This window comes from Bradyrhizobium sp. ARR65, from assembly GCF_000472385.1.
GTDB lineage: Bacteria > Pseudomonadota > Alphaproteobacteria > Rhizobiales > Xanthobacteraceae > Bradyrhizobium.
The window spans coordinates 1-54,665 of sequence record NZ_AWZU01000035.1 but is presented as its reverse complement, the minus strand read 5'-3'; the positions used below and the strand labels follow the sequence as shown (position 1 = coordinate 54,665).

General features: G+C 62.4%; 58 protein-coding genes (1 of these 58 running past the window's edge). 22 read left to right on the top strand and 36 right to left on the bottom strand.

The genetic code is table 11. The features are described 5' to 3' along the window. A protein-coding gene (locus tag F758_RS0129985; RefSeq protein ID WP_084305735.1) for an OpgC domain-containing protein crosses the window boundary here: on the bottom strand, positions 1–981 show its 5' portion. Its footprint begins 189 nt before the window's first position; 981 of the gene's 1,170 nt are visible here — the first part of the coding sequence; its start codon is at positions 979–981; its stop codon lies off the left edge, out of view. A 566-nt stretch (positions 982–1,547) separates the two neighbouring features. Between F758_RS0129985 and F758_RS0129980 the strand changes: the two genes are divergently transcribed. From F758_RS0129980 to F758_RS0129970, 3 genes are all read left to right on the top strand, one after another. After that, a complete protein-coding gene (locus F758_RS0129980) occupies positions 1,548–2,378 on the top strand; it encodes an alpha/beta hydrolase (protein ID WP_024511361.1) in 831 nt (276 codons plus the stop codon). A gap of 157 nt (positions 2,379–2,535) precedes the next feature. Then, positions 2,536–2,685: a hypothetical protein gene (locus F758_RS49910; protein WP_157450203.1), complete on the top strand. Its 150-nt coding sequence runs from the start codon at positions 2,536–2,538 to the stop codon at positions 2,683–2,685. Between the two features lie 217 nt (positions 2,686–2,902). Continuing rightward, on the top strand, positions 2,903–3,163 hold the full coding sequence (locus F758_RS0129970; RefSeq protein WP_051387070.1) for a c-type cytochrome: 261 nt from the start codon (positions 2,903–2,905) through the stop codon (positions 3,161–3,163). Between the two features lie 54 nt (positions 3,164–3,217). Here F758_RS0129970 and F758_RS0129965 read toward each other — a convergent pair whose 3' ends face one another. From F758_RS0129965 to F758_RS0129950, 4 genes are all read right to left on the bottom strand, one after another. Further along, positions 3,218–3,559 carry a phasin gene (locus tag F758_RS0129965; protein ID WP_024511358.1) on the bottom strand — a complete coding sequence of 114 codons (342 nt, stop codon included), beginning with the start codon at positions 3,557–3,559 and terminating at the stop codon, positions 3,218–3,220. A 90-nt stretch (positions 3,560–3,649) separates the two neighbouring features. Then, positions 3,650–4,075 (bottom strand): hypothetical protein, encoded by a 426-nt coding sequence (locus F758_RS0129960; RefSeq protein WP_024511357.1) that lies wholly within the window; start codon positions 4,073–4,075, stop codon positions 3,650–3,652. A gap of 220 nt (positions 4,076–4,295) precedes the next feature. Further along, the gene (locus F758_RS0129955) at positions 4,296–4,973 is read right to left on the bottom strand and encodes a methyltransferase family protein (protein WP_024511356.1); all 678 of its coding nucleotides are present in this window, start codon (positions 4,971–4,973) and stop codon (positions 4,296–4,298) included. 56 nt (positions 4,974–5,029) lie between these two features. Beyond that, positions 5,030–6,082: a hypothetical protein gene (locus F758_RS0129950; RefSeq protein WP_024511355.1), complete on the bottom strand. Its 1,053-nt coding sequence runs from the start codon at positions 6,080–6,082 to the stop codon at positions 5,030–5,032. Positions 6,083–6,320: 238 nt separating this feature from the next. On the opposite strand from F758_RS0129950, the gene bamA reads away from it, so the two are divergent. Further along, entirely contained in the window at positions 6,321–8,681 is a 2,361-nt protein-coding gene (bamA, locus tag F758_RS0129945; protein ID WP_502689189.1) for an outer membrane protein assembly factor BamA, read from the top strand. Then, positions 8,635–9,180 carry an SPW repeat protein gene (locus F758_RS53400; RefSeq protein ID WP_502689188.1) on the top strand — a complete coding sequence of 182 codons (546 nt, stop codon included), beginning with the start codon at positions 8,635–8,637 and terminating at the stop codon, positions 9,178–9,180. The genes bamA and F758_RS53400 overlap by 47 nt, the downstream gene beginning before the upstream one ends. Positions 9,181–9,230: 50 nt before the next feature. Here F758_RS53400 and F758_RS0129935 read toward each other — a convergent pair whose 3' ends face one another. Both F758_RS0129935 and F758_RS0129930 read right to left on the bottom strand, forming a co-directional pair. Then, positions 9,231–9,845, bottom strand: coding sequence for a hypothetical protein (locus F758_RS0129935; RefSeq protein ID WP_024511352.1), 615 nt, complete (start codon positions 9,843–9,845; stop codon positions 9,231–9,233). Between the two features lie 50 nt (positions 9,846–9,895). Further along, the gene (locus tag F758_RS0129930) at positions 9,896–10,426 is read right to left on the bottom strand and encodes a GcrA family cell cycle regulator (protein WP_024511351.1); all 531 of its coding nucleotides are present in this window, start codon (positions 10,424–10,426) and stop codon (positions 9,896–9,898) included. Positions 10,427–10,571: 145 nt separating this feature from the next. Between F758_RS0129930 and F758_RS0129925 the strand changes: the two genes are divergently transcribed. The 3 genes from F758_RS0129925 to F758_RS0129915 all read left to right on the top strand — a co-directional run bounded on the left by F758_RS0129925 (position 10,572) and on the right by F758_RS0129915 (position 13,122). Beyond that, positions 10,572–11,210 (top strand): S24 family peptidase, encoded by a 639-nt coding sequence (locus F758_RS0129925; protein ID WP_024511350.1) that lies wholly within the window; start codon positions 10,572–10,574, stop codon positions 11,208–11,210. Between the two features lie 164 nt (positions 11,211–11,374). Further along, the gene (locus F758_RS0129920; RefSeq protein WP_024511349.1) at positions 11,375–11,650 is read left to right on the top strand and encodes a hypothetical protein; all 276 of its coding nucleotides are present in this window, start codon (positions 11,375–11,377) and stop codon (positions 11,648–11,650) included. Positions 11,651–11,784: 134 nt separating this feature from the next. Continuing rightward, positions 11,785–13,122: an MFS transporter gene (locus tag F758_RS0129915; protein WP_024511348.1), complete on the top strand. Its 1,338-nt coding sequence runs from the start codon at positions 11,785–11,787 to the stop codon at positions 13,120–13,122. 5 nt (positions 13,123–13,127) lie between these two features. Here the strand turns inward: F758_RS0129915 and F758_RS0129910 are convergent, their stop codons facing one another. The 4 genes from F758_RS0129910 to F758_RS0129895 all read right to left on the bottom strand — a co-directional run bounded on the left by F758_RS0129910 (position 13,128) and on the right by F758_RS0129895 (position 18,245). Next, positions 13,128–14,102 carry a quinone oxidoreductase family protein gene (locus tag F758_RS0129910; RefSeq protein ID WP_024511347.1) on the bottom strand — a complete coding sequence of 325 codons (975 nt, stop codon included), beginning with the start codon at positions 14,100–14,102 and terminating at the stop codon, positions 13,128–13,130. A 62-nt stretch (positions 14,103–14,164) separates the two neighbouring features. Further along, a complete protein-coding gene (locus F758_RS0129905; RefSeq protein ID WP_024511346.1) occupies positions 14,165–16,399 on the bottom strand; it encodes a xanthine dehydrogenase family protein molybdopterin-binding subunit in 2,235 nt (744 codons plus the stop codon). Beyond that, positions 16,396–16,893 carry a (2Fe-2S)-binding protein gene (locus tag F758_RS0129900; protein ID WP_024511345.1) on the bottom strand — a complete coding sequence of 166 codons (498 nt, stop codon included), beginning with the start codon at positions 16,891–16,893 and terminating at the stop codon, positions 16,396–16,398. The genes F758_RS0129905 and F758_RS0129900 overlap by 4 nt, the downstream gene beginning before the upstream one ends. Continuing rightward, a complete protein-coding gene (locus F758_RS0129895) occupies positions 16,890–18,245 on the bottom strand; it encodes a cytochrome c (protein ID WP_024511344.1) in 1,356 nt (451 codons plus the stop codon). The genes F758_RS0129900 and F758_RS0129895 overlap by 4 nt, the downstream gene beginning before the upstream one ends. A 174-nt stretch (positions 18,246–18,419) precedes the next feature. On the opposite strand from F758_RS0129895, the gene F758_RS49905 reads away from it, so the two are divergent. The 3 genes from F758_RS49905 (at position 18,420) to F758_RS0129880 (ending at position 19,338) form a co-directional block, all read left to right on the top strand. Continuing rightward, positions 18,420–18,593, top strand: a complete 174-nt coding sequence (locus F758_RS49905) for a peptide ABC transporter permease (protein WP_157450202.1) — start codon at positions 18,420–18,422, stop codon at positions 18,591–18,593. A 39-nt stretch (positions 18,594–18,632) separates the two neighbouring features. Beyond that, on the top strand, positions 18,633–18,884 hold the full coding sequence (locus F758_RS0129885) for a hypothetical protein (RefSeq protein ID WP_245286620.1): 252 nt from the start codon (positions 18,633–18,635) through the stop codon (positions 18,882–18,884). 259 nt (positions 18,885–19,143) lie between these two features. Next, complete coding sequence (locus F758_RS0129880; protein WP_024511342.1) at positions 19,144–19,338, top strand: hypothetical protein; 195 nt, start codon at positions 19,144–19,146, stop codon at positions 19,336–19,338. A gap of 115 nt (positions 19,339–19,453) precedes the next feature. Here the strand turns inward: F758_RS0129880 and F758_RS0129875 are convergent, their stop codons facing one another. Further along, on the bottom strand, positions 19,454–19,642 hold the full coding sequence (locus tag F758_RS0129875; protein ID WP_024511341.1) for a hypothetical protein: 189 nt from the start codon (positions 19,640–19,642) through the stop codon (positions 19,454–19,456). Between the two features lie 172 nt (positions 19,643–19,814). Continuing rightward, complete coding sequence (locus F758_RS0129870; RefSeq protein ID WP_024511340.1) at positions 19,815–21,020, bottom strand: BtaA family protein; 1,206 nt, start codon at positions 21,018–21,020, stop codon at positions 19,815–19,817. Positions 21,021–21,220: 200 nt separating this feature from the next. Here F758_RS0129870 and F758_RS48235 point away from each other — a divergent pair, with 200 nt between their 5' ends. Together F758_RS48235 and F758_RS0129860 are read left to right on the top strand one after the other, a co-directional pair. Next, on the top strand, positions 21,221–21,544 hold the full coding sequence (locus F758_RS48235) for a DMT family transporter (protein ID WP_084305731.1): 324 nt from the start codon (positions 21,221–21,223) through the stop codon (positions 21,542–21,544). A gap of 1,226 nt (positions 21,545–22,770) precedes the next feature. After that, positions 22,771–22,992: a hypothetical protein gene (locus F758_RS0129860; protein WP_024511338.1), complete on the top strand. Its 222-nt coding sequence runs from the start codon at positions 22,771–22,773 to the stop codon at positions 22,990–22,992. A 96-nt stretch (positions 22,993–23,088) separates the two neighbouring features. Here F758_RS0129860 and F758_RS0129855 read toward each other — a convergent pair whose 3' ends face one another. The 9 genes from F758_RS0129855 to phnG are packed head-to-tail and all read right to left on the bottom strand — an operon-like array spanning position 23,089 to position 30,014. After that, positions 23,089–23,700 (bottom strand): pyridoxamine 5'-phosphate oxidase family protein, encoded by a 612-nt coding sequence (locus tag F758_RS0129855; RefSeq protein ID WP_024511337.1) that lies wholly within the window; start codon positions 23,698–23,700, stop codon positions 23,089–23,091. Between the two features lie 23 nt (positions 23,701–23,723). After that, positions 23,724–24,317, bottom strand: coding sequence for a phosphonate metabolism protein/1,5-bisphosphokinase (PRPP-forming) PhnN (gene phnN, locus F758_RS0129850; RefSeq protein ID WP_024511336.1), 594 nt, complete (start codon positions 24,315–24,317; stop codon positions 23,724–23,726). Then, positions 24,314–25,468 (bottom strand): alpha-D-ribose 1-methylphosphonate 5-triphosphate diphosphatase, encoded by a 1,155-nt coding sequence (locus tag F758_RS0129845; RefSeq protein ID WP_024511335.1) that lies wholly within the window; start codon positions 25,466–25,468, stop codon positions 24,314–24,316. The genes phnN and F758_RS0129845 overlap by 4 nt, the downstream gene beginning before the upstream one ends. 8 nt (positions 25,469–25,476) lie before the next feature. Continuing rightward, positions 25,477–26,175, bottom strand: coding sequence for a phosphonate C-P lyase system protein PhnL (gene phnL / locus F758_RS0129840; RefSeq protein WP_024511334.1), 699 nt, complete (start codon positions 26,173–26,175; stop codon positions 25,477–25,479). A gap of 8 nt (positions 26,176–26,183) precedes the next feature. Continuing rightward, positions 26,184–26,984 carry a phosphonate C-P lyase system protein PhnK gene (gene phnK / locus F758_RS0129835; protein ID WP_024511333.1) on the bottom strand — a complete coding sequence of 267 codons (801 nt, stop codon included), beginning with the start codon at positions 26,982–26,984 and terminating at the stop codon, positions 26,184–26,186. Then, positions 26,977–27,861 (bottom strand): alpha-D-ribose 1-methylphosphonate 5-phosphate C-P-lyase PhnJ, encoded by an 885-nt coding sequence (locus F758_RS0129830; RefSeq protein ID WP_024511332.1) that lies wholly within the window; start codon positions 27,859–27,861, stop codon positions 26,977–26,979. The genes phnK and F758_RS0129830 overlap by 8 nt, the downstream gene beginning before the upstream one ends. After that, positions 27,858–28,961: a carbon-phosphorus lyase complex subunit gene (locus tag F758_RS0129825; protein ID WP_024511331.1), complete on the bottom strand. Its 1,104-nt coding sequence runs from the start codon at positions 28,959–28,961 to the stop codon at positions 27,858–27,860. The genes F758_RS0129830 and F758_RS0129825 overlap by 4 nt, the downstream gene beginning before the upstream one ends. Before the next feature lie 3 nt (positions 28,962–28,964). After that, complete coding sequence (gene phnH / locus F758_RS0129820) at positions 28,965–29,573, bottom strand: phosphonate C-P lyase system protein PhnH (protein ID WP_024511330.1); 609 nt, start codon at positions 29,571–29,573, stop codon at positions 28,965–28,967. A 3-nt stretch (positions 29,574–29,576) separates the two neighbouring features. Continuing rightward, a complete protein-coding gene (gene phnG / locus F758_RS0129815) occupies positions 29,577–30,014 on the bottom strand; it encodes a phosphonate C-P lyase system protein PhnG (RefSeq protein ID WP_035723510.1) in 438 nt (145 codons plus the stop codon). A gap of 172 nt (positions 30,015–30,186) precedes the next feature. Here phnG and phnF point away from each other — a divergent pair, with 172 nt between their 5' ends. After that, the gene (phnF, locus tag F758_RS0129810) at positions 30,187–30,915 is read left to right on the top strand and encodes a phosphonate metabolism transcriptional regulator PhnF (protein WP_024511328.1); all 729 of its coding nucleotides are present in this window, start codon (positions 30,187–30,189) and stop codon (positions 30,913–30,915) included. A 9-nt stretch (positions 30,916–30,924) separates the two neighbouring features. Here the strand turns inward: phnF and phnE (F758_RS0129805) are convergent, their stop codons facing one another. From phnE (F758_RS0129805) to phnC, 4 genes are all read right to left on the bottom strand, one after another. After that, positions 30,925–31,773: a phosphonate ABC transporter, permease protein PhnE gene (phnE, locus tag F758_RS0129805; protein WP_024511327.1), complete on the bottom strand. Its 849-nt coding sequence runs from the start codon at positions 31,771–31,773 to the stop codon at positions 30,925–30,927. Next, positions 31,770–32,654, bottom strand: a complete 885-nt coding sequence (gene phnE, locus F758_RS0129800; protein WP_024511326.1) for a phosphonate ABC transporter, permease protein PhnE — start codon at positions 32,652–32,654, stop codon at positions 31,770–31,772. The genes phnE (F758_RS0129805) and phnE (F758_RS0129800) overlap by 4 nt, the downstream gene beginning before the upstream one ends. 77 nt (positions 32,655–32,731) lie before the next feature. Beyond that, entirely contained in the window at positions 32,732–33,661 is a 930-nt protein-coding gene (gene phnD / locus F758_RS0129795; protein WP_024511325.1) for a phosphonate ABC transporter substrate-binding protein, read from the bottom strand. A gap of 66 nt (positions 33,662–33,727) precedes the next feature. Then, a complete protein-coding gene (phnC, locus tag F758_RS0129790; RefSeq protein WP_024511324.1) occupies positions 33,728–34,540 on the bottom strand; it encodes a phosphonate ABC transporter ATP-binding protein in 813 nt (270 codons plus the stop codon). Positions 34,541–34,746: 206 nt separating this feature from the next. Between phnC and F758_RS0129785 the strand changes: the two genes are divergently transcribed. From F758_RS0129785 to F758_RS0129775, 3 genes are read left to right on the top strand one after another with little or no spacing between them, the layout of a single operon-like run. After that, entirely contained in the window at positions 34,747–35,412 is a 666-nt protein-coding gene (locus F758_RS0129785; protein WP_024511323.1) for an LbetaH domain-containing protein, read from the top strand. Further along, positions 35,409–36,602 carry an alpha-D-ribose 1-methylphosphonate 5-triphosphate diphosphatase gene (locus tag F758_RS0129780; RefSeq protein ID WP_024511322.1) on the top strand — a complete coding sequence of 398 codons (1,194 nt, stop codon included), beginning with the start codon at positions 35,409–35,411 and terminating at the stop codon, positions 36,600–36,602. The genes F758_RS0129785 and F758_RS0129780 overlap by 4 nt, the downstream gene beginning before the upstream one ends. A 21-nt stretch (positions 36,603–36,623) precedes the next feature. Continuing rightward, positions 36,624–37,325, top strand: a complete 702-nt coding sequence (locus F758_RS0129775; RefSeq protein WP_024511321.1) for a DUF1045 domain-containing protein — start codon at positions 36,624–36,626, stop codon at positions 37,323–37,325. 8 nt (positions 37,326–37,333) lie between these two features. On the opposite strand, the gene F758_RS0129770 is transcribed toward F758_RS0129775, so the two are convergent. Then, on the bottom strand, positions 37,334–38,497 hold the full coding sequence (locus F758_RS0129770) for a mechanosensitive ion channel family protein (protein WP_024511320.1): 1,164 nt from the start codon (positions 38,495–38,497) through the stop codon (positions 37,334–37,336). A gap of 313 nt (positions 38,498–38,810) precedes the next feature. On the opposite strand from F758_RS0129770, the gene F758_RS0129765 reads away from it, so the two are divergent. Next, complete coding sequence (locus tag F758_RS0129765) at positions 38,811–40,130, top strand: dicarboxylate/amino acid:cation symporter (RefSeq protein ID WP_024511319.1); 1,320 nt, start codon at positions 38,811–38,813, stop codon at positions 40,128–40,130. Positions 40,131–40,345: 215 nt separating this feature from the next. Here F758_RS0129765 and F758_RS0129760 read toward each other — a convergent pair whose 3' ends face one another. After that, positions 40,346–41,623, bottom strand: a complete 1,278-nt coding sequence (locus F758_RS0129760) for an allantoate amidohydrolase (protein WP_051387069.1) — start codon at positions 41,621–41,623, stop codon at positions 40,346–40,348. A gap of 317 nt (positions 41,624–41,940) precedes the next feature. On the opposite strand from F758_RS0129760, the gene F758_RS0129755 reads away from it, so the two are divergent. Further along, complete coding sequence (locus F758_RS0129755; RefSeq protein WP_024511317.1) at positions 41,941–42,432, top strand: nucleoside deaminase; 492 nt, start codon at positions 41,941–41,943, stop codon at positions 42,430–42,432. A gap of 210 nt (positions 42,433–42,642) precedes the next feature. Here the strand turns inward: F758_RS0129755 and F758_RS0129750 are convergent, their stop codons facing one another. The 3 genes from F758_RS0129750 to F758_RS0129740 all read right to left on the bottom strand — a co-directional run bounded on the left by F758_RS0129750 (position 42,643) and on the right by F758_RS0129740 (position 46,720). After that, positions 42,643–43,473: an alpha/beta fold hydrolase gene (locus F758_RS0129750; RefSeq protein WP_024511316.1), complete on the bottom strand. Its 831-nt coding sequence runs from the start codon at positions 43,471–43,473 to the stop codon at positions 42,643–42,645. Between the two features lie 248 nt (positions 43,474–43,721). Continuing rightward, complete coding sequence (locus F758_RS0129745) at positions 43,722–44,837, bottom strand: hypothetical protein (protein WP_024511315.1); 1,116 nt, start codon at positions 44,835–44,837, stop codon at positions 43,722–43,724. A 533-nt stretch (positions 44,838–45,370) separates the two neighbouring features. Then, positions 45,371–46,720 carry an 8-oxoguanine deaminase gene (locus tag F758_RS0129740; RefSeq protein ID WP_024511314.1) on the bottom strand — a complete coding sequence of 450 codons (1,350 nt, stop codon included), beginning with the start codon at positions 46,718–46,720 and terminating at the stop codon, positions 45,371–45,373. Between the two features lie 136 nt (positions 46,721–46,856). Here F758_RS0129740 and F758_RS0129735 point away from each other — a divergent pair, with 136 nt between their 5' ends. Beyond that, positions 46,857–47,684, top strand: coding sequence for an FAD binding domain-containing protein (locus tag F758_RS0129735; RefSeq protein ID WP_024511313.1), 828 nt, complete (start codon positions 46,857–46,859; stop codon positions 47,682–47,684). Then, positions 47,681–50,419, top strand: a complete 2,739-nt coding sequence (locus tag F758_RS0129730; protein ID WP_024511312.1) for a molybdopterin-dependent oxidoreductase — start codon at positions 47,681–47,683, stop codon at positions 50,417–50,419. The genes F758_RS0129735 and F758_RS0129730 overlap by 4 nt, the downstream gene beginning before the upstream one ends. A 115-nt stretch (positions 50,420–50,534) precedes the next feature. Here the strand turns inward: F758_RS0129730 and uraD are convergent, their stop codons facing one another. From uraD to F758_RS49900, 5 genes are all read right to left on the bottom strand, one after another. Next, entirely contained in the window at positions 50,535–51,422 is an 888-nt protein-coding gene (uraD, locus tag F758_RS0129725; RefSeq protein ID WP_024511311.1) for a 2-oxo-4-hydroxy-4-carboxy-5-ureidoimidazoline decarboxylase, read from the bottom strand. A gap of 7 nt (positions 51,423–51,429) precedes the next feature. Continuing rightward, the gene (puuE, locus tag F758_RS0129720) at positions 51,430–52,365 is read right to left on the bottom strand and encodes an allantoinase PuuE (protein ID WP_024511310.1); all 936 of its coding nucleotides are present in this window, start codon (positions 52,363–52,365) and stop codon (positions 51,430–51,432) included. After that, on the bottom strand, positions 52,365–52,778 hold the full coding sequence (locus F758_RS0129715; RefSeq protein ID WP_024511309.1) for a DUF3830 family protein: 414 nt from the start codon (positions 52,776–52,778) through the stop codon (positions 52,365–52,367). The genes puuE and F758_RS0129715 overlap by 1 nt, the downstream gene beginning before the upstream one ends. A gap of 107 nt (positions 52,779–52,885) precedes the next feature. Further along, positions 52,886–53,176, bottom strand: coding sequence for a hypothetical protein (locus F758_RS0129710; protein WP_024511308.1), 291 nt, complete (start codon positions 53,174–53,176; stop codon positions 52,886–52,888). A 12-nt stretch (positions 53,177–53,188) separates the two neighbouring features. After that, entirely contained in the window at positions 53,189–53,344 is a 156-nt protein-coding gene (locus F758_RS49900) for a hypothetical protein (RefSeq protein ID WP_157450199.1), read from the bottom strand. 77 nt (positions 53,345–53,421) lie between these two features. On the opposite strand from F758_RS49900, the gene F758_RS49895 reads away from it, so the two are divergent. Then, positions 53,422–53,667 carry a hypothetical protein gene (locus F758_RS49895; protein ID WP_157450198.1) on the top strand — a complete coding sequence of 82 codons (246 nt, stop codon included), beginning with the start codon at positions 53,422–53,424 and terminating at the stop codon, positions 53,665–53,667. The last annotated feature ends 998 nt before the right edge of the window (positions 53,668–54,665 follow it).

Sequence of the window (54,665 nt, the reverse complement as noted above, 5' to 3'; positions counted from 1 at the left end):
TTCGCCGCAGCGGATCATGGCGATCATCAGCGGCCTGATCAGGCCATGCCACTCCGGCGGCGTCAGGCGCGAGACAACAAGAGCAAGCGACAAGAAATGCAAAAGCCGGAGCGGCGCCAAATGGCTCTTGTCGATCGGGTAGATCAGCTTCGCGACTTGCTCGGGGATGAACCATTCCAGCGACTTGAACTGCCAGCTCAAGGCCACGATCAGGCTGCAGGCAAGATAGGCGACGGCGAGCAGGAACACTGTCCGCGACCGGATGATCGGGCGCAGATGTGCCGCATTCTCGAAGGAGTACCAGGCGCCGATGACGAACAGGAACTGCCACGCGAGCGGATTGAAATAAATCTCTCCGCTCGGCCACGCCGGCACATGCCAATCGAACATCTGCACCATCAGGTAAAGCAGAAGCGAAAGCGCGAGCGTAAGGCGCGGACCATGTATCAGGATCCAAAATAGCCCCGGAAAAATCGCGTGCAGAATGACGAAAGTCAGCAGGATGTCGGTATCGACAGGCGCGAATTGCAGGCCGATGGTGTGCGCGATGGCCGGACCGGGCTGCCGAAAAAAGAACCCCGTGTTGGTATCGTCGACAAAGCGTTGGCCATTACCGATTATCCACACCAGGGCGACGTAGAACAGCACGAGAAGCAGGAAGGCGGCATAGATCTCCCAGGCGCGCCGCAGCGCCCGCACCGCAATGGTGCGCCAGCCCTGCTCGCAGAACGCGCCGCCATAAGCGAGCATGCAGGTATAGCCCGATACGAAGACGAACACTTCGCTGGCGTCGCTGAAGCCGTAGTTTCGCAGCGTCAGCCAACTCAGCGCATTGTCCGGAATGTGGTCGATGAAAATGAACCACAGCGCCAGCCCGCGACAGGCATCCAGCCGCAGGTCACGGTGATCATGATCGTAACGAACGACAGGGAATTTTCTTGGTGACTGCGGGCGATCGGTCACGACCTCGATGAGCCCCATCGGTCAGAGCGTTAGCGCAGGTATTCTTTTGCAGATTCGGCGGCGATTGTCTGCATCGGCGGCACCTCAAATCCTCCAATTCGGAAGTGCGATTTTGGGCTATTTGTGGGGTCTGGCCTTGACCGGCATCATGCAAAAGCCGTGGGGATGCCGGCTCGCTGGCGCGGATGATGACCGCAGCTTCTTATCTTCGCGTTCGGAAGGTTCGGTATGAAGAGGTGCGCGATGTCAGCATGTATGCTCGGGCCGGACCCGAGATGACCAGGACCTGCGGCGATCTCGTCGGCGACGCCACCAGAAGCGATGCAGCAGAACGGCAAGTAGCGAATCGAACCGGTGGACGCGATCAAGGACCCGGCCCGTCGCATCCATCTGCTGGCGGAGGCCCTTCAAAAGCGTTGCTGTTGATGTTGCGGGTTCCCTTCCCTGCCGGGCGCGGGTTCCATCCGCCCCTCCAAAGCTCCGAACGGTTGCGGAAATTTAATATTCGACGTCCCTGCCGATCGCGGCTTTATATGCGTTCCCTCACCATGTCTTGAATCAAATGTGATTGGGGTGGAAAAACGATGAAGAGGGCGATTGCCAGCCTGGCTTGCCTTTGCCTGCTCGCCGGCGGCGAGTATGTGGCTGTCAGCAAGTGGGCGATCAAGCACGAGACCTTGAACCTGTTCGATCCGACGCGGCAACGACCCGTTTCGGTCGACCTCGCGGTGCGCCGTGATTACGAGATGAAGGCGGACAACGGCTTGTGGAAGCTGCCGGTCGCGGTCGTGAGCAACGGCAACACCGTCAAGAACACCGAGTACTCCTTCCTGGCCAACGTCTTTGCAGCCCGAGGCTATCTGGTCGCCAGCATCCAGCAAGACCTCCCGAGCGATCCGCCGCTGATGACCAAGGTCGGCCTGCCCTATGTCGGCCGCCGCGGAGTCTACCTGCGCTGCGAGGCCAACATCCTGTTCGTGCTTGGCGAACTGCAGAAGTTGCAGCCGAACGCCGACTATGCCCACCTGACATTGGTGGGGCACTCAAATGGGGGTGACGTTTCGATGTACGTCGCCAAGCAGCATCCCGAGCTGGTCTCCAAGGTGATCACGCTCGATAATTTGCGAGTGCCGTTCGTGCTCAGCAACAAGCTAAAGATCCTTTCGTTCCGCTCCAAGGACCCGCACTTCAAGACCGACCCCGGCGTGCTGCCGACGCCGGCGCAAGCCGAGGCGGACAAGATCGACATCATCAACACCGGTGCGCTGCACACGGACCTGAGCGATCGCGGGCCAGATTCCGTGAAGGGGAAGATCCAGGCTTCGCTCGACAAGTTTCTCAGCGAAACTGCGTCCAGCGAGTTGACCGCCGTCAACGTCGCCGAGCCGATGATCGCCAATCCGGGCGACTATTGAACTGACGCGCCTTCATTCACTTGAGACAGATCAAGGCGCGTCGGGTGGCTATGCGCGATGGTGCGCAAAGTCCGGTCTTTCGACGCACGCAGACAGGGATCGGCGTCCAGGTGTCGCAGCCCGACACGCCAAGATGCCAGGCGACAAGGAGAAATAAATGGCGCTCGCCGTCGAGAACCTGCCGGCTGATGCAATATTGGCTCATCGATTGGCTATGCGTCGGATCTGGCGCCGCTCCCTGAAGCTGCTGAAATCGATCGCGGCCGTGGTCGACCTCACGCATTTTCCGGGTTCATGCTGCGGATGATCCATCAGCCGGCCGGGTCGTGGTCACCGTTCCACGGCCAGTCCTTCGTCGTGCCAGTCGAAGCTCTCGTGCGCCCCAGCCGCTTGTCGTGCTGATGCGGATCAATCGGTTCGGCCAACGAAGTCTTAAGGTCTGCGCAGGCGACAGGGAGCAAGGAGTGCGAGCAGGTTTGGCAAACATCCGGATCTTGATCATTGCAGCTGCAGGAATCGGCGCCATGCCGGCGATCGCGGCCGATGCCGACCACGGCGCCGATCTCGCAAGGCGCTGGTGCGCCACCTGTCACCTCGTGGAAGGCGCTCAGAAGCAAGCCAACGCTGACGTACTTTCCTTTACCGAAATCGCAGCCAAAACGGATTTCACGCCGGAGAAGGTCGCCTTCTTCCTGCTCGATCCCCATCCCAAGATGCCGAACTTCCCACTGAGCCGGACCGAGGCGGCGGATATTGCCGCCTATATCGGCTCGCTGCGCAAGTAGATCGGCAACGTCAAGTGCAGTCGCCGCCGGCGCGCGAGCGGCAGACGGAGCGGCCTATGATTTTCCTTTGCCTGCGGACATGACCTTGCCCGTGATCTCGCGCATGTGCTCGCCCGCATTGGTGAACTGGGTCCGCAAGAATTCCGACTGAATGCGCATAGCTTCCTGAAGGTCGGTCGCGTAGATGAGCTTTCTTGCATGGTCGAACGCGGACTTCATGTTCTGTTCGGTGAAGGACAGGGCCTGCTTGGAAACCTCGGTGCCCGCGCCGGGGATCGAGGATATCGATTTGCTCGCCGCGTCGAAAAACAGCTCGAAGGCTCTTTCCGCCTGGTCGATTGTCTTCTCGGCCAATTCACGCAATTCGGCAGGTACTTCCAATTTTGATTCAGCCATGGTCGCTCCTCCAATCTTCGAGTAATCCGTATCACGTTGGTCCAGGAATTCATCTCCACATCGAGCCCACACCTGGGCGGCCAACTCAAGCTAGCGGTCATCATCGGGATGAACCCAGGGATAAGGGGCGATCTTCTGTTCTTTCGTCAGCCTGATCATGTGGACCCGCGGGGCATAATGCGCCGTCCGGCAGGATCGGCACTTGAGCGCGGCTTCCAATTTCCAGATCGGCGTATCCGGCGGGCGGCGGATGGTGTCCAGCGGCAGACTGGCACGAGTTTCGCAGCGATGGCACATTACCTCCAACCAGCGGTAGCCGGCGTTAAGGCATTGCCCGATGGTCGGAGAAGGCTGCGCCGGTCCGCCAAACCCTTCCATCTGCGCCGACCAGAGCAGGCATTCGGCGGCATCCGCCTCGCGCGCCGCCTGTGCAGCCCGCTCACGCGCGCGTTGCAAGCCGATCCGCGCGCCCCGGATACGATTGCCAAAGATGCGAACTCGGCTACGGCCACCCATGCCCCATTTCATCGGCCCTCACAGCTTCGCGCAATACCCAAGTTATAGCGGTTCGGGCCGGCGCTTGCCCCAAAAGCTTCGCTGATCATCGGAATTGGGGCAAGGAACGATTTCCACGGCAGGCTGGAGGCTGCAAGGCCTTCACCACACGCGCGCTGGCATGCGCCCGGATATTGCGAATGATCCGCGCGATGCTTCGCCGCTGCACTTTTTTCGGGTCTTACCAGATCCCGGGCAGCAGGCGGTAACGGACCCTGTCCCGATACTCTGAGTAGCCCGGCAGATTTCGAGCCAGAAATCGCTCCTCGTCGATGAGCCGCCACACCAGCGCCGGCACAATCGCAACAACGATGAGAACGCCCCACCACGAACCGAGCGCGATCGGCATGCCGAGCAGCATGAGCAAGGCCATCGCATACATCGGATGCCGAACCCACGCGTATGGACCCGTCGATATCACCCGCTGGTCGGCGGCAAGTTCGATTCTTGCGGAGCTAAAGCTGTTTTCCCTGAACACGACGAAAATGCCGAGCCAGCCGAGCAGAACGAGCAAGTTGCCGGCGACAACCGCGGCAGGCGGCACGTGGGACCACCCCAAACGATGATCGAGCCCTGGCAAAACGATCAGAGCAATGAATCCGAGCGAGGCAAGAGACATGATGACCCTCTGTGCCGGCTCCTCTTCGGCAAAAGGCCCTCCACGCATCCGCCGCGCCAAGAGCGCCGGATCCTTCCATACCAGATAGAAGGTGATCGCGATTGACGCCGCGAAATAGCAGGCCAGGAAGGCCCATCCTTGCCAGTAACGCAGCGTGCCCGCAGCTCCGAAGAGCAGGAAGGCCATTACCAGGAAGAGGATCGCAAGCCCGGCCAACGCTCTCTTGTGCAGTGAAGCCATACCACCATAATAACACGTGAAGGGCGGTTGCTGCTCCTAGTAGACCTGCGCCGGCATCACTGCTGCTTTTCCCAGAATGACAACAGTCCCTGCGAAGCGGAACCGCCAATCACGCAGGGAATGCCGACCGCGACAGCACCCAACGCTGCTGCCGACACGCAGCCGAGCGCCACCGCGCCGACGCCGACCTGACCCCAGAAATTGACGTTGCGCCGCGCATCCGATCCCTTGGTCTTGAGCTCTTCCACGGCTGCGAGCGCGTCCTTGCGCACGGCCGCGAGTTGCACGGTATCGGCCGCTTCGATGACTTCGGCGAGCGGTTCCTTGATCGGCGCCGGCTGGTTGGGCAATTCGCTGCGCAGAAACTCGCGCAGCTCTGCGTCGCGAACCGCATAGCTTGCCAATGTATACCGCGCCATGCTGCCGACGGTCAGCTTGTCGACGGTGTCGCGGCTCTTGGACCAGGGCAGCATCTGCATGATGCGCAGGATCGGCAGATGCGAGCCGGTCGCAAAATAATAGCCCCATAGCGTGTCCAGCAAATCCTGATTGCCGGCATAGCTGAGCGTCATGTCGATCTTCTTTTCTTCCTTCTTGAAGGGATTTTTGGTGAAGACGGCGCGCAGCTTGTCGAGCGCGCCGGGCTTCTTCTCTTCGAGCGGGATCTCGGACAGCGTCGGCAACTTGGCCGACAGATAAGCGTCGATCATCACGCGCCGCCCCGGCATCTTCGGCTCGACCTTGCGCAGGAGATTGCGCCAGTCCGGTAATCCCGAATAAGCGATGGCGCGGACGATCACCCATTCGTCCTCGGGCGGCACAGGGAAGAAGCTGTTGACAAGCTGTTCGGCCTTGGCCGGATTCGATCCGATCGCGCCTGCAATGAAGCCAAGATAGATGCCGGCGTTCTCCGGCTCCCTGAAGGTCTGCGAATGAAACAGCACGCGTACCGCCGCCGGCACATGGGCGTAATCCGGCTTGGCGCGATAGTTGTAGATCCATTGCTGGACCACGCTGAGCGAAGCGCGCGGATCGATGTTCGGCGCGACCGCGGCAGATACCGACTGGGTCAGGGTTAACAGGATAGCTGCGAGGGCTGCGATACGCATGTGACGCTCCACGACGCATTCGCGGTCGTGAAAAGAGGGTCGAAAACCGCGAACCCGCCTGCCGTTTGGCTAAGGGGCATTTGGAGCAGCTATGCGAATGTTTTGGGGAGCGGACGGTCCGGCGTTGCGTCGAAATTGTGGCGGCGGCTACATTGCCCGCAACTCTCCCCGCCTCCGACATTCTTTCGCCCGGTGCACGCAATTCGATCCGGCCCGTCAGGTATGGGACAGGCGGGACGTGACGAGTAGAGGTAAAGCTGCCGGCCGGCGATATCGCTCTTCGCTGGCCGCGGCAGCGGCTATTGGCGCAGCGCTGGCCGCGAGCGTTTTGCCGGCCGCCTCGGCCGAGAGCAGCAGTGCTGCGCCTGACGTTATTACCGTCGAAGGCAATCGCCGGATCGACGCGGATACCGTCCGCTCCTATTTCCACCCCAACGCCGAAGGGCGGTACGATGAGATGGCGCGCGACGCGGCGCTGAAGGCGCTGATCGCAACCGGCCTCTTCGACGACGTGAGGATCGAACGCGCGGGCAACCGGCTGGTCGTCCATCTCACCGAAGCGAAGGTACTCGAACGTGTCGCGTTCGAGGGCAACAAGAAGATCAAGGACGAGGACCTCTCTGGGCTCGTCCAATCCAAAGCACGCGGCTCACTGCAGCGGGCGATGGTGCAGGCGGATGTCGGACGGATCCTGGATGCCTACCGGCACAAAGGACGCGATGATGTCACGGTCGTACCGGAGGTCATCGACCGCGGCAACGACCGGGTCGATCTCGTCTACACGATCAATGAAGGCAAGAAGACCCCGGTGAAGCGGATCATCTTCGTCGGCAATCACGCCTTCGGCGACCGACAGCTCAAGGCCGTCATCAACACGTCGGCATCATCTCTGATTACGCTTTTGACCGGCGCCGACGTGTATGATCCCGACCGCATCAATGACGATCGCGAGCGATTGCGAAACTACTACCGCAATCACGGCTACGCGGATGCGAGCGTGACGGATGCGCGCGCGGAATACGATCCAACGATCAAAGGCTTCATCGTCAACTTTACCATCGACGAGGGACAGCTCTACAATTTCGGCGACATCAGCATCGCCTCGAACGTGCCGGGGCTGAACAGCGACAAGCTCAATCGCCTCTTGGTAGCGCGCAGCGGCGTGGTCTTCGACGGCAGCGCGCTGGATAGGACCAGCGAGGCGCTTTCCATCGAAATGGCAAAGCTCGGCTATCCCTTCGCGCATGCGGCGCCTCGCATGATGCGGAATGCGGAAGCACGGAAAATCGATGTGGCGTTCGTCATCGATGAGGGAGAGCGAACCTATATCGAGCGCATCGAAATTCACGGCAATACGCGTACCCGTGACTATGTCATCCGGCGCGAGTTCGACATTGCCGAGGGCGACGCCTACAACAGGGCCCTGATCGATCGCGCCGAGCGGCGGCTGAAGAACCTGAACTACTTTAAGACGGTCAAGATCACGACGAGGCCGGGCTCGACGTCCGACCGTGTGGTGCTCGACGTCGAGGCCGACGATCAGGCGACAGGCGACTTTTCCATTTCAGGCGGCTACTCCACGACCGACGGCTGGCTGGGCGAGGTCAAAATCGGCGACCGCAATTTCTATGGCACGGGCGATATCGTTCAGGCCTCAGTGAGCTACGGTCAATATGCGCAAGGCGCCAACCTCTCGGCCACCGATCCCGACCTCTTCGGCAATCATGTCTCCGGAGGAGGCGAGCTATTCTACCGTCAGGCCTTTTCCAGCCCTTACCAGTCCTACGGCAGCAATACCTACGGCATGAACCTCTCACTGGGCACGCCGATCACCGAACAGACCAGCGCGCTGTGGCGCTATTCGCTCTACGACCAGAACGTCACGCTTGCGCCGGGCACCTCGGCCGCGACCGTGTCCCTGCCTGTCCGGCAGGCTGCGGCAGCCGGGCCGCAGCTCGTCTCGGCGGTCGGCGATACCGTGACCTACAACTCGCTCGACAATAACAAGATGCCGACCAGCGGCTTCAACTCGCAGCTACGCCAGGATCTTGCGGGACTGGGCGGGGACGTCAAATTCCTGCGAACCTCGGAGGACGTTCGCTACTACCAGTCGCTTGGCAGCGACCTCGTGGCGATGGTCCGCGGTCAAGGCGGCTACATCACGGGCTGGGGCGGGCAGCAGGTGCCGCTGATGAACAGCTTTTTTGGAGGCCCCAGCATGGTGCGCGGCTTTGCCCCGAATGGCTTTGGTCCCCGTGACCTGACGCCTGGCTCGACCATGGATAATGTCGGGGGCAGCATGTACTGGGCCACCACCGCCGAATTGCAGAGCGGCATTCCCGGCGTGCCCGATGAATACGGTTTGAGAGCTTCGGCCTTTGTCGATGCCGGCAGCGTCTTCGGCTACAAGGGACCAACCACCTTCTCCGGCCAGACCGCGCAGATCGCGAATGCCAATATCATCCGCTCGTCGGTTGGTGTCGGCCTGACCTGGGCCTCGCCCTTCGGCGCGCTCACGGCGAGCTACGCGGCGCCGCTCAGCAAGGCCGGTTATGACGTGGTGCAGCCGTTCAACTTTACCGCCGGCCCGTCCTTTTAGGTGCAACGCATCCCAATCCTATCTCAACGAAAGTCTATCTGAGCGCAGGTTCCTCACGGGAACTCGCCGGACGACGGTTCGTTTCCTTCAGTCCACACACACGGAGGAGATCGTGTCCATGAGGAAATGGCAGCGCGAATCCGTCTTGGATATGTACAATCTGCTGCTCGCGGCAGTGTTGATCGTTTCGCCCTGGCTTTTCAGATTGACCAATGCGCCGGGGAAGTTCGACTTGTTGGCGAGCGGCGCGGTTATCGCGGTGGTCTCGCTGGCGGCGATCATCGCCTATAAAGATTGGGAAGAATGGGCCAACTTCCTGCTCGGCCTTTGGTTGATCGCGTCGCCGTGGCTATTGGGATTTGCCCACACCCGCGCGATGCACTTCAGCATCGGCATCGGCGTCGTTGTGGCCTTTCTGGCAATGCTCGATCTTTGGCTGCACTATGATGCCACGCACTTCAGCCAATCGCATCAGGACCAGACTTCGAGCCAGCATTGACAGGGCAACGTCCGCCGTACCGTCGAGGCACGGCGAACGCTGTACGAAGCTCAGGGGTTCAGGATTCGCTTGGCGACGTCCCTTGGACTTTTTTTAAGGACGCGCCGACCGCGACTGTTCTTTTCGGTCGCAAAACCGTAGATCAGCGCCAGCCTGTCGAGGCATTCCTTGAAGCGCCGCGCGAAATAGTCGTTCCAGCGCTGGCTCTTCACACCGCGCCGCTGTCCGACCTGCTCCATGGTCATGCCCTGGACCAGGACATCATGGACCAGCGCCGAGCCGTCGGCGCCGAGCTCGCGTTCGCAACGGTTGAGCCGCAGCACCGCCTCGCGCTGGCTTTCCGTGATCGCCTCGCGCATCTGGGCGCCATCGACATATTCGCGACTCGGATCGACCGCCTGCGGCCCGCGCTCTGCTCGTTCCCAATCATTCTGGAATGCGCGGCCGCCCTGATACTGCGCCTCATCGATCTGGCGATGCGAATGCAGCCGGCCCAGCGGATCGTTGCGGATCGAGCGCAAGGCGACGATCTTCTCGCCCGGACGCAGCGCAAAGGGATCGTCCACTTCGACGGTTGCGACCTCCGCGTTGGGCGGCAGGTCGCGAGCCCGTCGATCGTACATTTTCGCGAGCCGATAGGACCTGTTACGCTTGGCTCTCGCCACCATTGCCTCCTGTTTGTTCCGAGAATGGATGATGGGACCGGCGAAAGCCGTTATGCCGCCCGCACGAGCCGCAGCACGACCGGTCCGATGATCCGCTCGGGCTGCGCCTCGGTCGCGCGCGTCAGGTGAAAATGCGGCGCGCAATAGCATGATCCGGCAAGCGTGGGATGGCCGCAGAAGCTGATCGGCTCATTGTCCTTGTCGCCACCATAGGGGTAACGGCAGTCGGACGCCTCGAGATCGACCAGCGATACGAGCCGCGGGCTGATGCCCACACAGCGAAGCTTCGCGGGCGCCGTCCGCTCCTGCACGATCGCCGTCGTCGCCACAGGCTGAAGCGGCTCTGTCATCTTGGGCTGGCGCGGCTTGCGCGCTTTGTGGACATCCGGCTTTGCCGCCCGTTTGGGCCGCCTGGGAGTGGCCAGTCCCATGCGCTTGCTACGGCCGATCGTCGCGTTGCGGGTATAGGCCGTTCCGAATTTCGCATTGATTTCGCGGGCGATCTCCGCAAAGGACATGCCGAGAGCCAGGTAGTCACGCAGCGCCTTGCAATGTTCCGGCGCCCAATTGTCTGCTTGCATTTTCTTGCCTTTCTTGGCGCTCCGACCCGCCCGGGTGGAATCGCGCTCAGGCAAGTTAATTTCTGATATTCCGAATTACAAGTCAAGCTTGATTTCTGATAATCGTAATTGCTATATTTTCGGAAATTCGGGAAGGAGTCATGCCATGCTGGACGTTGCAATGATTGAGCGGGGACTGCAGAAGCCGGGCAAGACCAAGGGCGGGCTTGCGCGCGCCATGGGCGTCCGCCCCGGCGCCGTATCGGAAATCCTGGGCGGTCAGCGCCTGATCAAGGCCTCCGAGATCGGTCCGATTATGGAATATCTGGAGCTGAATTCGGTGCCCATCATGGGCCGGATCGGCGCCGGGGCCATGATCGAGCCGGAAAACGAGCAGGTTCCGCCGGAGGGGCTGGGCGAGGTGGAACTGCCTTTCCCGATCTCGGAGGAAACCATCGCCTTCGAGGTCGCCGGTGACTCCATGCTGCCGAAATACGAAAGCGGCGACGTCATCGTGGTCTATCGCGAGCAGCGCCATCCGCTGACGAGCTTCTACGGCGAAGAGGCCGCAGTACGCCTGAAGACCGGCGAGCGATACCTGAAGACGATCGAGCGCGGCAAATCCCCCACTCTCGTCAATCTGACGAGCTTCAATGCCAAGCCGATCAACGGCGTCAAGCTCGAATGGATCGGCGAGATTTGCGTGACCCTGCCGCGGGCGCAGATCGAGCGGATGCGTTCGCGTGCCGCCGCCCGTACCCGCAAGGCGACAAAGGCGCAAAGCGTGCGCGCGGCGGAGAAGTAAGCTGCACCACGGGGAAAAGACGGGCTGATTCGCCCGGCGGGCTCGACCGAAAACGAGTCCGCAATGGCCAGATTCCGACTTTCCGAATTTTCCGCTTGATCGATTTCTTATTTTCAGAAATAATGACCGCAAAGCTTGATTCCGCAGAAGGCACTCATAGCCGCATGCAATATTTCGTCGTGATGATCGACTATGGCCGTCGTGGCCGTGAGGCCGTAGTCGACCCCGAGATCACAAGGCGCGAGGTCATCGCGCGCATCGCCTCCGGCGAATACAAGAATATCAGCTTCATTCACGAGATCGCAGATCGCGCGGTCGAAGACGTCACCGAGGAAATTCTCGCCGAGGCCGCGCTCCCGGAGGTGGCGAGCGCGGAAGCCGACCTGCAGGCCAGCAGCTTCGACCACGCGCGCGATCTGCGCAAGCACGAGGCGGTCTGACGGCCTCTGCTCTGTGCAGCCACAACAACGTTGTTGCGCCGCAAGATGACGTCGGTGGCGGCGGCATTGGTCACCTTAGCATTAAACACTCTTCGGATTGGAACTCCGGTTGTGCAGGCGTGTTTTGCAATCAAATGCACGCCCAAGAAACCACCACATTCGCAACCACTGCGCTCGCCAAGGTTACGAAACGGCTCGTTCCGTTCCTGATCGTCTGTTATTTCGTCGCCTATCTCGACCGCGTCAATGTGGGCTTTGCCGCCCTCACGATGAACCAGGACCTCGGCCTATCGCAGACCGCGTTCGGATTTGGCGCCGGAATCTTCTTTATCGCCTACTTCATTTTCGAGGTGCCGTCCAACCTGCTGCTCGAGCGCTTCGGCGCGCGCAAATGGATCGCGCGCATCATGCTGAGTTGGGGCATTCTCTCGGGCCTGATGGCGTTCATTCCGAACATTGCCCGCGCGACCGGGCTCGGCAACGAAACCACCTTCTATCTGCTGCGCGTCCTGCTGGGCGCGGCGGAAGCCGGCTTCTTCCCCGGCATCATCTTCTATCTGACGCTGTGGTTCCCGACCGAATATCGCGCGCGCATCGTCGGCTATTTCATGGCTGCCATCCCGCTCTCCACCGTGATCGGTGCGCCCATCTCGGGCTTGCTGCTCTACCTGCACGGCGGGCTGGGCTTGGCCGGCTGGCAATGGCTGTTCATCATCGAAGCCGTCCCCGCAATCATTCTTGCCGGCGTCGTCTTTTTCTACCTCACCGACCGGCCGACGGAAGCCACCTGGCTCACCAGCGATGAGCGGAGTTGGCTGGCCGAGAAACTGCTCGCGGAGCGGCGTCAGCGCGACGCGGTGCGCCAATACACGGTGATGGAGGCGCTGTTCAATCCGAAAGTCATCGGCTTGAGCCTGGTTTATTTCGGCGCGGTCGCGACCAATTACGGCTTGAGCTTTTTCCTGCCGCAGATCGTCAAGGCGTTCGGCCTCAACACATTCCTGACGACCCTGGTATCGGCCGCGCCCTATCTTGTCGGCGTCCTCGGCATGATCTGGTGGGGCCGCCGCTCCGATCACGTAGGAGAGCGGCGCTTCCACACCGCCGTTCCCCTGTTCGTTGCCGCAGCCGGGATTGCGATATCCACCGTGCTCGATGATCCGACGCTCAAGATGGTCGCGTTCAGCATCGCCGGCTTCGGCATTTTCGCGTGCCTGCCGGTGTTCTGGACCCTGCCCACCGCTTTTCTGTCCGGCGCAGCGGCGGCCGCGGGGATTGCCGTGGTCAATTCGATCGGCAATCTCGCGGGCTTTGCCGGCCCCTTCGCGATGGGCTGGATCAGGGATCACACCGGCAGCTACACCGGCGGCTTACTGCTGCTGGCGGGGCTCGGCATCATCGCCACGGGGATCGTGCTGACATTGAGCCACGACGAAGCCCTGGAACGCGTGCCTAGGCCCCTGCCCGAATAAGCGGCTCAGACGAGGAAAACCGTGGATCCCGTGGTTTTGCGCGCCGCAAGATCAGCATGCGCCTTCGCCGCATCCTTCAGTGGATAGGTCTGGTGCACCTCGATTTTGACGGCGCCGGACTGAACCACGTCGAACAGTTCCTTGGCCATGGCCACCAGGTTTTCACGCTTTGCGCCGTAGGTATTGAGCGTCGGCCGGGTCACGTAGAGCGATCCCTTCTGCGCCAAAAGACCAAGGTTGAGCGGCTCGACGTTACCTGAGGATTGGCCGAACAACACGGCAAAGCCAAGCGGCGCGAGACAATCGAGCGATTTCAGAAACGTGTCCTTGCCGACGGAGTCATAGACCACCGGCACCTTCTTGCCGTCCGTGATCTCGTCGACGCGCTTCACGAAATCCTCGCGCGTATAGATAATGGTGTGGGCGCAGCCGTGCTCCTTTGCAAGCTTTGCCTTCTCCTCGTTGCCCACGGTGCCGATCACGGTCGCGCCGAGGTGCTTCGCCCACTGCGACAGGATGAGCCCGACACCGCCGGCGGCGGCGTGCAGCAGGATCGTATCGCCCGCTTTGACGCGATAGGTCTGGCGGATCAGATATTGCGTCGTCAGGCCCTTCAGCATCATGGCCGCCGCGGTCTTGTCGTCGATGCTATCGGGCAATTTGAGCAGGCGATCGGCGGGAATCAGCCGCGCTTCGGCATAGGCGCCGAGCGGGGCCGCGCCATAGGCGATGCGGTCGCCGGGCTTCAGATCGGTGACGCCAGGGCCCACTTCCTCGACCACGCCCGCCGCCTCCCCGCCAAGGCCGCTCGGCAATTGCGCGGGATAAAGTCCCGAGCGGTTGTAGATATCGACGAAGTTCAGCCCGACCGCGGTGTGGCGAACGCGCGCCTCGCCCGGACCCGGCTTGGCAAGATTGACCTCCTCCCAGACCAGAACCTCCGGCCCGCCGGTCTTGTGAAAGCGGATGGCATGAACCATGGCGTTACTCCCTTAAATCGTTGACAGAACTATCGCTGCTGGTGCTCGCAAGCGCCGCAGCATCACGCATCGATGGCATCCTTGATCCGCTTTCGCGTCAGAGGCAAGTCGCGCAGCCGCTTGCCTGTCGCATGCGCAATCGCATTGGCGAGCGAGGCGGCCGCGGGCCCCTGCCCCGTCTCCCCGCTGCCGAGGAATGGCTGGCCCGGCCGATTGATGATGTGCACGTCGATACGATCGGGCACCGCATCAAAGCGCAGGATCGGATAAGTCTGCCAGTCGATGCTGGTGATCCGCTTATCGTCGAAGCTCACGCTCTCGTAAAGCGTCCAGCTCATCGATTGCACGATCGCGCCCTCGACCTGATTGGTCAGCCCATCCGGATTCACCACCTGACCACTATCGACCGCGGCGACCGCGCGCACCAGGCGGGCACGGCCGGTTTCCCGGTTGATCTCGACTTCGCTGGCAACCGCGCAATACGCCGCAAGATTCTTGTAGCGGGCGAAGGCAAAGCCGAAGCCGCGCCCCGGCGGCGGCCTTTCGCCGGCGCGCCACCCAAAGCCTTCCGCGGCTTTCGCGATGACGTCACGGCCGCGCTGATCATCGAGATGTTTCAGCCTGAACTCGACCGGATCGGCACCGGCAAGACCCGCGAGTTCGTCCATGAAACTCTCGATCGAGAACACGTTGTGATAGGCGCCAAGCGAGCGCATCGCGGAAATCCGCAACGGCATGTCCGGGATGAAGTGGTGCACGATATGCGCATTGGGGAACGTATAGAGGGGAATCGCGTTGCGATCGCCGCCCCCCTCCGGCAGCGGAAGCGGCTTGGCCGGCGGCACCGCAAAGGCTTGCGCCATGTGCTGCGCGGCCAAAAGGCAGCCGGCGCCGCCCGGGCGCATCGAATGCGTATTGCTCCAGACCTCAAAATTCCAGTCGGCGATCTTGCCGCCAGCCTCGAGCGAGGCCTTCAGCTTGGTCACCATGGCCGGGCCATACGGCTCCCACGCGTGCTCCTGCTCGCGCATCCATTGCACCCGGACCGGCGTGCCCGGCATTGCACGCGCGATCAGCGCGGCATCCGCCGCGGCGTCGTCGGCGCCATTGTGGCCGTAACACCCTGAGCCCTCAGTGTGAATGAGGCGCATGGCGTCCTGCGGCATCCGCAGCATTTGGGCAATCGCCTGGCGATCGGGATAGACGCCTTGCGTATGCGTCCACACCGTCATCTTGCCGTCGGCCAGATGCGCGACTGCGCAGGAGGGGCCGATCGAACCGTGCGATTGATAGGGACGCGTGTACGTGGCTTCCAGCGTCTTCTGGGCCACGGCCGACGGATCGCTGCGCTGAAAAATGACCGAGTCCTGCGACGGCAATGAAGTCACAACGGAGGCAAGATCATCTTGTTTCGGCAGGCGCACGTTCTCCTGCCATTTCGCCGCAGCCGAAAGTGCATTCATGGCCTTGATTGACTGAAACTCCTTGGCCGCGACCACCGCGAGGAAATTGCCGTCGCGCACGACTTTGACCACGCCCGGCATTTTTTCGACGGCGGAGGTGTCGCAATCGATAAGCTGCGCGCCGTAGCTCGGCGGCCGCACCACCCGCGCATGCACCATGCCGGGTAGCCGCATGTCCTGCACATAAGCCTCCCCGCCCGTCACTTTGCCCGGGATATCGACGCGCGGGATCGATTGGCCCATCACCTTGAAGGTTGCGGGGTCCTTGAGCTGCGATTTCGGCTGCGCCTGTACATGCAGCAGATCACTGACAACAAGTTCGCCATAGCCGAGCCGCCGTCCGTCCGGCGCGATCACCGCGCCGTTTTCAGTGCGGAGACTTTCCGCCGGCAGATCGAACCGTTTTGCTGCTTCGCCGACCAGGAGCGCGCGCGCCTGCGCGGCGGCATTTTGAATCGCCGTGCCGCTGTCCTGCATGGAATGGCTCCCGGCCGTGTAGCCTTCGTTGGCGGTCCGGCCGGTGTCGGCCGTAACGACGGCCAGCGAAGCGAAGGGAACGTCAAGCTCTTCGGCGGCGATCTGCTGGAACGCCGTTTTGAAGCCTTGTCCCAGTTCGGCCTTGCCGGTGAATACGGTGACCGAATCGTCGGCGTCGATCCGAATCCAGGAATCCAGATAAGGCGAGATCTTCAGACTGCCGGGCGGACTGGCTGGGGGCGTCGGGGACGGAACGTCCTGATGCTGAGCAAAGCCTGGGGTCAGCGAGAAACTGACGATCAAGGCGCCGGCGCCGACGAGCACGCTGCGACGATCGAGCATGACCGGACTGTTCATTGCGCGCTCCCTTTTCTCTCAGGAGTCAATTCGGCCGTATCCATCAGACGGGCGGCGCGATGCACCGCGCGCAGGATTCGCATATGCGTGCCGCAGCGGCACAGATGCGGTGCGAGTTCGGCCCGGACCTCGTCGTCCGTTGGCTTGGAATTCCGCTGCAACAGCGCTTGCGCCCGCATCATCATGCCGGCAATGCAATAGCCGCATTGCGCCGCCTGCTCTTCCATGAACGCGCGCTGGATCGGCGCCGGCGCCGCAACGCTGCCGAGCCCTTCCAGGGTGGTCACCTGCTTTCCTTCCAACAGCACCAGCGGCGTGACGCAAGAAAACACTGCCTTGCCATCGACGATCACGGTACAGGCTCCACACTGCCCGAGTCCGCAGCCGAACTTGGCGGCATTGAGCTTCAAGTCATCCCGAAGCACATAAAGCAGTGGCGTATCGGGATCGGCATCGATCTGGTGATCCTGACCATTGACCTTCAATGTCATCATGGCTTGTCTCGCTGCGCCGGATCGGCAGGTGCGCTGCGCGCGCCAGCCGATGTCTGGAGAAAGGCGGTCTGCGTTCGCCTGGCCTCTTCAATGGTCTTCTCGAGGTCGTGCCAGGGCGGCTGACTGGTGAAGCGCGACCGTAGATAGTTCAGCAACGCTGCCACCTGCGTGTCATTCATGCTCGCGGCAAAGCCCGGCATGATCGGGCTGCGTTCGCCTTCGACAGGCCGCACCCCTGCCAGCACGATATTGGCGAGATTGCGTGGATCGGGCGCATTGACCGCCGTGCTCAGCGCAAGATTGACCCCGCCATAGGGCGGCTGCCTTCCGCTTTCGTGACACGATGCGCAAGCCGCGGCGTAGATCGCCGCGCCTTCAGGATGGGCCTGCGAAGTCTTGCCTTCATCCGGCTTGGCACGGGCAACCACGGCTTCGCGATTGCGCTCCGGCGCCGGCGGGCCGAACACCCCGGCCATGTAGGTCGCGATCGCGTGGACGTCGCTGGCCGGCACGGATGACAGATTACTCACAACCTGCGCCATCGGCCCGCGCGCAGTGCCGTGGTCGGGGTGCCAGCCGTTGCGCAAATAGAAATAGAGCGCCTCGGCATCCCACGGCACCGGCGCCGGAGATTGCGCGTTGATGGCATACGCGCTCCAATAGTCCGACTCGCCGCCGGCGAACGACGCGCTGGCGCGTTCGGCGCCGAGGGCATTGCGCGGCGTGTGACAGGCGCCGCAATGCGCGAGCCCCTCGACCAGATAGGCGCCGCGATTCCACTCCACGCTCTTGGTGCTGTCCGGCTGATAGGTCTCTGGGCGCAGGAAGAGAAGCTTCCACCCTGCCACGACCACGCGCTGATTGAGCGGAAATGGCAGCTCATTGGCCCGCGCCGGCGCGACCACCGGCTCGCGCGTCATCAGAAAAGCGTAGAGCGCGCGGTCGTCGTCGTCGGTAACGTTGGTGAAGTGATCATAGGGAAAGGTCGGATAAAGATGATGCCCCTCGCGATCGACGCCTGTGCGCATGGCACGGCGGAATGCCTCCTCCGACCAGCGGCCAATCCCGGTCTCCGGATCGGGAGTGATGTTGGTCGAAAAGATCGTGCCGAACGGCGTCGGCACCGGAAGACCGCCGGCAAAATCCTTAGCACCGCGGAGGGTGTGACAATCATTGCAATTGCCGAGCGCCGCGAGCTCGCGGCCACGCTTGACCATCTCCGGATCGAAGGACTGGCGTGCCGCTGGGTCGATCGTAGCAAGCGCCGGTCGCCACACGATCGCAAAAGCGAATGCTGCACCGCCAATAACCAGCGCCGCGATAAGGCCCCCAATGATGCCTGATGTTCTCATTTGTCCCAGCGGGCTTTTTCAAGGTTCCTAGCACAACCACCCACCGCTTGCCGACGAGCGCCTGCCCCGCTCACCGCCTGTTGATTTTTGCCGGCTCGCTGATCCTCCCTCGCATCAGAGGAACCCGCATTGGCCTCTGGCGTTCCTTCGAGTACGTAGCCGAGAGACGGCACAATGGTCAGAGAAAGCCCGGCCGAATCCGCACCGCCGCCGAAACAGGACGTCTATCCGGCCGAGAAAGCGCGTGGCGGCGAGATCATCCTGAATACGCCGACCCGGCGTTGGATCTTTATCGCCGGCCTCGCCGGGGCGGTGGTGCTTGTCCTCGTGCTCAGCTTCTTTCGCTGAGGAACGACGCAGATGCGCAGCCGCAAACGATCAGCATCGATGAACGCTTCCGCTCTGCTGGAAATGGCCGGCCATGCCGCGATGGGCGCTGCGCTCGGGTTGGGCTTTGCGTTGGCCTTGATGTTCTTCGAAGGGTTCGGCCTCAAGCCGCTGATCGCCCACAGCGTCGATCCACAATGGACCGCCGTCGTTTTTGCGGGCACATTCACGCTGGTGTTCGCCGTTGGTGCAACCTTGACTGGCTTTGTGCTGACCCAGATGGACAAGCACGAGGGCTCTGCAGATCAATAAACTCCGACCTCAAAGCGCGGCTCGTCGGCGAAGGCCTTCAGCCGCATTCATTTCGTGCCCCACGATGCCTCGATTTCGCCTTCAATTTTAGCGGTTTGTGGCGACGTTAGAACGTCTGTTACAAGAATATCACAGCCAGCGACAATGTCGCTCCGTTCCGGCTCTGTTCGAAAGAGTTGATGAGGCGTATGCGACCACCGCAGCTAGATTTCGCCCGGGCTGGGGTTCGCCACGCTTTCGCTTGCGAGGGAGAGCCGAAATGCCAGCCTACATTCATTGTCACGACATCGAGATGGCTCCTGTCCTTTGCCCTGACTGCGTCGGGCCGTTGCCCATGTACGTCCGTGAGGTCGAGCCACATTGGAGCAAAGAGAAGATCGATCTCGTCTACGAATGCGCTGATTGCGGCGCCGAAGTGCGCCAGACCGTCAGGCGCCTTCAATTGGCGCATTGAGCGCGTCGCGCGTTACAGCCCTCGCTGCGCGGGAGCTCGCATCGAGTCAAACGTCTGTCGGTGAGTTACGCTCGACGAAGCCCATAAACCGGAGGAGCCTCGTCGTGCTCATGCCCTAGCGCGCAGGCGACGGCTCTTCCACGGCGCCGAGATTGCACTCTCGGAAATGATACGCGATCTCGGCAAGCGCACGCTGCTCCCATTCTTCCGCCTGGGCCAGCCAGAAGGATCGGCGCGCGGAATCCAGCGCCGCGCGCTCTCGGCAGATATATTCTTGACTGCGCATCTCCGCGAGCCTGTTCATGCCTCCCACTCCGTCGTGTGAAGCCTGTCCGCAGAGACAACTTTAGCAGAGCGGGACGGCGGTGTCCCCCGCGTGCAATGCGGAATCCCATAGCACCCCAGCACCCGCACCCCTCGCAGCGCAGCAGCTTGAGGAGGGTCTAAGACAAAGCGCGTTGCGGTGCGGCCCGCAATCAGCGCCGCACGTAACAATGAAACGCGCCGTAGATCCCCGACCGATCCAATTCATAGCCGATCTCGCTGCGCTCTTCGTCACGTCGCCAGAGCTCGCGCAAGGACGCCAAGGTTTTGCCTTCTAGCGGCGACTTCGTGCTTGCCGTGCGGAAGATAACGCGGACGTCGTCACTGCCGGCACGGTCGATAGTGTCCCACAGCGCTCGGATCTCGTCCGCGCTCATCCAATCCTGCGAATCGAGCAGCACCACCGCATCGACTTCCCGCGCGGGAAGAGTTTTCAGGAACTGCCGAAGACCAGCATGAACCGGAATGATGACGCCTGCACCATTGCGCATCCGCCCAAACTGCCGCCTCTGCAGGTAGAGCGGCAGGCAACGATCGCCCGGGCCCGGATAGCGGCGACGCAGGGCCTGCCAGGCAAAATAATTGTCGTCGGTGGGCTGCCCGGTAATCAGGCGCAACAGCCGGTGATACAGCACCTCGTTGAGCGGCGCGCTGCCTCCGAGCCAGGCCCGCTGCTGGGGCGGAATGCCAAGGCCGAACAAGAGCGCCGGCGTTCTCGTCAACAGACGCACTGCTTGCGAATGGAAAAGGCGATCGAGCCGCGCGAGCGCCTCGATCCGCTCCGATGAATCGATATCTTTGGTCAACAACGCGTCCAGATCGATCCGCGCGAGCTTCGCCACAACATGGGCGAGCCCGATGAAGCGGCCGAGCATGCCATGCCGGTAAAATCCATTGGTAAAATAGGCATAACGCGGCCGGCCGATGATGTTGCGCTTGTCCCAATAGGCGCGCGCCGCATCATCGAGCACCGGCCGCAGGCGCTTCCGATAGAGTTGCGCGTTGGCCGGCGATGCCGCTTCACCAAAGAACTGCCAGAATTCCGAATAGCTGGAGAAGGCGCGGATGCCCGCAAGTTTGAGCTTGAGCAGTGCCAGATGGGCTTCGTTAAGGTCAACGGCATAAACCTGGGCCGGCTGCGCGGTCAGATAGGACAGCGCGTTGCAGCCGCCTGACGAGATGGTGACGATGGTCGATCCCAACGGCAACTGCAAGGCTGCGAGATCGGCCTCGGGATCCTCCCAGCTCTGGGTGTACACTAGACGACGGAGCCAGAACGCAAAAGCTCTGTCCCAAACGGTCGTTCCATTATGCGCGCTGCTGTTCCGCGCCGCGTCCGCGATCAGCCGCGTATTCATCCGAGCCTCGAGTCAGCGATTCGATGACGCTACAGCGCCTGCGCTGCAGTTTTGCGACAAGAGGCAAGGCGCCGTTGTGAACGGCGCTGTCACATCCCTGTCGCGCGAACAACGCAATGAGGAGATGGACGCCTTCCGATCGAGACTATGCTGCCCATGAAGGATGCCGTGTTCACAGCCGCCACCGGGCGGAGAAAGCCATGAGCGCATGGCTCGCACTGCTTGGCGCGGGACTCCTCGAGGTCGCCTGGGCGCTTGGGCTCAAATATTCCGATGGCCTGACCCGGTTCTGGCCGACCGCTGCAACGGCGGTTGCGATCGTGCTCAGCTTCGCGTTGATGGCCCTGGCGCTGCGCTCCCTACCGTTCGGCACGGCGTACGCGGTGTGGACCGGGATCGGTGCGGTCGGCAGCATTCTCGTCGGCATGATCCTCTACAGCGAGCCGACCGATCCGGTTCGTCTCATCTGCCTGACACTGATCGTCGCCGGCATGGTCGGGCTGAAGCTCAATTCGCCCGTCTGATATCCACTGCTGTTCCACAGCTTTCTTCGCGCGCAGGCTTCGCCACGCCTCGACGCCGCCGAATAGCGTCACCGCGATCACGAGCGGTATAAAGTGATAAAGAAAGCGGAACATCAAAAGCGCAGCGAGCAACGGCTCGCGACTTTCACCGCCAAGCCCCATCAGAATGGTCGCGTCGAACACGCCTAATCCGGCGGGCGCATGGCTGACGAAGCCGAGCAAGGTTGCCGCAACGAAAACCGCGAGCAGCCGAAACAGCCCGAGATCGAGCCCCTCAGGTATCAGCACATACATCGCCACCGCTGCCGTTGTGAGATCCAGCAATCCGACCACGATCTGCAGCAGCACCAACGGGCCGGAGGGAAGCCGGACCAGCCAGCGGCTCTTTCCGAGATGGCGCGGATTCAGCCAGCTCCAGACCACGAACCCGCCCACGCCGCCCAGGAGGATCAGCGCCAGTACGCGATTGGACATCGGCGAAAGATGATCGATGACGCTGATCGCCGCGGGCTCGTACAGCAGGCTGAATCCCAGCGCCGTCATATTGCCGAGCCAGAATGTGAGCCCGGTGAGAAAGCAGATATTGGCAACTCCGAAGGCGGAAAGGCCGTTGCCGGAATAGATCCGATAGCGAATCACCGGAGAGATCAGCGCCACGGCTCCAAGCCCATGGGCGATCGGATAGCTGGTGAAGCTCGCCAGTGCCGCGATACGATAAGGCACGTCCTTGCGTCCCATCGTGTGCAGCGCCAGCCAGTCGTAAAGTGTGATGCTGCCGTAGGAGGCCGTTACCAAAATCAACGAGAGCACAATCACATGGACGTCAGTATCGCGAATGATGGCGAATACTTCTTCGTATCGAATGTTTCGAAGCGCATGGGTCAGCGCAAACACCGCGAGGCCGCCGATCGCAATGCTGACGAGCGCGCCGCCAAGGCGCTTGAGCCTGCGACCACGCGTGAGCTTGTTTTGCATCCAATCGGGATTCAGGGCGGTGCGTCCATGCGAGCACGGCGTCAAATTGACGCGGCCGCCGATTCGAAGCGATCAATAAGCCCATTTGCCACGCCGATGTGACAGCCGCATAACCTGTCGCGCCATTTCGTGCCGTTTACGATTTTCAACAAAGCTTGTTCGTGGGTCGAAATCAGGACGCATTGTAGTCGCATACTTTTCACGCAGGCTATGTAAGAGGCGCGCGAGACCAACGACGCCCTGAGGCAGGCATGGACGCAGAATTCGACTATGATCTTACCCCGGATCAGTGGGAAACGCTGAAGGCGCTGCGGTTGCCAACACATCAGCGGCGTGTCATCAGCCGCTCCATTTTGGCGCAGCTAGCGGCGCTGGATCTCGTGACGCTCCAAGGCGAATCGCCCGTGATCACCCCGAGAGGACGCAAGGTGCTGATCAGAGGGTCATCGAAATTGCTGGACCTTGCAGCCTGAGGCAGAGCAGGACCATTTCGACCGCGATCATGCTTAACCAAACGTTAAGCATGATCTTCAGAGAGCCGTCATCAACTCCTCCGATCGTACGAAATATCACCACATCGACTGCCGCGCCCGTTCCGGCCAGGCGCGGTCATACTCTTCGCCGCCGATCCGGTTCTCGCTCATCTCGGCAAGGATTTGTCCTGGCGTGGGCAGACTCTTGGGATCCACTCGCCTGTCGGGATTCCAGAGATCGGAACGAACGATCGCGCGGGCGCACTGGAAGTAGATCTCCTCAACCGTCAGCACGATGACGGTGCGCGGCGCCTTGCCCTCCATCCTGAAGGACGCCAGCAGTTCCGGATCGTCGGACACGTATGCGCGCCCATTGACACGCAGCGTGTTGCCGCAGCCCGGGATCAGGAACAGCAGCGCGACCCTGGGATCGCGGACAATATTGCGCAGCGAATCGATCCGGTTGTTGCCGCGGCGATCCGGCATCATCAGGGTCTTTTCATCATGTACCCGCACGAAGCCGGGCACATCGCCGCGTGGCGAACAGTCCAACCCCTCGGGTCCTGAGGTCGCGAGCGCTGCGAATGGCGACTTTTCGATCAACACGCGATAGGACGGGGTCACCCGATCGGCGACCTTCACGGTCGAGGTCTCGCCGGGATGACCATAGATCGCCTCGAGCTGCTCGACCGACTTAATCACCGCCATTGCCATTCCCTTCCGCGCTGCGGCTATTCGTCAAGCCGCACTCCTCTGATAATCTGCACCAATTGACGCGCGTGGAATTCCGCGCTGCCAATATTCACGATGGTTTTGTCCGGTTCGGCACTCTGAGCAAGCGCGCGCTGAAGGCGGTGCTCGAGCACACCGTCGCTCGTTCGCGCCCGCATCGCCAGGCGCTTGGCGAGCACGTCCGAAGGCGCGGTAATCGCAACAACAACGACGTTGGAATAAACGCGTCGCATCGGCTCGATCACCGTACGGGACACGTTGGCCACCACCGTGCGGCCGGCGCGGATATCGTCGTCAATGGCCCGCGGCAGACCATAGCTGTGACCGTGCGCCTCCCAATGTATCGCAAACTCGCCACGCGCCAAGGCCTCTCGGAACGCATCGGCGGACAACTGCTCGTTGTCCTCGAATGCCGAGGCCTCTCGCGTCACCACGCGGCGCGCAAACACGATGCCGGGCTCGTCTGTGCACGCCATGCGGGCAAGACCCAGCAAAGTATCCTTGCCCGCTCCGCTCGGACCGACGACCAGAATAAGCCGGCCCGGGCCGATTGCCCCGGCAGCGGCGGCCGATATCGTCGGAGCCTCGCTCATGCGACCCGCTGCCCCTCGCGCCAGACGCAGCGCACCACCGGAAGATCGCGCGCCATGTGGACGCGAATGAGATCAGCCCGTTTGCCGATCGCGATCTCGCCGCGATCGGACAGACCGACCGCTTCCGCCGGCGCCTTGGTCACCGTGCGGACGGCGGATGCGAGATCGATCGCCGGCACACGCTGCGGCAACTGCAAAGCTCCCATCAGCAGGCTGGAAGGAATGTAGTCGGACGAGAGAATGTTCAGTAACCCCTCTCGCGCGAGATCGACCGCGGCGATGTTGCCGGAATGCGAGCCACCACGCACCACGTTCGGTGCCCCCATCAGAATCGCGATGCCGACCTGGTGCAGGCCGCGCGCGGCCTCCATGGTGGTCGGAAACTCCGCGACAGACACCCGGTGGCGCACGGCGTCTGCGACATTCTCTTCCGTGGTGTCGTCGTGGCTGGCGAGTGGAACCCCATATTGCTGCGCCAACGCCGCGATCGCACGCAGATTGTCCGCCGCATAGGCCTTCTGATAGGCGAAGCGCTTCTCGAACAGCACATCGAGCTCGGCATCGGTCCTGCCGCCGCCCTTGCCGCGATAATAGTCACGCAGCTTGCCTTCGTCGCGAAACTGCCGCTGGCCCGGCGTATGGTCCATCAGCGACATCAAGCGGACGTCAGGACGGCCGACCAGTTCCTTAGCCTCCTCCACCACGCTCGGCATCGGAATCTCGCAGCGCAGATGCAGGAAGTGATCTGCGCGCAGCAGATTGGCCTCGCGCGCCGCGGCAATCGCTTCCGCAAGAACGCCGGCGCGGCCATCGACCTCCCCGGCCCCTTCCTCGCGCCACACCCGCAAGGAATCCAGCACGGTAGTGATGCCCGACGTTGCCAATTGTCCGTCATAGGACACTACGGCCGCCGTCGGGTCCCAGAACACTTTCGGCCTTGGTATGTAGTGTGCTTCAAGATGATCGGTGTGCAGTTCGATCAAGCCGGGCATGATCAGGTCGCCGCCGGCGTCCTGGCTGCGGTCGGGAGGCCGGCCTTCACCGACTTCGGCGATGCGGCCGTCCGCAACGGCGATCCAGCCCTGCTCGATTACATCTTCCGCCAGGACAATTCTGGCATTGCCAATGACGGTATCGGAACTCGCCATCATTCCTTTCCTCATGCGGCGGCGGCGAAGCTGGTGACATCGACGATACGATCGGCAATGGCACGACGCACCTCATCGTCATGCACGATCGCGGCCATGGCGACACCGGCCCGCTTTTTCTCGTTGATCAGGCTGACGACGATCTCCCGATTGGCCGCGTCGAGCGATGCCGTGGGTTCATCCAACAGCAAGATCGGGTGGTCCGAGATGAACCCTCGCGCAATATTGACGCGCTGCTGCTCGCCCCCGGAGAAAGTCGATGGCGGCAACGACCAAAGCCGTTCGGAGATGTTGAGGCGGCGCAGGAGGCGCGCGGCCTGTGCGTACGCCTCTTCGCGCGGTACGCCCGTCGCGATCAGCGGCTCGGCAACGACGTCGGTGGTTGGCACTCGCGGCACCGCACGCAGGAACTGGCTGACATAGCCGATGGTCGAGCGGCGTACACTCAGGACTTCGCGCGGCTCCGCTTTGGCGAGATCGATCCACGCATCTTCATGCCGGATTCCGATCCGTCCGTCGTCGCAGCGGTAGTTGCCAAAGATCATCTTCAGGATCGAGGACTTGCCCGCGCCTGACGGTCCCGCCAGCACAACGCATTCGCCTGCATTGACGTCAAAGGACACACCACGCACCACGGGCAATCTCACCCCACCCTGCAGATGCATGATGAAGGTCTTTTCCGCGTTCGTGATCTCGATCATCGCAGTCATCGGCGTGCTCATGGGGGCAGAATCGAGGAAACGAGCAGTTGCGTATAGGGCTCGCGCGGATCATCGAGCACCTGATCGGTGAGCCCGGTCTCGATGACGCGCCCGGCTTTCATCACCATCACCCGATGCGACAGCAGCCGTGCCACCGCAAGATCATGGGTCACCACGATCACGGCCAGTCCAAGCTCGGTGACCAGCGTGCGCACGAGATCAAGCAGCCGCGCCTGCACGGAGACGTCGAGGCCACCGGTCGGCTCGTCCATGAACACCAGGCGCGGCTCGGTGACCAGATTGCGTGCGATCTGCAGGCGCTGGCGCATGCCGCCCGAATATGTCCGCGGCGTATCGTCGATGCGCGCGGTGTCGATCTCGACACGCTCCAGCCAGGACGTTGCGGTCTGGCGGATGCGGCCATAGTGGTTCCAGCCGACAGCCATCAGCCGCTCGCCGACATTGGCGCCCGCTGAAACCGCCATGCGCAGACCCTGCGCCGGGTCCTGGTGCACAAAGCCCCAGTCGGTGCGAAACAGGAAGCGCCGCTCCGCTTCGCCGAGCGAGGCCAGATCGCGCGTCACTCCGTCCCGCATACGGTAGCACACCCGCCCTGACGTCGGCGCCATCTGTGCCGAGAGGAGTTGCAGCAGCGTCGATTTGCCGGAGCCGGATTCGCCGACAATTGCCAGCACCTCCCCGGGATACAGCGTGAAGGAAACATCGCGGCAGGCAGCGAGCCGGCCGTAATTCTTGCAGAGGCCATCCGCGACCAGGAGCGGCTGATCATCCCCCCGCGCGCCGTTTGCATCAACCACGCGTCGCCTCCTTGTGTGGAGCGGCGCTTTGGGTGCCGCGATGCCCCTTCGCTTGACGGCCCTCGCAATAATCGGTGTCGGAGCAGACGAACATTCGCCCGCCCTGATCGTCGGTTACGATTTCGTCGAGATAGGTATCCTCCGCGCCGCACAGCGCGCAGGGCGCATCGAAGCGGTACCGGCTGAAGGGATGGTCCTCGAAATCGAGCGAGATCACCGACGTATGCGGTGGCACCGCGTAAATCCGTTTTTCGCGCCCTGCCCCGAAGAGCTGCAGCGCGGCGCAATCGTCCATCTTCGGATTGTCGAATTTCGGCGTCGGCGACGGATCCATCACATAGCGCGCGTTCACCTTCACCGGATAGGCGTAGGACGTCGCGATGTGCCCGAAGCGGGCGATGTCCTCGTAGAGCTTCACATGCATCAATCCGTATTCGGCGAGCGCATGCATACGGCGCGTCTCGGTTTCGCGCGGCTCGAGGAAGCGCAGCGGCTCCGGGATCGGCACCTGATAGACCAGGACCTGCCCGGCATGCAGCGGCATTTCCGGAATCCGGTGGCGGGTCTGGATGACGGTGGCTTCCGCGGTCGACGTCGTGGTTTTCACGCCGGCGGTCTTGGCGAAGAATTTTCGGATCGAGATGGCGTTGGTGGTGTCATCAGAACCTTGATCGATCACCTTCAGCACATCGTCGGGCCCGAGGATGGCCGCAGTCACTTGCACACCGCCGGTGCCCCAGCCATAGGGCATCGGCATCTCTCGGCTGGCAAACGGCACCTGATAGCCGGGAATGGCAATCGCCTTCAGGATGGCGCGACGGATCATCCGCTTGGTCTGCTCGTCCAGATAGGCGAAGTTGTAGGCGGGCGCATTCATTCAGCGGCCTCCTTCAACTCCGGCCGCGCCTCGGCCTGGAAGAACTCGTCCCGCAATTTGCGCAGCAAGCCCAGCTCGGACTGGAAATCCACGTAATGCGGCAGCTTCAAATGCTCGACAAATCCGGTCGCCTGCACATTGTCGGAATGCGACATCACGAACTCCTCGTCCTGCACCGGCGCCAGCACCTCTTCGCCGAGCTCGCGGGCCCGAAGCGCGCGGTCGACCAGCGCCATCGACATGGTCTTGCGCTCGCTCTGGCCAAACGCGAGGCCATATCCGCGGGTGAAGCACGGCGCTTCGGTCGCCGAACCCTTGAACTGGTTGACCATCTGGCACTCCGTCAGCTCGATCGTGCCCAAGGGCACGGCAAAGCCGACCTCTTCGGCCGGGAATTCGACCTCGACCTCGCCGAAGCGGATCTCGCCCGCGAACGGGTGATTGCGGCCGTAGCCGCGCTGTGAGGAATAACCGAGCGCAAGCAGAAACCCCTCATCACCGCGCGCGAGATTTTGCAGGCGCAGATCGCGATCGGCCGGAAAGCTGAGCGGCTCGCGCGTCAGATCGCCCACCGCCTGGCGTGCACTCGCCGGCGAAGACGACTCGATCAGGCCGTCACGGCCGAGAATGTCTGTGACGCGCGGGGTCGGAGCGCTGCTGGCTTCCGCCACCGCCGGCTCGTCCGGAACAAACCCTTCGGCGAGCTGCGGGTCCAACAGACGATGGGTGTAGTCGAAGGTCGGCCCGAGAATCTGGCCGCCGGGGATATCCTTGAAGATAGCCGAAATCCGCCGCCGCACCTGCATCTTGCCGGTATCGACGGGCTCGGTCGCACCGAAACGCGGCAGGGTGGCACGGAACGCGCGCACCAGGAAGATCGCCTCGATCATGTCGCCGCGCGCCTGCTTGATCGCGAGCGCCGCAAGCTCGCGGTCATAGAGCGAGCCCTCGCTCATCACCCGATCCACCGCAAGCGCGAGTTGCCCGGAGATCTGCGCCAGCGCGATCTCCGGCACATCCGCTTCGCCCCGCCGCTCACGCGCCAACAGACGATGAGCGTTTTCGATCGCGCGTTCGCCTCCTTTGACGGCGACATACATTCTCTAACCTCCGTAACCGACACAGCGTGTCGTGCGCGGGATCGCGACGACTGCATCGTCTGCGACCAGCACGACATCGATGCCACGTGGAAACAACGCGGCATTGATGGCGAGCCGTTCGAACAGATTTACCGGCCTGATATTGGCGTGCAGGATCGTTCCGCCGTCGATACCCGGCCCACGCAACTCGTACTGCACGCCGCGCGCCAGGCTGTCGACCTGCAGGATCAGCGTCGTCGAACGGTCCGGATATTCATTGCTGCCGAAGGAGAAGCGATCGAGAGCAGGAAGTGCGCTGGGCTCGCTGACGAGCGCAAAGCTGGCGACCCGCGGATCGATAGTCACCGGCGCCCCGCTGTGGAATTTCAGCCAATTCTTTACCTCGGCGGTTTCCGACAGCAGCGGATCGAGCCAGATCGGCGTGTCGTGATCGAACAACGTCAAGGCGATCGCGGCCGCGCCGCGCATCAGATGCCGCGGCGCGCCGACTGACGCTGTGACGCGCTGGACGGTGCCGGGCCGCGCCATCGCCTCCATCACCGAGCGGAAAGTCGTCTGCGCCGACAGCACCTTGTCCGAGAAACCTGCCGGCAGTTCGGCGATCGTCGTCATCACTCATCCCTCACCGCGGACCATGGTATAGAAATCGACTTTGGTGGCCGCCGTCTCCGCGGCCCTCTGCTGGCGGCGTGCAAGCAAGCCGGCGCGCAACGGCGCGATCACCTTTGTCTCGACGCTGCCCGCAAATTCATCCGACTGCACCAGCGCATCGCATAATGCGATCATCCGCGCCTTTTCCCTGTCGCGGCCGAGCGTATAGCCGAATCCGATCTCGCCGCTGCCAAGCCGAACGGCCGCACGCGACACCGTCGCTTCACCGAGATTGAACGGCGCGCCATCGCCGCCGATGCGGCCGCGCAACATGACAAGCCCGTTTTCCGCCTCACGAAGCTGCTCGTAAGGAGGCAACATGATCGCGTCGAGATGCGCCGAGATCTCCGCAGTCTTGGCATGCGCAAGGACGGCCATCGCCGCCTTCCGCCGCACGATCATTTCGCTGGCAGCCTGGCCTTCTTTAATTTTGTCCCGGGCGTTCATGCTCGGTCCTGCTCTCGTCTTGCCGGTATCAAGTTGTCTATGATATTAGACAACTTGATAATGAAACGCCATGACCGTTTCATGACAAACAGATGATTTTCGCCAGTCGGCTTCAGGGTGTCACAGGATGAGCATGCAGGATCTGGCCTCGGGCGTTGCGCTATGGCGGCAGGTCGCCGACGGCATCGAGCGCGGCATCGCCGAGGGCCGCTACGCCCGGGGCGAGCGCCTGCCCGGCGAGACCGAGATCGCCGAGATCTATCGCGTCAATCGCCATACCGTGCGGCGCGCGCTGGCGGTGCTTGCCGAGCGAGGCCTGGTGCGCGCCGAACGCGGCAGCGGCACCTATGTGGAAGCCCCACGCCTCGCATACCCCTTGCGCTCACGGACGCGGTTCTCTGAAATCGTCGGCGGAGAGGGCCGCGAGCCGCGCGGACAGTTGATCGCGGCGAGCGAGGAACCGGCCACACGTGAATTGGCCCGGCTGCTGGGCGTGAAGACCGGCGCGCCGCTGGTCCGGATCGAGGCGCTGCGGTCCGCCGATCGCGCGCCGATCTGCGTCAGCACAACCTGGCTTTCGGCCGAGCGCTTTCCCGACGCGGGCGCAGTGTTCGCGACCGTGCGCTCGATGACTCGGTTGCTCGCCCATTATGGCGTGCGCGACTATCGCCGCGGATCGAGCCGGATCACTGCAGCGATTGCCGAGGCTACCGATGCCGCGCGGCTCGATCTCGCGCTTGGCCGCCCCGTGCTTGTCGTCGACAGCACCGACGTCGATGCGGAGGGCAAGCCGCTGGTGACCAAGCGATCGCGTTTTGCTGCCGAGCGGGTAGAATTCGTCGTAGAAGGCGGTTGATCGCTATATTCATGCCACCGCGCGGCGGCCAATAATCGCAAAACGCAGTTTGCCCGAGATCCAGTCGATCGCGGCGACCGCCACCAGGATCATCAGGATCAGGAAGGACACGTGCTGCCATTCCAGCACCCTAATCTGCTCGGCCAATTGCAAACCGATGCCGCCTGCGCCCACGATGCCGATGATGGTGGCCGAACGGGTGTTGGACTCGATGAAATAGAGCACCTGGCCGGCGATCACAGGTATCACCTGCGGCAGCAGGCCGAAGCGGATTTCGTGTAAGCCGCTGCCGCCGGAAGCGCGGATGCCCTCGACCTGCCTGCGGTCGGCGGCCTCGATCGCTTCCGAAAATAACTTGCCGAGCGCGCCAAAATCCGAGATCGCGATCGCGAGCACGCCCGCAAACGGGCCAAGCCCGACGACATTGATCCAGACGAGCGCCCAGATCAGGGTATCGATGCCGCGGATGGTATCCAGGAAGCGGCGCACCGGAAAGCGCACGATGTTCGACGGCACGACGTTGCGCGCGGCAAGCAGGCTGACAGGCAAGGCGATCACCGCCGCCAAGGACGTGCCGAGCAGCGCGATCGACAACGTCTCGCCTAGCGCCTTCAGATAGAGCGGTAGCGACGAGCCGGGATCAGGCGGCAACATCATCAGGGTGATCCAGCCAAGCTGATGCAACCCGGCGAGGAGCCGCGTGGGCGAAAAATCGAGGTCCACCAGTCCAAACGCAAAGACCGCGATAGCCAGCAGCAGCATCGCCGGGGTCGCAAGGCGCGCTGAGGCGGGACGACGGAAGATGCCGGGATAGCGTGCCCGCAATTGCTCCGGATCCGGTGCCCCCATCTGGCTCATGTCCGCGCCTCCTTGCCGAACAGGCGCGCCCGCAGCCAGCCAGTTGCGATATCGATCACGAAGACCGTCAAGATGATCATCACCAGGATCGCGCTGACATCGGAATAATAGAATTTTCTGATGGCAACGACGAGTTCCTGTCCGATGCCGCCCGCGCCAACGAATCCCATCACGGACGCCTCGCGGACATTGATCTCGAAGCGCAGCAGAGCGTAGCTCGCATAGCCGGCGATCACCTGCGGCAGCACCGCAAAGCGCATGCAGGAGATCCAACTCGCTCCGGTCGAACGAATGCCTTCGACCGGCTTCATGTCGGCATTCTCGACGATTTCAGAAAACAGTTTGGCCAGCGCGCCGCTCGAATGGATGGCGATCGCCAGCACGCCCGCCATCGGTCCCAGGCCGAAGGCGATGACGAAGATCAGCGCGAAGACGATGGCCGGAACGGTACGGGCAAACTCCAGGAGTCGCCGGATCACAAAGCGCAGCCGCGGGTTCGGCGAGGTGTTTTCCGCGGCGAGGAAGTTGAGCACAAAGGCGAACACCGCCCCGATCAGAGTTCCGACATAGCTGATCAGCAAGGTTTCACCGAGCAGGCGTAGCCATTTGCGCCAACCCCAGAACCACTCGCCGAAATCGGTCCATACCCTCGCGCCGCTGTCGAGCTTCAGGATCCGATCGAAATAGCTGACGAAATTACCAAAATAGGTGAAGAGCGTCTTTAAGTTCACTTCCGCGCCGATCGCGGCAATGACGAGAGCCGCAAGGAACAGCGCCGCCGCGAGCGCAAGGCGCAGGCGCCTTCGGGCCACCGCATTGCGATAGGCGCGATTAAGCTCGGCGAGTTGCTGGGTCGGGAGAATGGAAACCGCTGTCGTCATCGAGAACTGTCGGTGCGGAAGCAAGACGAAAAAAGGCCGGGTCGCGCGGGACCCGGCCTCATTGATCAGGCGAACGATCAGGACGCCTTCTTGCGCAGGCCGTCGACGAATTTGATCAAATCGATCGTCTTGTTGTAGTCCTCATTGGTGATCGTCTGCCAAGGGCGGTTCTTGCCGTCCGAGAGCTTCTTGAAAGCTTCGGGGTCCTTCTCCGGCGCATCGAGGAAGGCTTGCTTGATCGCGGCCTTCATATCGTCCGGCAGGTCGCTGAGATAGGCGTAAGGCGAGTTGATGATCAGGTCCGACTTCACGATGACGCGGAAGTCCTCCTTCTTCATCGGCGTGCCATCGGCATTCTTCAGCATGTTCTTGGCGAGCATGCGGGTCAGGTTGGAATCGTCCTCCGCGTTCCACCAATTCGCGGCGACGTCCACGGTGCCCTGCGCCAGGGCCAGCACGGCATTTTCATGGCTGCCCGTGAAGATGACCTGGGAGAAGAAGTGGTCGGGATCGATGCCCATCTGGTTCATCTTGAAGCGCGGCATGTTGTTGCCGGAGGTCGAGTTCGGATCGACCAGGCCGAGATTCTTGCCCTTCAAATCCTCGAGCTTCTGGTACGGGCTCTTGGCGAGCACATAGAACACCGAATAATAGCCCTTGGAACCATCGGAGTTAACATCGATCACAAAAGCGTCGGTCTTCACACCGGTCAGACGGGCGCGGGCGAACGAAGCCGGACCGTAATAGCCGATGTGGATGTTGCCCGCCCGTTGGCCTTCGATGACGGCGGCATAGTCGTTGGCGACGCGCAGGTTCACCTTGATGCCAAGTTCTTTGGAGAGATAGCTCACGAAGGGCGTGAAGCGCTCGACGACGCCGGAGCCGTTCTCAGCCGGGATCACGGCGAACGTGATCTCGGGATATTTCTGCTTCCAGTCCTCGGCGGAGGCAGACGTTGCAAACGCCAACGCGGCGACGCCGGCCAGAACCAGTCTACGGTTGATCATGATGCACCTTCGTTGTTGGTGGTCGTAACTTCGTAAAAACGCGCGCCTTGCGGCGATGCAGGACAATCAAGCCGCGGCGGCTTCGCCGACAGCCGGAACGGTTGAAACCGGCATGTGCACGGAGGCGGGGCCCATGACTTCGTTCGCTTCGAGATCGTAAAGCTCGCGCGCGATCGTCTCGGTCAATGCAGCCGGTGCCCCGTCGAAAACGACTCGACCCGAGGCCATGCCGATGAGGCGGTCGCAATAGCTGCGCGCCAGATCGAGGGAATGCAAATTGCAAAGGACCGTGATGCCGAAATGCTTGTTGATGCGCAGCAGCGCGTCCATCACGATCTTCGTATTGCGAGGATCGAGCGACGCGATCGGCTCGTCGGCCAGAATGATCTCGGGCTCCTGCACCAGCGCGCGTGCGATCGCCACGCGCTGCTGCTGACCGCCTGAAAGCTGGTCGGCACGTTGGGCCGCCAGTGAAGCCATGTCGAATTGCTCGAGCGCCGACATCGCGACCGCCACGTCCTGCTCCGGCCAAAGCTGGGCGAGCGAGCGCCACGATGAGATCTCGGAAAGCCGGCCCATCAGCACGTTGGTCAACACATCGAGCCGGCCAACCAGATTGAACTGCTGGAAGATCATTGCCGAGCGGGCGCGCCACTGACGCAGTTGCTTGCCGCGTAGTGCAGTGACGTCGACGCCTTTAAACAGAACGCGACCCTCGCTTGCCGGCGCAAGCCGGTTGATGGTCCGCAGCAGCGTCGACTTGCCAGCGCCGGAACGGCCGATCACGCCGACGAACGCGCCGGGAGCGACAGAAAAGGAGGCGTTGTCGACTGCCGCTTTTTTGCCGAAACGGCACGTCAACCCTTCCACAACCAGCATTCAAGGCTCCAGCAGCTAGCTCAGGGCCATCGCTAGCGCCGGGATTCTACAGTTATGTGACAAGCGCGCCGCGCTGCGGCAATCGTGCACACCTGCTCATGCATCACTTAGTCACGCATCGCTTACATGCGTCACTTAAATGTCATCGCCCTGTCACGAAGCATGTTAAAGACGGGCCCCTCGACTTGTTGCTTGTGGAATTCCGAATGGCCGGCAAAGCGCTCTCAATTGAACCTACCATCGATCCCACGGCAAAGGTGCGGGAGACCAGGCTTGGGGCCTATTGCGAGGTCGGGGCGCGCACGATCCTGCTCGACGTGGCGATGGGGGACTACTCCTACGTCGTCAACGACGCCCAAATGACCTACACCACGATCGGAAAGTTCTGCTCGATCGCGGCGATGACGCGGATCAATCCAGGCAATCATCCCATGCACCGGGCGACCCAGGCCCATTTCACCTACCGCGCCAGCGCCTATTTTCCCGGCGAAGCCGATGAAGCCGAATTCTTCGACTGGCGAAAAAGTCATCGCGTGCATATCGGCCATGACGTCTGGATCGGGCATGGCGCAATCGTGCTGCCGGGCCGCAGAATCGGCACCGGCGCGGTGGTCGCGGCCGGCGCCATTGTCACCAAGGACGTCCCGGCCTATACGATCGTCGGCGGCAATCCGGCGCGGCCGATCCGGCGACGTTTCTCGGAAAGCATCGCCGACCGGCTCGCGCGACTGTCGTGGTGGGACTGGGATCACGACGCCTTGCGCGCAGCGCTGCCCGATTTCAGAAATCTCTCGGTCGAAGACTTCCTCGATAGATACGAGGCGCAGTCTGCGACCGGCTCACCCCTCTCGCAACGAAGTGCCGCATCGTGACTGACATCCTCATCCAAGGTGGCCGTGCCCTGCTCGGCGACGCAATCATCGAGACCTCGCTCCGAATCGCCGGCGGCAAAATCCGCGACGTAGACGCCGGCCATGGACGCGCGGCGTTGAACATTGATGGCCGCGGCCTGCTCGTGCTGCCCGGCATTGTCGATCTGCATGGCGATGCCTTCGAGCGACAGATGATGCCGCGCCCGGGCGTCGATTTCCCGATCGACGTGGCGCTGCTCGACAGCGATCGGCAGGCCGTCGCCAACGGCATCACAACCGTGTTTCACGCCACCACCTGGTCCTGGGAGCCAGGCCTGCGCAGCGGTGACAACGCGCGCCTGCTGCTCGAAGCCATCGAAAGCTTGCGGCCGCAACTGAAGGCGGATACCCGCTTCCATCTGCGTCATGAGACCTACAATCTCGACGCCGAGGACGAAATCGGCCGCTGGCTGTCCGCCGGGCGCATCGATCTGTTCGCGTTCAACGACCACATGGCTTCCACGGTCGCAAGTCTGGAGAACCCGCGAAAGCGCAACCGCATGGTCGAACGCACCGGCCTGTCGAGTGAGGCATTCGATCGTCTGGTCGAGTCCGTCGTCTCTCGCGCCGACGCCGTGCCCGGCTCGATCGCGCGGCTTGCCCAGATCGCGGAAAGCAGCGCCGTGCGAATGCTTTCTCATGACGACGACAGTCCGGCGATGCGAAGGGCGTTTCGGGCCCAGGGCGTCAGGATCGCCGAGTTTCCGGTCAATGAGGAGACGGCCCGCGAGGCCGCCGCCGGCGGCGACGCCATCGTGTTCGGGGCGCCCAACGTCGTGCGCGGCGGCAGCCACACCGGATGGACCAAGGCTTCCGACATGATCGAGAAGGGCCTGTGCTCGGTGTTGGCTTCCGACTATTATTATCCGGCGCCGCTGCTCGCCGCCTTCCGTCTTGCCGCCGATCGCGTGCTGTCGCTGCCGCGAGCTTGGGACGTGATTTCCGCCGCCCCCGCCCGCGCCGCGGGCCTCACCGATCGCGGCGTGATCGCAGAAGAACATCGCGCCGATATTCTGCTTGTGGACAGCGCGCAACCGCTGCGTCCACGGATCGTTGCCGTGATCGCCGGCGGCCGCCTGGCTTACCTGGCCGACGCCGGCCGCCTCAGCACATCTTCGGCTGCGGCGCGCGAAGCGGTTGCGGCCGAATAGGACCGCTCTATTGTTGCGGCAATGAGTCCATTTTCCCGCTACGCGATTTACTATGCACCTCAGCACGAAAGCGCGCTGGAGCGTTTCGGCGCGCAACTGCTGGGTTATGATGCCTTTACCGGCGCAGACCTGCGTTTTCCTGAGCACGTCACGCAGATGATGCCGGATTGGCGCGAACTGACGGCAGATCCCCGCAAATATGGTTTTCACGCCACGTTGAAGGCGCCGTTCGCGCTGGCAGAGGGAACGACGGAGAACGAGCTTGTCGCAGCTTGTACAGCCTTTGCCGAAACGCCGCGGCCGGCCCCGACGATCCGACCGGTGATCGATTCTATAAGTGGCTTCATCGCCGTCATTCCGGCGGGGCACTCGAGCGAACTGCAGCGACTGGCCCAGGATTGCGTCACCAGCTTTGACGGCTTCCGCGCGCCCTTGACAGCGCAAGATCGCGCGCGACGCAATCCGGAAAAGTTGACACCCCGGCAGTGCGAGTATCTCGATCGCTGGAGCTATCCTTACGTGATGGACGAGTTTCGCTTCCATATGACACTGACAGGGCGGCTGGAAGCGCCACGCCGCGATGCCGTGTTGGACATGCTGCGCAACGCCTTTTCAACTCTTGGGATCGAGGCGCTCGCAATCGATCGGATCGCGCTGTTCCGACAGGATGAGCCGAATTCGCGGTTCCGCATCATGCAGGCGTGGCAACTCGCCGCCGCCTGACAAACCGATCAGTGCCCGCTGGGCAATGGGGCCCACGGGCCCCCGGCGAACCTCGCCGAGCCAGAGCGCGGTCGCTCCTCGTCGGGTGCGAGCGGTGGCGAAATCTCAGCCCGTTGCCGCGGCAGAGCTTCGGGCATCTCCTCGCGCAAAAATGCGATCAGCTTTTCCCTGACCTCGCAGCGAAGGTCCCAGGTTTGGGACGCATTTCTCGCACTGACCAGCGCCCGTAGCTGCATGGTCCTCGCATCGGTGTCCACCACCTGCAAATTGACCACCGCGCGATCCCAAAGCTCGGATCCGCGTACCACCTCCTCGAAGCGCTTGCGAATCCGGGCAACGTCGGCCGCATAGTCGACATAAAATATGACCGAGCCGATCAGCGAGGCGGCATCACGCGTCCAATTCTGAAAAGGACGCTCGATGAAGTACGACAGCGGCACGACCATCCGGCGCCAATCCCACAGGCGGATCACCACATAGGTGGAGCCGATATCCTCGATCCATCCCCATTCATTCTCGATGATTACGGCATCCTCGATACGGATCGGCTGCGTCACCGCGATCTGCACACCGGCGATGAGGTTGCTCAGCAGCGGCCGCGCCGCAAGGCCGACGATAACGCCGGCGGCGCCGGCCGAGGCGAACAGGCTCACCCCGTATTGCCTGACCGAGTTGAAGGTCATCAAGGCCGTCGATACCGCGACGACGATGATGAGCGTGTCGATGACGCGCTTGAACACCCGGACCTGCGTCACGTGTTTGCGCGCAAGAAAGTTCTCCTCGATCTGGACCCGAAAACGCTGCAGATAGCGGGTTGCTCCCAAATCGACCGCACGGATCGAGATCCAGCCGATCAGTGCGATCGTCGCGATCGCAAACACGTGAACCAACGCGTCGCGCAACTCACCACTTAGCGGAGCGAGCGGCATCACGAAGGCCACCGCGGCGAGACAGAGCGCCAACCGCGTCGGACCGGCCGTGGCTTCGAGAATCAAGACGGCGACCGAGCGCCTCGCGCCTATGGCCCGCTTGGCCAACGTCAGGGCAATCCTATGCATGAACAGTGCGCAGACGATCGCAAGGACGACCAGCGCCAATCCGACAAACCACTGTGGAAACCACGGCGGTACATACCCGAGCGTTTGCTGTAACAGCGCTTCCGCCTTGCCCATGCTCCGTTCCCGCTTCAGCCGACTCGGCCTATAACGTCGAAGCGTCCGGCTTGTTCGGGCACAGCTTGTTCGGCCGAGCACGCAGTGCTGATGTTCCTCAGATGCAATACCCCTCTCGGATGCCGTAGCGCCTGCCATCGAGGACCAAATCAAGGTCGCGGATGGCGCGCCTTGCAGCCTTTCTGCTCCGACGCGCAATATTCCGGAGCACGGCAAGGCCGAATAGTTCGCTTCCTTATGGTGTAAACGGCCATAAGCTGGCACGCTAGTTGCCTTCAAGGCGGGAAATCCGCGCCAACCGAGGGGCTACGCCATGTCGACCATTACCGCCACCGCGCCGGCGGCGCGAAAGCCACTCTATGCCTCCCTGTTCGTTCAGGTGCTTGCGGCGCTTTTCTTGGGCATCGCGCTCGGCGTCGCCGCTCCCGAGTTTGCCGTCAGCTTGAAAATTCTCAGCGACGGCTTCCTCAAGCTGATCTCGATGATCGTCGCGCCGATCGTGTTTTGCGTGGTGGTGCATGGTATCGCCGGTGCCGGCGATCTCAAGAAGGTCGGCCGGGTCGGCGTCAAGGCGCTGATCTATTTTGAGGTGATGACGACGATCGCGCTAGTGGTTGGGATTCTGCTCGCCTTCCTGTTCGGCCCCGGCCACGGCATGAACATCGATCCGTCGACGCTCGATGCCAAGGCGCTCTCGACCTATGCCGGCAATGCGCAGAAGCTGAAGGGCGAGGGCATCGGCGCGTTCCTGTTGAACATCATCCCCAGCACCTCATTCGACGCGCTGGCCCGCAACGACGTGCTGCAAGTGCTGTTTTTCGCCATCCTGTTCGGTGTCAGCCTGTCGCTGGTCGGCGGCGAAAAGGGTGAGAAGGTCTCCTCGATGATCGAGGCCGTCTCGACGGTGCTGTTCCGGGCGATGGGTCTGATCGTCCGCGTGGCGCCACTCGGCGTGCTCGGCGCGGTGGCATATACGGTCGGCAAATATGGTGTCGGCTCGCTCAAGCAATTGATCTCGCTGGTCGTGCTGTTCTATGTCTCGGTCGCGATCTTCGTGCTGGGCGTGCTCGGTTCCGTGATGGCGCTGGCCGGATTGAATATTCTCAAGTTCCTCGCCTATTTGCGCGAGGAATTGATGATCGTCCTGGCGACCGCGTCCTCTGATGCCGTGCTGCCGCAGGTCATGCGCAAGCTCGAGCGCATCGGGGTAAAGGATTCCGTGGTCGGCCTCGTGATCCCCACGGGCTATTCCTTCAATCTCGACGCGTTCTCGATCTATCTGACGCTTGCGGTCGTGTTTATCGCGCAGGCGACCAACACGCCGCTGTCGCTGGGGGACCTGCTGCTGGTCCTCGGCGTCTCCCTGATCACCTCGAAGGGCGCGCACGGCGTGCCCGGCTCCGCCATCGTGATCCTGGCCGCGACCTTAAACGCGGTGCCGAGCATTCCCGCAATTGGTCTGGTGCTGGTGCTGTCGGTCGACTGGTTCATCGGCATGGCCCGCGCGCTCGGCAATCTCATCGGCAATTGCGTCGCCACCGTCGTGGTCGCGGCCTGGGAAGGCGATCTCGACAGCACCAAGGCCGCCCAGGTGCTCGATGGCAGCGAATTGGTTGACGTCACCACGGGTTAGTTTCCGCCGAGCACAAGCGTGGATCTAAACCCGTCATCCCGAGGCGCTCGCGAAGCGGGCAGGATGAACAGCTCCGCTGCAACCACTCGGGCCGTCGCCCTTCGAGGCCGCGGCTTCGCGTCGGCACCTCCAGCGACAAACGGCGAAAGCCGTTTGCGCGGGGGTGACGCTTATGGTTGGAGGTTCGTTTTCAACCAAACGGGATCGAGCAGCCGTTACTTCCCGCCAGCATCCGCATGGAAATTCTCAACGAACCGCAACAGCACCCGCGCGCCGGCATCGACATCGGCGAGCTCGACATGCTCGTCCGGATGATGGCTGATGCCACCGCGGCAGCGCACGAAGAGCATGCCGACATCGGCGATGTCGATCATGGCCATGCCATCATGTCCCGCGCCGCTCGGCAGCTCGAACACCCGAAAGCCCTCGCCTGAGATGGCATCTGCGATTCGCGCCCGCAGCCACGGCGCGCAAGGCGCGGTCCGATTCTCATGAGTGACATCGATCTGCAAGCCGAGTTCACGCCGTTTCGCGATCTCCTCGATGCGGCGAACGACATCGGTGACCGCTCGCCGGCGATGCATATCGGTCGGCGCACGCATGTCGATGGTGAAGGACACTTCGCCCGGAATGACATTGGTCGCACCGGGCGAGGCATGGATATAACCGACGGTGCCGACCAGCCCGCCCTGATCTGTGTTGCAAAATTCCTCGATCGCGCTGATGCATTCGGCGGCACCGGCGAGCGCATCGCGCCGCAATGCCATCGGCACCGTTCCGGCATGCCCCGCCATTCCCGTCAACCGTGCCGCTAGCCGCGTCGCGCCCGCAATCGCGGTGACCACGCCGACCGGCAGATCCTCCCGCTCCAGCACCGGCCCCTGCTCGATGTGCAATTCGACATAAGCCAGCAATTCGCCGCGCACGCGCGCCGCTCGCCCGACATGATGAGGATCGAGGCCGAATTCAATCAGCGCATCGCGCATCGCGATTCCCGCCTTGTCGCGCAAAGCCAGCACGCTTTCATCGAACGTACCCGCGACCGCGCGGCTGCCGAGCAGGGTCGAAGCGAAGCGAACGCCTTCCTCATCAGCAAAGCCGATGACCTCGATCGCCAACGGCAGCCGCCGGCCTCGCTTGTTGAGATCGGCAACACAGGAAATCGCCGTGATCAGCCCGAGCGGACCGTCCCATTTACCGGCGTCGCGTACGGTGTCGTAGTGCGAGCCGAGCATCAGGCACGGCAGGCCGGGAGATATCCCCTCGTAGCGGCCGCAGACATTGCCGATCGCATCCAGGTGTGCGCGCATCCCGGCCGCTCGCATCCAGCCCAGGATGAGTTCGCTCGCGGCGCGATGTTCCCTGCTAAGAAAGATGCGCGTGAGCTTGTCCGCGCTCTCGGAAATCCTTGCAAGTTCATTGATCCGCGCAACGATCGCGCGACCAAGCGAGAGGTCGTCACGCCCGGCAGTTTCCGCGTCTATCTTGCTCATCTTTCCCAACAACGGATCTAAGGCGCAGAACCGCAAACAGCTTATCGCCCCAAGCCAGCTTTGAGGCTTCGGCTTCGCTTAACTCCCTTGCATACAATCGATGCAGCTTCAATATTAATCACCTGAACTGACGCCGGCAGCGAACAGGGGCTGACGCTGCTGTGCTTTTGGTCAGCGAGGATCTGGACGAACTGTTGGAATTGTCGGATCGTTTGGTCGTGATGTTCCACGGCCAGTTCGTCTACGGGGGCGCGCGCCAGCGAAGCCGACCAGACGGAAATCGGCCGTCTTATGGCGGGCCTTTGATGATGCAAGATATGACCAGTCTTAAGCCAAGCGCGCGCGACGAAGTTTTTTTACGCCGATCGTTCGAGATCGCGCGCCGGTCGCGGGCTCACGGCAATCACCCGTTCGGGGCCGTTCTCGTCGACAGTGCCGGCAAGGTGCTGATCGAGAGCGAGAACGGCTATATGCCCGCGCATGACGGCACCGCCCATGCCGAGCGCCTGCTGGCGACGGAAGCCTGCCGGACGTTGAGCAAGGAGGTCCTTGCGAACGCCACCCTCTATTCGTCCGCAGAGCCCTGCGCAATGTGCGCCGGTGCGATCTATTGGGCGGGCATCGGCCGCGTGGTTTACGCCTTAAGTGAGCGCCGCCTGCGCGGCGTGACGGGCAATCATCCGGAGAATCCGACGCTCGATCTCCCCTGCCGCGAAGTCTTCAGAAGCGGCCAGCGCCCGACCGAAGTGGTCGGGCCCCTGCTCGAGGACGAGGCGGAGGCGCTGCACGAGAGCGTGTGGGAGAAGTAGCGGCCGGCGGCTGAAGCCCTCGAACAAGAGTTGATCCGTAGGTGGGGCGAGGGCGCGCTTGCGCCCTGCCCTTCGGATCGTAGCGCCACGTCTGCGTTGGTGGTCTGCGTTGGTGGGCATGGTTATGCCTTCGCTCTTCGAGCTACGGCGGCCAAGTCGCTTTGCTCATCCCACACACGACGCAGCAACTGCCCCCAATTCTCACCAGGCTCAATCCTTTATGAACGCAAGCAGGTCGGCGTTGATGACGTCCGCGTGGGACGTCAGCATCCCGTGGGGGAACCCCGGATAGACCTTGAGCTTGCCATTCTTGAGAAGCTTGATGCTCAAGCGGGCAGCAGCGTCGATCGGCACGACCTGGTCGTCATCGCCGTGCATGACGAGCGTCGGCACATCGATCAGCTTGAGATCCTCGGTCTGGTCCGTCTCCGAGAATGCCTTAATGCCTTCGTAGTGCGCCTTGGCGCTGCCCATCATACCTTGGCGCCACCAATTCTGGATCATGCCCTGCGACACCTTCGCGCCTGGGCGGTTAAAGCCGTAAAACGGACCGGAAGCCACATCGAGAAAGAACTGCGAGCGATTGGCCGCGAGCGCGGCGCGAAGGCCATCAAATACCTCGATCGGCGTGCCACCTGGATTGGTCGCGCTCCTCACCATGATCGGCGGAACGGCGCTCATGAGCACGGCCTTAGCGACGCGGCCCTTGCCGTGACGGGCGACATAGCGCGCGGCCTCGCCGCCTCCGGTCGAGTGGCCGATATGAACTGCGTTCCGTAAATTCAGGTGCTCCGCGACGGCTGCAGCGTCAGCTGCATAGTGATCCATGTCATGGCCGTCGCTGACCTGACTGGACCTGCCGTGACCGCGCCGGTCGTGGGCCACGACGCGGTAGCCCTTGTTGACGAAGAAGAGCATCTGGGCATCCCAATCATCCGACGACAACGGCCAGCCGTGATGGAAGACAATTGGCTGCGCCTCCCTTGGACCCCAGTCCTTGTAGAAGATCTGGACGCCGTCCGTGGTCGTAACGTAACCCATGGGAACTCCCCTTGCTGATCTCGGCATCGAATTCGGGCGCCGTATCGGGACAAGTCTGCTTCAGAGGCGGGCCCTTCTCTTTCCAGTTCTGGCACAGTTTTCTGGAATGCACGACACTATCCGACAGCCAAAAGGACAACATGAGCGCCGTTGGATCAGGCGACAGCACATTATGCGGCCTGTCACATAAATTGGTGACGCCGCGATTGCTCGCGGCGCCACCGTTCTGACTTGGAGGAATCGGCCAATCAGAACTTAACGGTGATGCCGGTGTAGACCGTCGACTCGGTGCAGCTATTGTTGCTGACCCCGGGGGCGATGTTACAGGCAGTGCTGTTCTTGTGGTCCAGACCGAACTTGTTCTGCCAGTAGCGGTAGGCGACCCAGACGTCGACGAAGTGAGTGAATTTCGGACCCCAGATCGCCTTCGAGGCATCGAATGTCAGACGGATCGGCTCGGAATTGAACTCCACAGCAGTGGACGTGCCGGGGAGCGGCGCGTTCTCAGCTCCCTTCTTGCCATACCAGGCCGCGCGGCCGCTGATCGACCAGAACTGCATGTTCTCGGGCAGGAATCCGAGATCCATATAATAGTTGGTTTCCACTGCCCAGGTCGGATCGAAACTGCGGTTGCCGTCGGCCAGGCAGTTCACGCCGGGAACGGCCGCCGCAGGCAGTTGCCATCCGGCGCCGCACTGGACGAAGGCGTTGCGGTTGTAGAATTCGTAATACAGCAAGGGTGCGACGTTGAAGAAGCCTTTATAGGGCAGGTCGAACTGGAACTGCAGACCGGCGACGACGTCACGCTTGGCGGGCGCGAGATAGTTGTTCTCGGTGTTGGCATCCATGCCGACCTCGAACGAGATGTTGTGCAGCGGACCCCAGCTAAAGGCCTTGGTGCCAAACAGTTCGTTCCAGCCGAAGGTCGAACGAAACAGGCCGTAGATTTCCGTCGCACCCTCGCATGACGCGGGAACGGTGGCGAAGCCGGCCAGCGGAGAGGTGATCACGCCGGCATTCGTGCAAGGGTTGGCCGGATCGTTGTGGTCCGACTTGAACATCGAGATGGTGAAGAAGTTGGTGCCGTACTGCCAGATATCGAAGTGCGTGAAGGAGTAGACCTGCTTCGCCGTGGCGCCGTCGATGCCACCATTCGGACGGATCGAGTAGACGCCCGGGTCGGTACCCTTCGGCATCCAGGAGAAGGTGACGCGGTCATCGACCAGGATGAACCACGGCAGATCCGGCACCGCCTTCTTGATCAAGGCCTTGACCGGAAGATCCGCGGCCATTGCGACCCCGGTAGAAGCAGACGCCGCCAATGACAGCGCCACGGCTGCAATGGCTGTTTTAACGAACGACATTCTTAAGTACCCCCAAGTTGACGAGCGGACGATCAAGGCCCTGCTGCGACACTTGCGCCGTTCCCCGCATCCGAGAAGCCTCAACTTTCTCCACTGCGTGCTGCGAGTTTCATCAAGGACGCTCGATCGAGTGCCGATCCGCGCGGAGAGCAGAGCCGCGCAACATCGACGACGCAACCTCTGCGAGCTCACGGTGATTTTTGGATTCGTTCTTATTTTCGAGGACTTTTTCGCGCGGCGAGTTCCGCGCGCGCGTCCAACGGAGGACGCAAATCACATTTCGCTGCAGTCGCGATGAATTGAATGATCCTGCTCATACATTCAGCAGGGCTGATGAGCGGCATTTGATTTGCGACGACAGTCACAAATTTGCAACAGCGCACCGCTTGTCGAACACATCAGACTCGATAGCGGTTGCCGCAGCACAATACCTTTGCCGCGAAGACAGCAGCGAAAGGGAATCAATCACGGCCGCCTGCTAAAGAACTAGGCAGATGCTGGCGCTTTTTCGTTACTTACAACGCGCGTTGTCCCTATCCGGCGTGCATGGCGCGCGCAGCCGCGCTGTGGCGCCGGATCAGATCGGCGACATCAAGCCCGGGAATGGCACCGTCCGTCACGACCCACTTGCCGGCAACCATCACGCGGTCCGCGCGATGCGCACCGCACAGCACCAGAGCGGCAAGCGGATCGCCATGGCCGGAGAAGCGCAATTCGTCGAGCTTGAACAGTGCAAAGTCGGCGGCCTTGCCGACGGCGATCTCGCCGAGCTCGGGCCGGCCAACGCAGGCGGCGGATCCCTGGGTCGCCCAGCGCAACGCATCCTTGTGACCGACCTTGAGAACGCCGTAGCGCGCCCGCTGCAGCAGGAACGCGGCGCGGACCTCTTGCATGAGATTGGAGGCATCGTTTGACGCGGAGCCATCGACGCCAAGACCAATTGCCACGCCCGCCTCTTCCATCTCGCACACCGGGCAGCAGCCGGAGGCCAGGAGCTGATTGCTGCAGGCGCAATGGCTGATTGTCGTCTTCGCCTTGCCCAGCCGCTTCATCTCCTCCGCATTGAAGAAAATCCCGTGCGCGAGCCAGGCACGGGAATTGAGCCAGCCGCATTGTTCCAGATAGTCCAGCGGACGGCAGCCATAAGTCTGCTCACAGAATCTGTTCTCGTCCTCGGTCTCCGCAAGATGCGTATGCAGGCGAACGTCGAGCTTCTCCGCGAGCTCCGCGGTCTTGCGCATCAGCGAGGTCGTCACCGAAAACGGCGAGCACGGAGCGAGTGCGATCTGCACCATCGCATCCTCACCGCGCTGGTGGTGCTTTGCGACGACGCGTTCACTGTCGGAGAGAATCGTGTCTTCGTCCTGGACGACGCTGTCCGGCGGCAAACCACCGTCGCGCTGGGACAGGTTCATCGAGCCGCGGGTCAGGAGCGCCCGCATGCCCAGCCGCTTGGCCACCGCAACCTCGATGTCCACGGCATCCTCAAGCCCGGCCGGAAACACATAATGATGGTCGGTCGTGGTCGTGCAGCCGGACAGCAGCAATTCGGACATCGCCACGCTAACGCCAAGCTCGAGCGCCTCCGGCGTCAGCCGCGCCCACACCGGATAGAGCGCCTGCAGCCATGGAAACAGTTCACGGTCCATGGCCCCCGGCAACGCTCGCGTCAGGGTCTGGTAGAAATGATGATGGGTGTTGATCAATCCAGGCAGCACCACATGTTCGCTGGCATCGAACACCGCCACATGCGCAGTCGCCGGGCGACCGCCGGCGGGTACCAGTTCAACGATCTTGCCTTGGTGAACGACAATGCCGCGCTCGGCCCCCTCCGCGAGAATACTCGCGGGGTCCCTGATCCAGATCGCTTGAGTTTGCTCCATAGCCGGCGTCACCCCATTTTGATCAAGCAGCAAGGCAAATGCGGCTAACCCTGCAATTCAAGGACCAGCCCAATTGGCGTCGGTCTTGCAAGACTGTTACAGGCATGGGCATCACCTTGGAAGCGTTGACGTATCCATGGACTTGAACACGATTAGGGAGGTCGCGCGGCCGCAGACGCGGGCGGAGCTGCCCGTTTGGACGGCAGGCGATGCGTGGCTCGCGGGCGGCACTTGGCTGTTTTCGGAGCCGCAGGTGCAGTTGCGGCGCTTGATCGACCTGACCGACCTGAAATGGCCGCCGCTTACGGTCACCCCATTGGGACTTTCGGTCGCGGCGACCTGCACGATCGCGCAGCTCGACGCACTCGCCTGTCCGCCGGATTGGCTTGCCGCGCCCCTGATCGACCAATGCTGCCGCGCCTTCCTGGCCTCGTTCAAGATCTGGAAGACCGCGACCGTCGGCGGCAACCTCTGCATGTCGTTGCCGGCCGGTCCCATGATCTCCCTGACCTCGGCACTCGACGGCATCTGCACCATCTGGCAGGCTGACGGTGCGGAGCGCAAGGTTGCGGCGATCGATTTCGTCGTCGGCAACCAGCGCAATGTGCTGGCACCGGGCGAGCTGCTCCGCCAGATCGATATTCCGTTCGCGGCCTTGAGGCGGCGTTCCGCCTTCCGCCAGATATCGCTCGCGCCGCTCGGCCGCTCGGGAGCGCTTTTGATCGGCGGCATCACCAGCGAAGGCGGGCTGTTGCTGACGGTTACGGCATCCACCAAACGGCCCGTTCGCCTCTGCTTCAGCACGATGCCGACAACCGGCGAACTGCGCGAAGCGATCCGGCAAACCATCACCGACGATCTCTATCATGACGATCTGCATGGCAAGCTATTCTGGCGCATGCACATGACGCTGCGACTTGCGGAAGAAATCCGTAACGAACTCGCTGACGGGGCGCGGTCATGAGCTTCGAGATCAACGGCAAGACGTTTTCGCAAACGCCGCATGCCGGCCAGTGCCTGCGCACCTTCCTGCGCGAGCTCGGACATTTCGGCGTCAAGAAAGGCTGCGATGCCGGCGACTGCGGGGCCTGCACCGTGCTGATCGACGGCGAGCCCGTTCATAGCTGCCTCATTCCGGCGTTTCGTGCCGAAGGGCGCGCTGTGACCACCATCGAAGGCCTGGCTTCCGACAGTGGACCGCATCCGATGCAACAGGCGTTCCTCGACGCCCAGGCGTTCCAATGCGGCTTTTGCACCGCCGGCATGATCTTGACCTGCGCGTCGCTCAACCAGGCACAGCGCCAGGATCTCGGGGACGCGCTGAAGGGAAATCTGTGCCGCTGCACCGGTTACCGCGCGATCGAGGACGCGCTCGACGGCAAGCGCAATATCGAGGACACCGGTGCAGGTGCCGCCTTCGGCCGCAGCCTTCCGGCGCCGGCAGGGCCGGAGGTGGTACGGGGCACGGTGCGCTACACTTTCGACACAGCGATCGACGGCGTACTGCATATCAAGCTCGCACGCTCGCCGCATCCGCACGCACGGATCATCTCGATCGACAAGACGGCGGCGCTTGCCGTTCCGGGCGTAGCAGCGGTGCTGACACACGAGGACGCGCCCGCCCGCCTGTTCTCCACCGCGCAGCACGAAAAGACCTGGATGGACCCGGAAGACACTTTGGTGCTGGACAGCGTCGTCCGCTTTGTCGGGCAAAAGGTTGCAGCCGTCATCGCGGACACCGAGGCCGCGGCCGAAGAAGGGTGTCGCGCGCTCAAGATCGACTACCAGATCCTGCCCGCCGTCATCGACGTCACTTCCGCGATCATGCCGGACGCTCCCCTGGTACATCCGGATAAGACGCCGGAGCATCGCGTTGCGAATGCCAAGCGCAACATCGTCGCGGAAACGCACGGCGAATACGGCGATGTCGCTACGGCATTGGCAAACGCCGCCGTCACCTACGAAGGCACATTCACGACCCAACGCGTGCAGCACGCGGCGTTGGAGACCCATGGCGGCCTTGCCTGGGTCGACGCAGAGGGAATTCTCAACATTCGCTCGAGCACGCAGGTGCCGTTCCTGACGCGCCGCAGCTTGACCGAAATCTTCGATCTGCCACTCGAAAAGGTGCGCGTGTTTTGCGAGCGTGTCGGCGGCGGCTTTGGCGGCAAGCAGGAAATGTTCGTCGAGGACATCCTGGCGCTTGCCGCACTGAAGACGGGGCGGCCCGTAAAGCTCGAGCTCACCCGCGAAGAGCAGTTCATCGCGACCTCGACGCGCCACCCGATGCGCGTTACCGTAAAGGCCGGCGCCGATGAGAGCGGCGCGCTGACCGCCCTTCAGCTCGACGTGCTTTCCAACACCGGCGCTTACGGCAATCATGCCGGTCCCGTGTTGTTTCACGGCTGCGCCGAGAGCGTCAGCGTCTATAACTGTCCGAACAAGAAGGTCGATGCCGCCGTCGCCTACACCAACACCGTGCCCGCAGGTGCCTTCCGCGGCTACGGCTTGCCGCAAACCTTGTTCGCCGTCGAGGCCGCGATGGACGAGCTGGCCAGGCAGCTCGGCATCAGTCCCTTCGAGATGCGCCGCCGCAACATCATCAAGCCGGGCGATGCCATGCTGTCGCCGCCGCCCTCGGGACCGCACGACGTCCAAATCGCCTCCTATGGGCTCGACCAGTGTCTCGACCTGGTCGAGCGCGCGATGCAGACGGAGCATCCCGAGATCGATCTCTCGTCGGATTGGTTGGTCGGCGAAGGCATGGCGCTGACGATGATCGACACCGTTCCGCCGGATGGACACATTGCCGATGCCACCGTCTCGCTGCGCGAGGACGGCGGATTCGAGCTGACCGTCGGCACGGCGGAGTTCGGGAACGGCACCAGCACGGTGCATCGCCAAATCGCCGCAACCGCGCTGGCGACGAGCGTTGACCGCATCCACCTCCGGCAGTCCGACACCGCTCATGGCGGACATGATACCGGCGCCTATGCCTCGACCGGCACCTTTGTTGCCGGCCGCGCAACGCTGGTGGCCGCCGAAAAGCTGGCCCGTGAGCTCAAGGCCTTTGCATCGCAAGCGATGGAGGTTGACGCGAACGCCTGCAAGCTTGACAACGACGCGGTCGTTTGCAAGGGCAAACGCCTGTCCTATGCAGAGCTGGCGAGATCCGCGCGCGAGGCCGGCAAGATGCTCGCGGCAAGCGGCAACTCCGCCGGCACGCCGCGTTCGGTCGCCTTCAACGTGCAGGGATTTCGCATCGCGGTGAACAAGGGCACCGGGCAAATCAAGATTCTCAGGAGCGTGCAGGCGGCCGATGCCGGCCGCGTCGCCAATCCGATGCAATGCCGCGGACAGGTCGAAGGCGGGGTCGCACAGGCGCTCGGCGCCGCGCTGTATGAGGAGGTCGTCATCGATGAGAGCGGGCGCGTGATCAATCCGCGCTTTCGCGATTATCATCTGCCGTCCTTTGCCGACGTCCCCCGCACCGAGGTCCTCTTTGCCGATACCCACGACGCGCTGGGGCCGATGGGCGCCAAGTCGATGAGCGAAAGCCCGTACAACCCCGTCGCCGCGGCGCTCGGCAACGCGCTGGCCGACGCCACCGGCATCCGATTCACCTGCCTGCCGTTCAAGCCGGACCGGCTGTATCCGCTGCTGAAAGAGAAATTTGGGAACGAATCGCAGGGTGGGTAGAGCCACCGGGTCGCGCGAACGCGCGCCCGATGACAGGCTCCGTGAAACCCACCATCTTCTTCCGCGGCAAGCATCCGGTGGGTTTCGCTGCGCTCTGCCCACCCTACAGGTGACATCAGCTCCCACGATAAGTCGTATAGCTCCAGGGCGTGACCAGGAGCGGCACGTGATAATGGCCTTCGGCCTCGCTCACCGAGAAGCGCAGCGGGATCTCCTCCAGGAAAGGCGGATCCGACAGCGGCACGCCGCGCGCGGCGAAATATTTGCCGACCGAAAACCTTAGCTCGTAACGGCCGATCGGCACCGGCCGACCCCCGATCAGCGGCGCATCGGTGCGGCCGTCCGAATTGGTGGTCGCGCGTGTCACCACGCGGTTCACCCCGAGCTCGGACAGCTCGATCAGTTCGAGCTCGACGCCGGCGGCGGGCTTGCCGCTATGGTTGTCGAGCACATGGGTCGAGAGCCGGCCGTGCACCTTGAGCCGATCATTCGAGGTCACCAGGAGGTCGAGCCGCAGCGCCGCGATCCGGCAGATTTCCTCGATCGACCGCTGCATTTCGGCTATCGCGTCGTTCGGCAGGCGGCGCGCGAAATCGCGCAGGATCGAATCCTTGGTCTGACGGCGGACGCAGACGATATAGGGAAAGCCGAACTTGGCGCGATAGGCATTGTTGACGCGCTCGAACGCCTCGTACTCGGCATCCGACAAGCGATCAAGCCCGGCACTGTTCTGCTCGGCGTCCGACTCCAGCGTCAACCCGGCGGCGCGCTGCGTCTTGTCGGCGAGATCGGGATGCGCCTTGATCAAGGCGAGCCGGAGCTCGGGCGAGGCATGATCGACCGCCGCTTTCATCGCATCGAACAATTGCACGACACCGGCGAAAGGACGAAAGGACGCGGCCTGCTCGGCGATCCACGGAGAATGCTCGAAGATATTTGCAAGTGCCGCGACGAAGTCGCCCTTGCTGCAAATATTCAAATCCGAAAGCGAGACTTGCGACATTGCCTGCCTAGCCTATCGTTGGCGCATGTTCGGCGAGATGCGCCAGCTTCGCGTGCCAATGCTGCGCGATTTGCAGTCGCGTTGGAACCCAGACGCGCTCGTGCTTGAGGATATAATCGAGAAACCGCATCAAGGCTGCGGCGCGGCCCGGGCGGCCGACAATGCGGCAATGCAGCCCGACCGACATCATCTTCGGCGCGTCAGCTCCTTCGGCATAGAGCACGTCGAAGCTGTCCTTCAGATAGGTGAAGAACTCATCACCGCCGCCGAACCCTTGCGCGTTGATGAAGCGCATGTCGTTGGCATCGAGCGTATAGGGAATGATGAGCTGTGGTCCACCCGGCCCCTTGATCCAGTACGGCAGATCATCGGCGTAGGAATCGCACAGATAAAGAAAGCCGCCGGCCTCCATCAAAAGCCTGAGCGTATTGATCGAGGAACGTCCGGTGTACCAGCCGCGAGGACGCATCCCAGTGGCCTCGGTATGCACGCGGATGGCCTCGGCGATCTCCGCGCGCTCGCGTGCCTCCGACATATCCTTGTGCTCGATCCATTTCAGGCTGTGGCTCGCGATATCCCAGCCCGCTTCCTTCATGGCGGCCACCACTTCCGGATTGCGCTTCAAGGCGGTTGCGACGCCAAAGACCGTGGTGGGCAGCTTGCGCTCGGCAAAGATCCGCAACAGCCGCCAGAAGCCGGCGCGCGAACCATATTCGAACATCGATTCGATATTGGCGTGGCGCTGCCCCGGCCATGGCTGCGCGCCGAGCACGTCGGAGAGAAAGGCCTCCGACGCTGCGTCCCCGTGCAGGATGTTGTTCTCGCCGCCCTCCTCGAAATTCACCACGAACTGCACCGCGACCCGTGCCTCGCCAGGCCATTGCGGATGAGGCGGGTTGCGGCCGTAGCCACGCAAGTCGCGAGTATAGGGCTGCTCCGCCATCACACCATCTCGAAACGGATTTTCTGCGCGCCCTGCCACAGCACGGTCTTGCCGAGAATGGGCAGGTTCTCAAGACCCGACGTCAAGGTGATAAAATGGTTGCCGGCGAGCTGCCCGACTTTGCTGGCAAAGTGCACGCCGCCATAGGCGAGAAGGATCTCGGTCTCGCTAATGCCGCCGGGATAAAGGATGATCTGACCCGGCGCGGGATAGCTGGTGTGGTTTTCGTAAGTGACGCCGAAATCCAGATCCCCAAGCGGCATCCAGACGCCCTCGCCGCTCCAGCGTACGTGGATCACCTGGCTCTCAAACGGCATTGCCTTTTTGAAGGCGGCACAGGTCTTGGGCGCGAGCGCTTCTTCGAAACGGGCCTCGAAGGTAAAATCGCCGGCTCGGATAATCAGTTGGCTCATTGCTCGCTCTCATGGTCAATATGTGCGCCGCATCCCATTGCAGCGACAGATGCCGGAAGCAAGGACCATTCCAGCCGGCAACGTGGCGCTCGCTTGAGACGAGACCTCTATTGGTCCTGTCGCCGATCGAACGACATGCCAAAAAACCCGGTTCCCCGCTCTTCCCGCTCCGGCGGCGGTGCCTGCTTGGCCTCGGCCTGCGGCGGTGGCGCGGGCGGTGCCGGAATGTTGTCGCACTTCATGGAATAGACCAGTTCGCCGTTCGCGGTGCGACCGATCGGCGTACAATTGTCGATGCGCGCGCCTGTCGGCTTCGGGGTCAATTTGGTCTGCGCCCAAGCAGGCCCGGCGATGCCGGAGGAGGACAAGAGAAGCATTGCCACCAGGAGTTTCTTCATCAATTCAACTCGTCATGATACCGGCGCAGCATTGAACCGGATCATCCCACGGAAGTCCATCAGCGGGACGGTCGCAGTTGCCGAATATTTAGCCGAAAGCGGGCGCTGACCAAGAAATTTGCTCGCCGCTTCGTGATGCAGGCTGTCGTGATAATCGGCAGGCCTCATCGCTATCTCCCCAGAGGCTCCTGATCCGCGGCGCTGCCGACGCTGCGGCAGTGCCGGGAAAACAAGGGAGACCGAAGATGCAAAAGACAGTCCTAACAATTTTCGTGACGGCCTTGCTGGCGGGATCGATGATCGGGACGGCTACGGCCGGCGAACGTCACCACGCCAGGAAAATCTACCCGCCCGCGCCTGTTGTCAGCGAGCCATGGAGTCCTCCCTACGCTTACGGCGTCCGCGACGCCTACGGCTGGTCTTATCCCGATTATTCCTATTGGCAATCTCGTCTCGAAGGCGGCGTTATTTCCGCGCCGGCCGGCCATTAGGCCGTAATCACGCGCGAAACTCCGTGCCGCTCCGCCGATGCGCTTGCGTGTCGGCGGACCAACGTCCTTCGAAGCCCGTGCGGCGAACGAAGATGAGCCGCGCCTGATACCGAGAGCAACCATTCAGACATGCTTCTGTAGTCTCGCGGCGCGCCCGCGCCCGAGGTTCGCACCAGTGTCGTCCCTCTGAAGATCAGAGGGCGCAGGGAAGGCCGGGTGACCGCATGCACCCGGGGGCCCTCGCGCAAAAGAGAATTGCGCAAGGCGCGTGGACCACAGGTACAGGCGGAGACACTCCGGCCTTCCCTGCGCGGTGGTTTTACGGCTTACTTCGCGCTCTCCCCGGTGAGCCGGGCTTTCTTGCCACCGTCGCCTTGCGGCTGATCATGCATCACGGCCCGGTTGGGCTCCGCACTATTCCACAAAACTTAGCGCCAGCGTCGGGGCGCCAGGACCACACGACTTCGCCGTCCGCGAACCTCTCCACCAGGATTCACCCGACGCACTTTGCGCAAAAGCCGTCGGGGCCTTGATGGAGACGCCTTAAACGCCGCTCGTCCTGCGCGCCGCTCAATCGCTCACGAACGATCGCCCTGCAATTGCCATGGCGCGCGCGGCGCTTTCGCGTCCACCGCATCCCGCACCCCACGTCCGTGACGATCGCGATACGCCCCTTGTATCCAAGAAAACTGTCAGAATGCGCGAACGGGCGGTTCTCGGAAAACCGCCCGTCGCTGGAACTGAGCCCGTTACGCCCCAAAGGCGCAGAGCCTGTTGATCAGAGCGAGGGACAGCTCCGGGGGTCTTCCCAACCCGAACAGTTGCAGGGGCTTCGAGCCCGTATCGAGCAAGGAAGGGAGTGGATGATGGCACAAAATCAGAGCGGTGTCGTCGGCATCGACGTGGCCAAGGACAAGGTGGATGCCTGCATTCGCAGCGTCACATTGCGGCAAACGTTCCCGAACACCGCACAGGGTCATCGCAGGCTGGTGACTTGG

What these genes read in the sequence shown, in the direction of transcription:
- F758_RS0129880 (WP_024511342.1), top strand. Translation starts at nt 19,144, where the DNA reads ATGCCAGCCTACATTCATTGTCACGACATCGAGATGGCTCCTGTCCTT.
- F758_RS0129915 (WP_024511348.1), top strand. Translation starts at nt 11,785, where the DNA reads ATGCACGCCCAAGAAACCACCACATTCGCAACCACTGCGCTCGCCAAG.
- F758_RS0129760 (WP_051387069.1), bottom strand. Translation starts at nt 41,623, where the DNA reads ATGAGCAAGATAGACGCGGAAACTGCCGGGCGTGACGACCTCTCGCTT.
- F758_RS0129885 (WP_245286620.1), top strand. Translation starts at nt 18,633, where the DNA reads ATGAACGCTTCCGCTCTGCTGGAAATGGCCGGCCATGCCGCGATGGGC.
- phnE (WP_024511326.1), bottom strand. Translation starts at nt 32,654, where the DNA reads ATGACGACAGCGGTTTCCATTCTCCCGACCCAGCAACTCGCCGAGCTT.
- F758_RS0129715 (WP_024511309.1), bottom strand. Translation starts at nt 52,778, where the DNA reads ATGAGCCAACTGATTATCCGAGCCGGCGATTTTACCTTCGAGGCCCGT.
- F758_RS0129750 (WP_024511316.1), bottom strand. Translation starts at nt 43,473, where the DNA reads ATGGGTTACGTTACGACCACGGACGGCGTCCAGATCTTCTACAAGGAC.
- F758_RS0129900 (WP_024511345.1), bottom strand. Translation starts at nt 16,893, where the DNA reads ATGATGACATTGAAGGTCAATGGTCAGGATCACCAGATCGATGCCGAT.
- F758_RS49900 (WP_157450199.1), bottom strand. Translation starts at nt 53,344, where the DNA reads ATGAGGCCTGCCGATTATCACGACAGCCTGCATCACGAAGCGGCGAGC.
- F758_RS0129825 (WP_024511331.1), bottom strand. Translation starts at nt 28,961, where the DNA reads ATGTATGTCGCCGTCAAAGGAGGCGAACGCGCGATCGAAAACGCTCAT.
- phnL (WP_024511334.1), bottom strand. Translation starts at nt 26,175, where the DNA reads ATGACTGCGATGATCGAGATCACGAACGCGGAAAAGACCTTCATCATG.
- F758_RS0129740 (WP_024511314.1), bottom strand. Translation starts at nt 46,720, where the DNA reads ATGGAGCAAACTCAAGCGATCTGGATCAGGGACCCCGCGAGTATTCTC.
- F758_RS0129970 (WP_051387070.1), top strand. Translation starts at nt 2,903, where the DNA reads ATGCCGGCGATCGCGGCCGATGCCGACCACGGCGCCGATCTCGCAAGG.
- F758_RS49895 (WP_157450198.1), top strand. Translation starts at nt 53,422, where the DNA reads ATGCAAAAGACAGTCCTAACAATTTTCGTGACGGCCTTGCTGGCGGGA.
- F758_RS0129920 (WP_024511349.1), top strand. Translation starts at nt 11,375, where the DNA reads ATGCAATATTTCGTCGTGATGATCGACTATGGCCGTCGTGGCCGTGAG.
- F758_RS0129765 (WP_024511319.1), top strand. Translation starts at nt 38,811, where the DNA reads ATGTCGACCATTACCGCCACCGCGCCGGCGGCGCGAAAGCCACTCTAT.
- F758_RS0129755 (WP_024511317.1), top strand. Translation starts at nt 41,941, where the DNA reads ATGACCAGTCTTAAGCCAAGCGCGCGCGACGAAGTTTTTTTACGCCGA.
- F758_RS0129775 (WP_024511321.1), top strand. Translation starts at nt 36,624, where the DNA reads ATGAGTCCATTTTCCCGCTACGCGATTTACTATGCACCTCAGCACGAA.
- F758_RS49905 (WP_157450202.1), top strand. Translation starts at nt 18,420, where the DNA reads ATGGTCAGAGAAAGCCCGGCCGAATCCGCACCGCCGCCGAAACAGGAC.
- F758_RS0129870 (WP_024511340.1), bottom strand. Translation starts at nt 21,020, where the DNA reads ATGAATACGCGGCTGATCGCGGACGCGGCGCGGAACAGCAGCGCGCAT.
- F758_RS0129770 (WP_024511320.1), bottom strand. Translation starts at nt 38,497, where the DNA reads ATGGGCAAGGCGGAAGCGCTGTTACAGCAAACGCTCGGGTATGTACCG.
- F758_RS0129735 (WP_024511313.1), top strand. Translation starts at nt 46,857, where the DNA reads ATGGACTTGAACACGATTAGGGAGGTCGCGCGGCCGCAGACGCGGGCG.
- F758_RS0129830 (WP_024511332.1), bottom strand. Translation starts at nt 27,861, where the DNA reads ATGAATGCGCCCGCCTACAACTTCGCCTATCTGGACGAGCAGACCAAG.
- puuE (WP_024511310.1), bottom strand. Translation starts at nt 52,365, where the DNA reads ATGGCGGAGCAGCCCTATACTCGCGACTTGCGTGGCTACGGCCGCAAC.
- F758_RS0129950 (WP_024511355.1), bottom strand. Translation starts at nt 6,082, where the DNA reads ATGCGTATCGCAGCCCTCGCAGCTATCCTGTTAACCCTGACCCAGTCG.
- F758_RS0129855 (WP_024511337.1), bottom strand. Translation starts at nt 23,700, where the DNA reads ATGGCGGTGATTAAGTCGGTCGAGCAGCTCGAGGCGATCTATGGTCAT.
- F758_RS0129905 (WP_024511346.1), bottom strand. Translation starts at nt 16,399, where the DNA reads ATGAACAGTCCGGTCATGCTCGATCGTCGCAGCGTGCTCGTCGGCGCC.
- F758_RS0129910 (WP_024511347.1), bottom strand. Translation starts at nt 14,102, where the DNA reads ATGGTTCATGCCATCCGCTTTCACAAGACCGGCGGGCCGGAGGTTCTG.
- F758_RS0129955 (WP_024511356.1), bottom strand. Translation starts at nt 4,973, where the DNA reads ATGGCTTCACTGCACAAGAGAGCGTTGGCCGGGCTTGCGATCCTCTTC.
- F758_RS53400 (WP_502689188.1), top strand. Translation starts at nt 8,635, where the DNA reads ATGACGTGGTGCAGCCGTTCAACTTTACCGCCGGCCCGTCCTTTTAGG.
- phnE (WP_024511327.1), bottom strand. Translation starts at nt 31,773, where the DNA reads ATGAGCCAGATGGGGGCACCGGATCCGGAGCAATTGCGGGCACGCTAT.
- F758_RS0129895 (WP_024511344.1), bottom strand. Translation starts at nt 18,245, where the DNA reads ATGAGAACATCAGGCATCATTGGGGGCCTTATCGCGGCGCTGGTTATT.
- F758_RS0129785 (WP_024511323.1), top strand. Translation starts at nt 34,747, where the DNA reads ATGGCCGGCAAAGCGCTCTCAATTGAACCTACCATCGATCCCACGGCA.
- F758_RS0129745 (WP_024511315.1), bottom strand. Translation starts at nt 44,837, where the DNA reads ATGTCGTTCGTTAAAACAGCCATTGCAGCCGTGGCGCTGTCATTGGCG.
- F758_RS0129925 (WP_024511350.1), top strand. Translation starts at nt 10,572, where the DNA reads ATGCTGGACGTTGCAATGATTGAGCGGGGACTGCAGAAGCCGGGCAAG.
- F758_RS49910 (WP_157450203.1), top strand. Translation starts at nt 2,536, where the DNA reads ATGGCGCTCGCCGTCGAGAACCTGCCGGCTGATGCAATATTGGCTCAT.
- phnF (WP_024511328.1), top strand. Translation starts at nt 30,187, where the DNA reads ATGAGCATGCAGGATCTGGCCTCGGGCGTTGCGCTATGGCGGCAGGTC.
- F758_RS0129860 (WP_024511338.1), top strand. Translation starts at nt 22,771, where the DNA reads ATGGACGCAGAATTCGACTATGATCTTACCCCGGATCAGTGGGAAACG.
- F758_RS0129980 (WP_024511361.1), top strand. Translation starts at nt 1,548, where the DNA reads ATGAAGAGGGCGATTGCCAGCCTGGCTTGCCTTTGCCTGCTCGCCGGC.
- F758_RS48235 (WP_084305731.1), top strand. Translation starts at nt 21,221, where the DNA reads ATGAGCGCATGGCTCGCACTGCTTGGCGCGGGACTCCTCGAGGTCGCC.
- F758_RS0129710 (WP_024511308.1), bottom strand. Translation starts at nt 53,176, where the DNA reads ATGAAGAAACTCCTGGTGGCAATGCTTCTCTTGTCCTCCTCCGGCATC.
- phnN (WP_024511336.1), bottom strand. Translation starts at nt 24,317, where the DNA reads ATGAGCGAGGCTCCGACGATATCGGCCGCCGCTGCCGGGGCAATCGGC.
- phnG (WP_035723510.1), bottom strand. Translation starts at nt 30,014, where the DNA reads ATGATCGTGCGGCGGAAGGCGGCGATGGCCGTCCTTGCGCATGCCAAG.
- phnD (WP_024511325.1), bottom strand. Translation starts at nt 33,661, where the DNA reads ATGATCAACCGTAGACTGGTTCTGGCCGGCGTCGCCGCGTTGGCGTTT.
- uraD (WP_024511311.1), bottom strand. Translation starts at nt 51,422, where the DNA reads ATGTCGCAAGTCTCGCTTTCGGATTTGAATATTTGCAGCAAGGGCGAC.
- F758_RS0129845 (WP_024511335.1), bottom strand. Translation starts at nt 25,468, where the DNA reads ATGATGGCGAGTTCCGATACCGTCATTGGCAATGCCAGAATTGTCCTG.
- F758_RS0129730 (WP_024511312.1), top strand. Translation starts at nt 47,681, where the DNA reads ATGAGCTTCGAGATCAACGGCAAGACGTTTTCGCAAACGCCGCATGCC.
- F758_RS0129960 (WP_024511357.1), bottom strand. Translation starts at nt 4,075, where the DNA reads ATGGGTGGCCGTAGCCGAGTTCGCATCTTTGGCAATCGTATCCGGGGC.
- F758_RS0129930 (WP_024511351.1), bottom strand. Translation starts at nt 10,426, where the DNA reads ATGCAAGCAGACAATTGGGCGCCGGAACATTGCAAGGCGCTGCGTGAC.
- phnC (WP_024511324.1), bottom strand. Translation starts at nt 34,540, where the DNA reads ATGCTGGTTGTGGAAGGGTTGACGTGCCGTTTCGGCAAAAAAGCGGCA.
- F758_RS0129875 (WP_024511341.1), bottom strand. Translation starts at nt 19,642, where the DNA reads ATGAACAGGCTCGCGGAGATGCGCAGTCAAGAATATATCTGCCGAGAG.
- phnH (WP_024511330.1), bottom strand. Translation starts at nt 29,573, where the DNA reads ATGACGACGATCGCCGAACTGCCGGCAGGTTTCTCGGACAAGGTGCTG.
- F758_RS0129965 (WP_024511358.1), bottom strand. Translation starts at nt 3,559, where the DNA reads ATGGCTGAATCAAAATTGGAAGTACCTGCCGAATTGCGTGAATTGGCC.